Origin of the sequence: Acinetobacter sp. YH12096, assembly GCF_013419215.1 — a bacterium.
Taxonomy (GTDB): domain Bacteria; phylum Pseudomonadota; class Gammaproteobacteria; order Pseudomonadales; family Moraxellaceae; genus Acinetobacter; species Acinetobacter amyesii.
In genome coordinates this window covers 57672-114270 of record NZ_VPAM01000003.1, presented here as the reverse complement: position 1 = coordinate 114270, position 56599 = coordinate 57672, and the positions used below count along the sequence as shown (strand labels likewise).

General features: G+C 42.0%; 64 protein-coding genes (2 of these 64 only partly in view). 32 read left to right on the top strand and 32 right to left on the bottom strand.

What is annotated here, in order from left to right; all coding sequences use genetic code 11:
- Together FTU36_RS01950 and FTU36_RS01945 are read left to right on the top strand one after the other, a co-directional pair.
- Window positions 1-198, top strand: the 3' portion of a protein-coding gene (locus FTU36_RS01950; protein ID WP_180026022.1) for a hypothetical protein. It extends 195 nt beyond the left edge of the window; the window shows 198 of its 393 coding nt (coding positions 196-393); the start codon falls outside the window, past its left edge; the stop codon is at window positions 196-198.
- Window positions 199-567 carry a hypothetical protein gene (locus FTU36_RS01945; protein ID WP_180116700.1) on the top strand — a complete coding sequence of 123 codons (369 nt, stop codon included), beginning with the start codon at window positions 199-201 and terminating at the stop codon, window positions 565-567.
- A 21-nt stretch (window positions 568-588) separates the two neighbouring features.
- Here the strand turns inward: FTU36_RS01945 and FTU36_RS01940 are convergent, their stop codons facing one another.
- The gene (locus FTU36_RS01940; RefSeq protein WP_168377881.1) at window positions 589-1101 is read right to left on the bottom strand and encodes a peptidoglycan amidohydrolase family protein; all 513 of its coding nucleotides are present in this window, start codon (window positions 1099-1101) and stop codon (window positions 589-591) included.
- Window positions 1102-1660: 559 nt separating this feature from the next.
- On the opposite strand from FTU36_RS01940, the gene thyA reads away from it, so the two are divergent.
- From thyA to msrA, 5 genes are all read left to right on the top strand, one after another.
- The gene (gene thyA, locus FTU36_RS01935) at window positions 1661-2503 is read left to right on the top strand and encodes a thymidylate synthase (RefSeq protein ID WP_180116699.1); all 843 of its coding nucleotides are present in this window, start codon (window positions 1661-1663) and stop codon (window positions 2501-2503) included.
- Between the two features lie 100 nt (window positions 2504-2603).
- Entirely contained in the window at window positions 2604-3116 is a 513-nt protein-coding gene (locus FTU36_RS01930) for a dihydrofolate reductase (RefSeq protein ID WP_180010197.1), read from the top strand.
- 27 nt (window positions 3117-3143) lie between these two features.
- Entirely contained in the window at window positions 3144-4214 is a 1071-nt protein-coding gene (locus FTU36_RS01925; RefSeq protein ID WP_180116698.1) for a DUF4105 domain-containing protein, read from the top strand.
- An 84-nt stretch (window positions 4215-4298) separates the two neighbouring features.
- Window positions 4299-4757, top strand: a complete 459-nt coding sequence (locus FTU36_RS01920; RefSeq protein WP_180062929.1) for an META domain-containing protein — start codon at window positions 4299-4301, stop codon at window positions 4755-4757.
- Window positions 4758-4916: 159 nt separating this feature from the next.
- Complete coding sequence (msrA, locus tag FTU36_RS01915; protein ID WP_180010195.1) at window positions 4917-5441, top strand: peptide-methionine (S)-S-oxide reductase MsrA; 525 nt, start codon at window positions 4917-4919, stop codon at window positions 5439-5441.
- An 86-nt stretch (window positions 5442-5527) separates the two neighbouring features.
- Here msrA and FTU36_RS01910 read toward each other — a convergent pair whose 3' ends face one another.
- The 5 genes from FTU36_RS01910 to FTU36_RS01890 all read right to left on the bottom strand — a co-directional run bounded on the left by FTU36_RS01910 (window position 5528) and on the right by FTU36_RS01890 (window position 9208).
- Complete coding sequence (locus tag FTU36_RS01910) at window positions 5528-5932, bottom strand: biopolymer transporter ExbD (protein WP_078189686.1); 405 nt, start codon at window positions 5930-5932, stop codon at window positions 5528-5530.
- Window positions 5932-6555, bottom strand: coding sequence for a MotA/TolQ/ExbB proton channel family protein (locus FTU36_RS01905; RefSeq protein ID WP_168377886.1), 624 nt, complete (start codon window positions 6553-6555; stop codon window positions 5932-5934). Before FTU36_RS01905 ends, FTU36_RS01910 begins: the two co-directional genes overlap by 1 nt.
- A 30-nt stretch (window positions 6556-6585) precedes the next feature.
- The gene (locus FTU36_RS01900; RefSeq protein WP_180116697.1) at window positions 6586-7350 is read right to left on the bottom strand and encodes a TonB family protein; all 765 of its coding nucleotides are present in this window, start codon (window positions 7348-7350) and stop codon (window positions 6586-6588) included.
- 210 nt (window positions 7351-7560) lie between these two features.
- Entirely contained in the window at window positions 7561-8427 is an 867-nt protein-coding gene (purU, locus tag FTU36_RS01895; protein WP_078192727.1) for a formyltetrahydrofolate deformylase, read from the bottom strand.
- A gap of 79 nt (window positions 8428-8506) precedes the next feature.
- Window positions 8507-9208: a TetR/AcrR family transcriptional regulator gene (locus FTU36_RS01890; RefSeq protein ID WP_168377888.1), complete on the bottom strand. Its 702-nt coding sequence runs from the start codon at window positions 9206-9208 to the stop codon at window positions 8507-8509.
- A 116-nt stretch (window positions 9209-9324) separates the two neighbouring features.
- Between FTU36_RS01890 and FTU36_RS01885 the strand changes: the two genes are divergently transcribed.
- From FTU36_RS01885 to FTU36_RS01865, 5 genes are all read left to right on the top strand, one after another.
- A complete protein-coding gene (locus FTU36_RS01885) occupies window positions 9325-10773 on the top strand; it encodes a coniferyl aldehyde dehydrogenase (RefSeq protein WP_180004568.1) in 1449 nt (482 codons plus the stop codon).
- Window positions 10774-10935: 162 nt separating this feature from the next.
- Entirely contained in the window at window positions 10936-11172 is a 237-nt protein-coding gene (gene rpmB / locus FTU36_RS01880) for a 50S ribosomal protein L28 (protein WP_000048256.1), read from the top strand.
- Window positions 11173-11184: 12 nt separating this feature from the next.
- Window positions 11185-11340, top strand: coding sequence for a 50S ribosomal protein L33 (gene rpmG, locus FTU36_RS01875; RefSeq protein WP_001205031.1), 156 nt, complete (start codon window positions 11185-11187; stop codon window positions 11338-11340).
- A 142-nt stretch (window positions 11341-11482) separates the two neighbouring features.
- Window positions 11483-13201, top strand: a complete 1719-nt coding sequence (locus FTU36_RS01870; RefSeq protein ID WP_180048845.1) for a cation:proton antiporter — start codon at window positions 11483-11485, stop codon at window positions 13199-13201.
- Window positions 13202-13377: 176 nt separating this feature from the next.
- Window positions 13378-13620, top strand: coding sequence for a hypothetical protein (locus tag FTU36_RS01865; protein ID WP_180026029.1), 243 nt, complete (start codon window positions 13378-13380; stop codon window positions 13618-13620).
- A 78-nt stretch (window positions 13621-13698) separates the two neighbouring features.
- On the opposite strand, the gene FTU36_RS01860 is transcribed toward FTU36_RS01865, so the two are convergent.
- The 5 genes from FTU36_RS01860 to FTU36_RS01840 form a co-directional block, all read right to left on the bottom strand.
- Window positions 13699-13977, bottom strand: a complete 279-nt coding sequence (locus FTU36_RS01860) for a hypothetical protein (RefSeq protein ID WP_078192732.1) — start codon at window positions 13975-13977, stop codon at window positions 13699-13701.
- A 105-nt stretch (window positions 13978-14082) separates the two neighbouring features.
- Window positions 14083-14586, bottom strand: a complete 504-nt coding sequence (locus FTU36_RS01855; RefSeq protein WP_111884067.1) for a DUF6586 family protein — start codon at window positions 14584-14586, stop codon at window positions 14083-14085.
- Between the two features lie 75 nt (window positions 14587-14661).
- Window positions 14662-15024, bottom strand: coding sequence for an ASCH domain-containing protein (locus FTU36_RS01850; RefSeq protein WP_180116696.1), 363 nt, complete (start codon window positions 15022-15024; stop codon window positions 14662-14664).
- 41 nt (window positions 15025-15065) lie between these two features.
- Complete coding sequence (locus tag FTU36_RS01845; RefSeq protein WP_078189697.1) at window positions 15066-15317, bottom strand: RNA-binding protein; 252 nt, start codon at window positions 15315-15317, stop codon at window positions 15066-15068.
- Window positions 15318-15403: 86 nt separating this feature from the next.
- Window positions 15404-17392 carry an ATP-dependent helicase gene (locus FTU36_RS01840; protein WP_180062925.1) on the bottom strand — a complete coding sequence of 663 codons (1989 nt, stop codon included), beginning with the start codon at window positions 17390-17392 and terminating at the stop codon, window positions 15404-15406.
- A 251-nt stretch (window positions 17393-17643) separates the two neighbouring features.
- Between FTU36_RS01840 and FTU36_RS01835 the strand changes: the two genes are divergently transcribed.
- A complete protein-coding gene (locus FTU36_RS01835) occupies window positions 17644-18756 on the top strand; it encodes a S41 family peptidase (RefSeq protein ID WP_180116695.1) in 1113 nt (370 codons plus the stop codon).
- A gap of 12 nt (window positions 18757-18768) precedes the next feature.
- Here FTU36_RS01835 and FTU36_RS01830 read toward each other — a convergent pair whose 3' ends face one another.
- Window positions 18769-19938, bottom strand: coding sequence for a glycerate kinase (locus tag FTU36_RS01830; protein ID WP_180116694.1), 1170 nt, complete (start codon window positions 19936-19938; stop codon window positions 18769-18771).
- 83 nt (window positions 19939-20021) lie between these two features.
- Here FTU36_RS01830 and FTU36_RS01825 point away from each other — a divergent pair, with 83 nt between their 5' ends.
- Entirely contained in the window at window positions 20022-20471 is a 450-nt protein-coding gene (locus tag FTU36_RS01825) for a carboxymuconolactone decarboxylase family protein (RefSeq protein ID WP_180055624.1), read from the top strand.
- A 77-nt stretch (window positions 20472-20548) separates the two neighbouring features.
- On the opposite strand, the gene FTU36_RS01820 is transcribed toward FTU36_RS01825, so the two are convergent.
- From FTU36_RS01820 to FTU36_RS01790, 7 genes are all read right to left on the bottom strand, one after another.
- Window positions 20549-21121: an HdeD family acid-resistance protein gene (locus FTU36_RS01820; RefSeq protein ID WP_078189701.1), complete on the bottom strand. Its 573-nt coding sequence runs from the start codon at window positions 21119-21121 to the stop codon at window positions 20549-20551.
- A 126-nt stretch (window positions 21122-21247) separates the two neighbouring features.
- Entirely contained in the window at window positions 21248-22006 is a 759-nt protein-coding gene (locus tag FTU36_RS01815) for a hypothetical protein (RefSeq protein WP_180116693.1), read from the bottom strand.
- Window positions 22007-22030: 24 nt separating this feature from the next.
- Complete coding sequence (locus FTU36_RS01810) at window positions 22031-23032, bottom strand: NYN domain-containing protein (RefSeq protein WP_180116692.1); 1002 nt, start codon at window positions 23030-23032, stop codon at window positions 22031-22033.
- A 91-nt stretch (window positions 23033-23123) separates the two neighbouring features.
- On the bottom strand, window positions 23124-25766 hold the full coding sequence (topA, locus tag FTU36_RS01805) for a type I DNA topoisomerase (protein ID WP_180005285.1): 2643 nt from the start codon (window positions 25764-25766) through the stop codon (window positions 23124-23126).
- A gap of 38 nt (window positions 25767-25804) precedes the next feature.
- Window positions 25805-26254 (bottom strand): ammonium transporter, encoded by a 450-nt coding sequence (locus tag FTU36_RS01800; RefSeq protein WP_168377899.1) that lies wholly within the window; start codon window positions 26252-26254, stop codon window positions 25805-25807.
- Between the two features lie 70 nt (window positions 26255-26324).
- Window positions 26325-27326 carry a hypothetical protein gene (locus FTU36_RS01795; protein ID WP_180116691.1) on the bottom strand — a complete coding sequence of 334 codons (1002 nt, stop codon included), beginning with the start codon at window positions 27324-27326 and terminating at the stop codon, window positions 26325-26327.
- Between the two features lie 132 nt (window positions 27327-27458).
- On the bottom strand, window positions 27459-27704 hold the full coding sequence (locus tag FTU36_RS01790; RefSeq protein WP_078189840.1) for a SlyX family protein: 246 nt from the start codon (window positions 27702-27704) through the stop codon (window positions 27459-27461).
- A 34-nt stretch (window positions 27705-27738) separates the two neighbouring features.
- Here FTU36_RS01790 and FTU36_RS01785 point away from each other — a divergent pair, with 34 nt between their 5' ends.
- From FTU36_RS01785 to FTU36_RS01770, 4 genes are all read left to right on the top strand, one after another.
- A complete protein-coding gene (locus FTU36_RS01785; protein ID WP_180010180.1) occupies window positions 27739-29643 on the top strand; it encodes an ATP-binding cassette domain-containing protein in 1905 nt (634 codons plus the stop codon).
- A gap of 186 nt (window positions 29644-29829) precedes the next feature.
- The gene (locus FTU36_RS01780) at window positions 29830-30591 is read left to right on the top strand and encodes a 3-oxoacyl-ACP reductase (RefSeq protein WP_180116690.1); all 762 of its coding nucleotides are present in this window, start codon (window positions 29830-29832) and stop codon (window positions 30589-30591) included.
- 87 nt (window positions 30592-30678) lie between these two features.
- Window positions 30679-31614, top strand: a complete 936-nt coding sequence (lpxL, locus tag FTU36_RS01775) for an LpxL/LpxP family Kdo(2)-lipid IV(A) lauroyl/palmitoleoyl acyltransferase (RefSeq protein ID WP_180116689.1) — start codon at window positions 30679-30681, stop codon at window positions 31612-31614.
- 32 nt (window positions 31615-31646) lie between these two features.
- A complete protein-coding gene (locus tag FTU36_RS01770) occupies window positions 31647-32759 on the top strand; it encodes a glycosyltransferase family 4 protein (protein WP_180116688.1) in 1113 nt (370 codons plus the stop codon).
- 177 nt (window positions 32760-32936) lie between these two features.
- Here the strand turns inward: FTU36_RS01770 and FTU36_RS01765 are convergent, their stop codons facing one another.
- Window positions 32937-33242 (bottom strand): hypothetical protein, encoded by a 306-nt coding sequence (locus FTU36_RS01765; RefSeq protein WP_257222665.1) that lies wholly within the window; start codon window positions 33240-33242, stop codon window positions 32937-32939.
- Window positions 33243-33613: 371 nt separating this feature from the next.
- On the bottom strand, window positions 33614-34741 hold the full coding sequence (locus FTU36_RS01760) for an endonuclease/exonuclease/phosphatase family protein (protein WP_180110580.1): 1128 nt from the start codon (window positions 34739-34741) through the stop codon (window positions 33614-33616).
- A gap of 185 nt (window positions 34742-34926) precedes the next feature.
- Here FTU36_RS01760 and asd point away from each other — a divergent pair, with 185 nt between their 5' ends.
- The 5 genes from asd (at window position 34927) to truA (ending at window position 40807) form a co-directional block, all read left to right on the top strand.
- Window positions 34927-36045, top strand: a complete 1119-nt coding sequence (gene asd / locus FTU36_RS01755) for an aspartate-semialdehyde dehydrogenase (RefSeq protein WP_180101434.1) — start codon at window positions 34927-34929, stop codon at window positions 36043-36045.
- A 143-nt stretch (window positions 36046-36188) separates the two neighbouring features.
- Entirely contained in the window at window positions 36189-37622 is a 1434-nt protein-coding gene (locus tag FTU36_RS01750; protein ID WP_180116687.1) for a hypothetical protein, read from the top strand.
- 75 nt (window positions 37623-37697) lie between these two features.
- Window positions 37698-38981 carry a fimbrial protein FimV gene (locus tag FTU36_RS01745; RefSeq protein WP_180116686.1) on the top strand — a complete coding sequence of 428 codons (1284 nt, stop codon included), beginning with the start codon at window positions 37698-37700 and terminating at the stop codon, window positions 38979-38981.
- A gap of 49 nt (window positions 38982-39030) precedes the next feature.
- A complete protein-coding gene (locus FTU36_RS01740; RefSeq protein ID WP_180042099.1) occupies window positions 39031-39993 on the top strand; it encodes an asparaginase domain-containing protein in 963 nt (320 codons plus the stop codon).
- A gap of 16 nt (window positions 39994-40009) precedes the next feature.
- Window positions 40010-40807 carry a tRNA pseudouridine(38-40) synthase TruA gene (gene truA / locus FTU36_RS01735; RefSeq protein WP_180113565.1) on the top strand — a complete coding sequence of 266 codons (798 nt, stop codon included), beginning with the start codon at window positions 40010-40012 and terminating at the stop codon, window positions 40805-40807.
- Window positions 40808-40936: 129 nt separating this feature from the next.
- Here the strand turns inward: truA and FTU36_RS01730 are convergent, their stop codons facing one another.
- Window positions 40937-41944, bottom strand: coding sequence for an AraC family transcriptional regulator (locus tag FTU36_RS01730; protein ID WP_078189717.1), 1008 nt, complete (start codon window positions 41942-41944; stop codon window positions 40937-40939).
- A gap of 231 nt (window positions 41945-42175) precedes the next feature.
- Here FTU36_RS01730 and infA point away from each other — a divergent pair, with 231 nt between their 5' ends.
- From infA to FTU36_RS01715, 3 genes are all read left to right on the top strand, one after another.
- Window positions 42176-42397 (top strand): translation initiation factor IF-1, encoded by a 222-nt coding sequence (gene infA, locus FTU36_RS01725; RefSeq protein ID WP_001284370.1) that lies wholly within the window; start codon window positions 42176-42178, stop codon window positions 42395-42397.
- 304 nt (window positions 42398-42701) lie between these two features.
- Entirely contained in the window at window positions 42702-42926 is a 225-nt protein-coding gene (locus tag FTU36_RS16670) for a hypothetical protein (RefSeq protein ID WP_257223132.1), read from the top strand.
- Window positions 42927-43040: 114 nt separating this feature from the next.
- Window positions 43041-43487: a hypothetical protein gene (locus FTU36_RS01715; RefSeq protein WP_373686342.1), complete on the top strand. Its 447-nt coding sequence runs from the start codon at window positions 43041-43043 to the stop codon at window positions 43485-43487.
- A 74-nt stretch (window positions 43488-43561) separates the two neighbouring features.
- On the opposite strand, the gene leuB is transcribed toward FTU36_RS01715, so the two are convergent.
- From leuB to leuC, 4 genes are all read right to left on the bottom strand, one after another.
- Complete coding sequence (gene leuB, locus FTU36_RS01710; protein WP_078189719.1) at window positions 43562-44641, bottom strand: 3-isopropylmalate dehydrogenase; 1080 nt, start codon at window positions 44639-44641, stop codon at window positions 43562-43564.
- A 40-nt stretch (window positions 44642-44681) separates the two neighbouring features.
- Window positions 44682-45245 carry a hypothetical protein gene (locus FTU36_RS01705; RefSeq protein WP_168377913.1) on the bottom strand — a complete coding sequence of 188 codons (564 nt, stop codon included), beginning with the start codon at window positions 45243-45245 and terminating at the stop codon, window positions 44682-44684.
- A 109-nt stretch (window positions 45246-45354) separates the two neighbouring features.
- On the bottom strand, window positions 45355-46005 hold the full coding sequence (gene leuD / locus FTU36_RS01700; RefSeq protein ID WP_180042065.1) for a 3-isopropylmalate dehydratase small subunit: 651 nt from the start codon (window positions 46003-46005) through the stop codon (window positions 45355-45357).
- A gap of 99 nt (window positions 46006-46104) precedes the next feature.
- Entirely contained in the window at window positions 46105-47553 is a 1449-nt protein-coding gene (gene leuC, locus FTU36_RS01695) for a 3-isopropylmalate dehydratase large subunit (protein WP_180116685.1), read from the bottom strand.
- A 358-nt stretch (window positions 47554-47911) separates the two neighbouring features.
- Between leuC and FTU36_RS01690 the strand changes: the two genes are divergently transcribed.
- The gene (locus FTU36_RS01690; RefSeq protein ID WP_111884090.1) at window positions 47912-48148 is read left to right on the top strand and encodes a DUF2061 domain-containing protein; all 237 of its coding nucleotides are present in this window, start codon (window positions 47912-47914) and stop codon (window positions 48146-48148) included.
- A 129-nt stretch (window positions 48149-48277) separates the two neighbouring features.
- Here the strand turns inward: FTU36_RS01690 and FTU36_RS01685 are convergent, their stop codons facing one another.
- Window positions 48278-48487, bottom strand: coding sequence for a hypothetical protein (locus tag FTU36_RS01685; RefSeq protein WP_180024477.1), 210 nt, complete (start codon window positions 48485-48487; stop codon window positions 48278-48280).
- A gap of 469 nt (window positions 48488-48956) precedes the next feature.
- On the opposite strand from FTU36_RS01685, the gene FTU36_RS01680 reads away from it, so the two are divergent.
- Window positions 48957-49820, top strand: a complete 864-nt coding sequence (locus FTU36_RS01680) for a LysR family transcriptional regulator (protein ID WP_078189725.1) — start codon at window positions 48957-48959, stop codon at window positions 49818-49820.
- 197 nt (window positions 49821-50017) lie between these two features.
- On the opposite strand, the gene FTU36_RS01675 is transcribed toward FTU36_RS01680, so the two are convergent.
- The 3 genes from FTU36_RS01675 to FTU36_RS01665 all read right to left on the bottom strand — a co-directional run bounded on the left by FTU36_RS01675 (window position 50018) and on the right by FTU36_RS01665 (window position 51580).
- A complete protein-coding gene (locus FTU36_RS01675) occupies window positions 50018-50260 on the bottom strand; it encodes a DUF2789 family protein (protein WP_078189726.1) in 243 nt (80 codons plus the stop codon).
- A gap of 96 nt (window positions 50261-50356) precedes the next feature.
- Window positions 50357-50830 carry a DUF2628 domain-containing protein gene (locus FTU36_RS01670; protein ID WP_180042067.1) on the bottom strand — a complete coding sequence of 158 codons (474 nt, stop codon included), beginning with the start codon at window positions 50828-50830 and terminating at the stop codon, window positions 50357-50359.
- Between the two features lie 93 nt (window positions 50831-50923).
- Complete coding sequence (locus tag FTU36_RS01665; RefSeq protein ID WP_180116684.1) at window positions 50924-51580, bottom strand: HAD family phosphatase; 657 nt, start codon at window positions 51578-51580, stop codon at window positions 50924-50926.
- Window positions 51581-51761: 181 nt separating this feature from the next.
- Here FTU36_RS01665 and FTU36_RS01660 point away from each other — a divergent pair, with 181 nt between their 5' ends.
- The 4 genes from FTU36_RS01660 (at window position 51762) to FTU36_RS01645 (ending at window position 55354) form a co-directional block, all read left to right on the top strand.
- Window positions 51762-52241, top strand: a complete 480-nt coding sequence (locus tag FTU36_RS01660) for an RNA pyrophosphohydrolase (RefSeq protein ID WP_180065340.1) — start codon at window positions 51762-51764, stop codon at window positions 52239-52241.
- A gap of 77 nt (window positions 52242-52318) precedes the next feature.
- Window positions 52319-54616 (top strand): phosphoenolpyruvate--protein phosphotransferase, encoded by a 2298-nt coding sequence (gene ptsP / locus FTU36_RS01655; RefSeq protein WP_180005299.1) that lies wholly within the window; start codon window positions 52319-52321, stop codon window positions 54614-54616.
- An 80-nt stretch (window positions 54617-54696) separates the two neighbouring features.
- A complete protein-coding gene (locus tag FTU36_RS01650) occupies window positions 54697-55125 on the top strand; it encodes a hypothetical protein (RefSeq protein ID WP_180020946.1) in 429 nt (142 codons plus the stop codon).
- 67 nt (window positions 55126-55192) lie between these two features.
- Window positions 55193-55354, top strand: a complete 162-nt coding sequence (locus FTU36_RS01645) for a hypothetical protein (protein ID WP_180010167.1) — start codon at window positions 55193-55195, stop codon at window positions 55352-55354.
- A gap of 22 nt (window positions 55355-55376) precedes the next feature.
- Here FTU36_RS01645 and FTU36_RS01640 read toward each other — a convergent pair whose 3' ends face one another.
- Together FTU36_RS01640 and FTU36_RS01635 are read right to left on the bottom strand one after the other, a co-directional pair.
- On the bottom strand, window positions 55377-55577 hold the full coding sequence (locus tag FTU36_RS01640) for a hypothetical protein (RefSeq protein ID WP_067764150.1): 201 nt from the start codon (window positions 55575-55577) through the stop codon (window positions 55377-55379).
- 196 nt (window positions 55578-55773) lie between these two features.
- On the bottom strand, window positions 55774-56599 hold the end of the coding sequence (locus FTU36_RS01635; protein WP_180116683.1) for an acyl-CoA dehydrogenase family protein. 836 nt of this gene lie beyond the right edge of the window; 826 of the gene's 1662 nt are visible here — the last part of the coding sequence; its start codon lies off the right edge, out of view — the gene reads right to left on this strand; it ends in the stop codon at window positions 55774-55776.

The window sequence follows — 56599 nt, the reverse complement described above, 5'->3', positions numbered from 1 at the left end:
ACTGGTTTGCTCTATCGTTTATTGACGTGGATACCGATTGCACTGCTGTTGGCATTGGTTTTTATCAACATGAATAAGGGTGAAATTCTGATTCCGGGTGCTCAAGGCATTGGCTTTATGGCTTTGGCGATCTGCCTGCTCTCCCCGATTTCACTGCTGAATAAAAACGAGAAAACTTCATCCGAAGGTAAAGTTTAAATGCTGACGTTTTGGTACTCTGAGCGCTGTAACCGACAAATCAAGCTCATCATTTGTATCAGTACCTGTGTACTTATTTTTCTATGCGCTGAACAAAAACAACTTGATCCCCGCTTTGCGGGCTTCAGTTTAGCGATTGGTTTGATGATTGATCTGCTTTATAAGCTCAGACAAGACAAACTAAAAACACTGTCTCCGTCATTAAAATGCGGTTTGGCTAGTTTGCCAATTTTATGTTTAGTGTGCTTAATTTATTTTCTACCCAATGAGCAACGCTGGATTTTAGCGCTGCAATGTATGGGCTTTGCGGCAATTGGATTATTTATCGTCTCGATCTACAGTCAGCGTGCAAAAAGGTTTGAAGACTAACCTTTTTGCAGCCATGGGCTGTTAATCCGCTAAGCGGTAATAGCTGTATTTCACATTTGGAGTTCGATAGACCGCATAACCCGCTTGACGATAATCAGACACCCAATCCTTACCTGAATATGCTGCGATATGACCATAACGGCTACTTTGATTGCGGTCGATAATATAAATATCGCCTTTCTTTGGTCGATCAAACGCTAAATTAATTTTTTGATAACCAATTTTTTGTAATGTGCTGCCCCAATCTGCTGCGGCAACGGGGTGACCGTTAAAACGTGCCCCTGCGGACTCAAGTGCTAAACGAACACTGCGGGCACATTTCTGAGTACTTCTTTGGCGGGTAATGCCTTGTAAAAATCCAGTCAAACGATCGATATCGATACGCTGACCATTGCGGGATACCACATTTTTAGTCGCTGCTTTTTGAGTGGTATTGGACTTGCCCGTATTTTTACTCGCCTGAGAACGAATTATGATATTTGCCTGAACTGGAGCATGCACTTCACTCAAGTTTACATTGTGATCATAAGCCATTCTTTAACCCACACTCCCGCCTATATTTAGGCATTCAAAAATTTTAACGAGGGTGATAGTACCGCGTAAATCATGTTTTTTCATGTAAAAAATGTAAGATTTCTTAAACAAATCTTCACATTTAAATACGACCGTCTATTTTTAATTCAAATCGATTTATTTTTGATATCAAACCCTTATTCAGAAATAATAGCCCAAAATCATCTCTTCACAATGAGAAAAATCACGTTTATTTTTTAATCAAACTTATCTGTATTTTTTTCAACGCTTCGAATGAAACATCGTTCAATATAAAAACAATAGAGCTTAAGTTTCCTAAGCTCATGCTTGATTTAACAGACATATTGTCTCGTTAACGCTTGGTGTAATTGTTATTAATAGACGTATTCGCTCCAATAATTCAGTGCTTGTGGTATGCAAAATTTGGTCATCACCCAATAAACACCGTATGTTTCTGATTTTTTAAACCTGACCATATTCAAGCGCCCATCGCAGTTCCTTCCTCACGCAAAACAAGCTAATATGTGCCACAAGAAATTTAGCAAATTATGAGAGAGTCATGCGCCAGTATTTAGACCTTTTACAACACATTCTCGACAACGGCGGCGACAAGGGCGACCGTACGGGTACGGGAACACGTTCTGTATTTGGTCATCAAATGCGCTTCGATCTTTCTCAAGGTTTCCCTTTACTCACCACCAAAAAAGTTCATTTCCGCTCTATCGTGATTGAACTACTGTGGTTCCTTAAAGGCGATACCAATGTTCAATATTTGCAAGACAATAAAGTTTCCATTTGGGATGAATGGTCTACAGCAGAACAAACTGCACGTTTTGGTCGTTCTGCTGGCGAATTAGGTCCTGTTTACGGTCATCAATGGCGTAATTTCGGTGCGACCAAAAAAGCCGATGGCCTATATGAACAAGATGGTTTCGACCAAATTAAATGGTTGGTCAATGAAATCAAAACCAATCCTAACTCTCGTCGTCTAATCGTATCTGGTTGGAACCCAAATGAGGCAGGTAATGTTGCATTGCCACCATGCCATACCTTGTTTCAATTTTTTGTTCAAAACGGAAAATTATCTTGCCAATTATATCAACGCAGTGCTGACGTTTTTTTGGGTGTGCCGTTTAACATTGCCAGCTATGCCCTGTTAACACACATGATTGCGCAAGTTTGTGGTCTAGGTGTAGGCGACTTCGTTTGGACCGGTGGGGATACACATTTATATGCCAACCATTTCGAACAAGCGCAGTTGCAATTGACACGTGAACCAATGGGTCTGTGCCAATTAAAACTCAATCCTGAAATTACCGATCTTTTCGATTTTAAATTTGAAGATATTGAAATCGTAGGTTATGAATCACATCCTGCGATTAAAGCCCCTGTTGCGGTTTAATTTTTAGAAATCCCAAGTGAAAAGCAAAATCCCGCTTTACCTCAAGCGGGATTTTGCATTCTAATAGACGGCAAATATTTCGGCTATTTGAGTTCAAACTATGGCATTTCAAAATTTAGAAATCGTGCACGTTGTCGCTATGGATCAGCAGCGCTGCATTGGTAAAGGTAATGATTTGCCGTGGCATATATCTGCCGATTTACAGCACTTTAAAGCCATCACTCAAGGCGGTGTAGTGGTCATGGGACGCAAAACCTTAGAGTCTATGGGACGTACCCTTCCGAAGCGTGTCAATTGGGTAATTACACGAGATAACACTTGGTCATTTGAAGGCACCAAAGTCGCATATAGTATCGACGAGGCATTAACGCAAGCTGTTGCTGATGTTGCAAGTTCAGAAAAACCAACGAGTTTGTTTATTATTGGTGGTGGTGAAATTTTTAAGCAAACCATCGGCATTGCAGACCGTTTAGAACTCACGCATGTTGAACTGGATGTTCAAGGTGATGCGCATTATCCTGAAATTCCTGCGGACTTTCAAAAAGTGGCGTCAGAACAACATATCGACGACAAAACTGGGATTGCTTTTGAGTTCGCAACTTACCGAAAATAAAGAAAAATCTTAAGCTAAAAGAAAAATATGCAACAGAGTGACCAACAAGCAATGTTCAAAAAAATAGGGCGAAGTATTCTTCATTCTCTATTTAGTGTGTTTGTCCTCTGTTCTTCGATTTGGCTCTGTGCCGCCCTGTGGATACAGCAACCGGCAGGCTGGTTAGGCAGCCGCATTATCATTGGAATCTGGATCGCTTTTGCTCTAAGCATTTTAGGCATCTATATTACCCAACACTTTTTTAGCCGTCGTAAAGATGTCTTGATTTATATTGCGGGCTTTATCTGTGGTCTATTTTGGTATTTTGGCATGGAGGCACGCCAAGATCGTGAATGGAATCCTGAAGTAGCAGAAATTCTACATTATGAAAACCAAGGCAATCTTATCACCTTGCACAATGTGCGTAATTTCGACTGGCATGCCGATGGCAGCTATACCCCGCGTTGGGAAACCCGCCAATATGACCTGAGTCAAATCAATGGCGTCAACATCATTACCTCGTATTGGATGGGACCGCAAATTGCCCATACACTGGTCAGTTTTGATTTTGCTGACCGACCACCGCTGACGTTTTCGATTGAAATTCGCAAAGAGAAAAATGAAGAATTCTCTGCGATTGGTGGTTTTTTCCGTAAATATGAACTGAGCCTCATTGCATCAGATGAAAAAGATATTATCTATACCCGCAGCAATACACGCGGAGAACAGGTCTATTTCTTCCCCGTAAACATGCCAAAATCTGAAATGCAGGCGCTGTTTATTGAATATCTACATAAAGCCGATGAACTGCAGACTCAACCCAAATGGTACAACACACTCACTAGTAATTGTACAACACTGGTATTTGACATGATTCAAGCGGTTTCCAAACATCAACTTCCAACCGATTACCGCTTATTTGCATCCGGTTATTTGCCGAATTATTTGCATGACCTTCATGCCATAGACCAAAATTGGGATATGAAAACATGGTATCAAAAAGCCCATGTTAACCCCCGCGTCTCTCAAATTAAGCAACTGAGCAGTGAACAATATTCGAAGTTAATCCGACAAGGTTTGCCGCATTCACAGTCTAATCCAAGCGCCAATCAATTGTAATTCTTAAATATTGATACAAATATGGCTAGCTTATCTGTGCGATATTTGCTTAGATAATTGAAATGCTTCCACGGGGAAATTCCGATGCTAAAACAAATATTTGTTGCTGCAACTTTGGTTTCAACTTTAGTGGTGACAGGCTGTGAAAGCATGCCTGCACAAGACAACACCATAACTGAAAATTTAAACCTATTACAAAACCGTACTTGGATTGCCACTCAGATTGGCAACACCCCAATCAAAACAGCACCCAATGCGCATAATATTCCAAGCATTCAATTCGATGCGGCTTCAAAACGTGTCTCAGGTGCAGATGGCTGTAATCGTATCATGGGCGGCTATAATGCTGGCAAAGACACCATAACGTTTGGCCCGATTGCTGCGACACAGATGGCTTGTCTCAATAACAATGGGCTAGAGCGACAGTACCATTCAGCACTCGAAAAGGTAACGCATTATCAAGTTTTTGGAAAAACCTTGAAATTGCTAGACCGTCACGGCAATTTATTAATTCAATATGAAAGCGCTGTTCAACCGCGTTAAATCGTTAAAAAAGTCTGCTTCGGCAGACTTTTTTATTCACTGTTCAGTCATGCCAGAGACATTTAATGCACATAAACTTGTGATTAGTATACAGACGCACATTGCAGTTTTTAGCTATAACCCCATATTAAACATCAGGGAACAAGATAGGATTTCACTATGCAACAAGCGGTATTTGGTGGTGGATGCTTTTGGTGTGTAGAAGCAGTTTTTCTACAACTTCAGGGCGTGCAAACAGTTGTCAGTGGTTATGCAGGGGGAATTACTCAGCATCCAAGCTATGAGCAAATCTGTGAGGGAAATACCCAACATGCAGAAGTCATTCAGATCAATTTTGATGACAGCCAAATCAGTTTTAGCCAATTGCTGGATGTATTTTTCGCAACCCACGATCCCACTACGCTGAACCGTCAAGGCAATGATGTCGGTACACAGTATCGCTCAGTGATTTTCTATCAAGACGAATCACAAAAGCAAATCGCTGAACAACGTATTGAAGAATTAAAAGCTGAAGGCATCAATATCGTGACTGAACTCAGTCCAATGCCGACCTTCTACCCTGCCGAAGAATATCATCAGAACTTCTTTGCGCGTAACCCAAACCAAGGCTACTGTAATTTTTCAATACCACCTAAACTCATGAAATTACGTAGCAAATTTCAAGACCTACTCAAATCTGAGTGATCTATTTGTACGACATTTTTTCAAAATAGAGACATAAAAAAAAGCGACATTTCAGTCGCTTTTTTTTAGCTATCTTTACTCAGTGCTTAGTTATCACTGGCAAAAGCGATATCGCTGAGTCCGGCTCCACTCGCACGCGACATCACTTGTGCAACTGTGTCATAACGTGATTCTTTATCGGCTTTTAATACCAATGCAGGCTTACGTTCTTGCTGACCAGCTGTATTAAGACGACTTTCTAAATCTTCGAGCGTGACAATATCACCATTCCAAGCGATATCACCCGCTGAGTTAATGCTGATGGTTACGCTTTCAGGCGGCAGATCAATCACTTCTGCAGTCGTTTGTGGCAAGGTTAATGGAATTGATGGGTTGGCAACAGTCGCAGTCACCAAGAAGATGATCATCAATACCAACATAATATCGATGAGCGGAATGAGGTTCATCTCATTCATGCCAGCATCGTTGTCTTCACCCAATTGAAAAGCCATTAAGCTTGACCTCCAGCTAAACTTTGCTGTGCAGTTTTCACGTCTTCTTTCTTCGCAGCAGAATCTTGTTGCAACATCGTGTCAATCAATAAACCATGTGCTTGATCTTGCAATTCATTCGACAGTGTACGGTTAAAACGAACACAGATGTTATAAGCCAATACCGCAGGAATCGCCACAGCCAAACCAAGACCGGTCATGATCAAAGCTTCACCGACTGGAGTTGCCACTTGCGCTAAACCCGCTTGACCGCTTTTACCCACTGCTACAAGGGCATGGAAAATACCCCACACTGTACCGAACAAACCTACGAACGGTGCAATTGAAGCAATCGTACCCAATACAGATACGCCTTTTTCAGCATTAGCTTTTTCTACCGAAATTTGACGTAGTAATGCTTGTTCAGCCACAGCCTTACGTTGTTCAAAAGCCAAAGGAGCAAATTTCGCTTTCAGTTTGCTTAGTGCATCTGCAAGGTGGTTATACGCCACTTGTTTGAGCTGACGTGTGCCCATAATACGAAGAACGAAGATCGTCCAAGTCGCAATCGACATTGCAAGTAACACGAAATACAGTGTTTTGCTGACTGCATCTGCATGTTGCCAATAAACTGAAAAGTTCATATTCGAACTCCTAATGGGTTAGCCGGAATCTTAATTAAGTTTAAAGTTGAATGGTTGATCAACTCGCGTCGGAGTTGCCACACCATTATCAATATATTTGGATAAACGTGCACGCTTCACTGCATCAGTCACTTTACGGTTTACAGCAGCGCCACAAGTCGAGTTTTTAATGGTTGCTGATTCGACTTTACCTTCAGCACTTGCTGCAATCGCAACTTCAACTGTACACGACGCTTTTAATTCACCATCTTCAAATTGAACATTCGGTTTCTTAATCCAACTGACACCATTACCAATGCTGACTGTTTTAGGTGTCGGTGGCGCAGGTGGTGCTGGAGGCGCAGGTGGTGGTGCAACAGGTGCCGGAGGTGTTGGTTCAACACGAACGACTTTCGTTTCAGAAACCACAGTTGAAACAACAGGTGTTGGTGGTACGTTTTTGACCGCTTCAACAGTTGGTTTCGGCGCATCTTTCTTTTTCACCTGTTCCAGTTTTTCCACTTTCTTCGGTGGAGGTGGTAAAGGCTTATCTACAATTTTAACTTCTTTTGGCTTTGGTGGCTCTTTCTTCGGTTCTGGTTTTGGCTTCGGAGGTTCTGGTTTTTTCTCTTCAACAATCTTCACAAAGCGAACTTTAATCGGATCTTTTTCGATCGGTTTAAGTTCTGGTGCTTTCATATTGCTGACCGCCCACAATACCCCCATATGCCCTACCACAACAGCGAGAAGCGCAGTAATGATTTTCTTTTTCATCGGGTTAGGTGATTGCATCATTGGAGCGGGAGATTGACTCATTAAACTCAGTTACCTTGAAGAAGCGATTGCATTTATTTTGTCAAAAATACAATCATGCTCATCGGTTAGCACAATTAAAGTACGGCAATAATAAATGAGAAGTGTTTTCATTTGCAACTATTAATTCGTCAGTTTTAATGACTTTTTTTAATCATAATATAAAAAAGGCATACCTAAAGTATGCCCTTTTATTCAAAAATTCATCTCGTTTTATTGAAATACAACAGTTTTATTACCATCGACAATAATACGATCTTCAAGATGCCATTTGACTGCACGTGCGAGCACATTACGTTCTACGTCCTGACCTAACTCACGCAATTGTTCAACAGTAAAGTCGTGGCTTACACGCTCTACGTCTTGCTCAATAATCGGCCCTTGGTCAAGATCAGCAGTCACATAATGCGCTGTCGCACCAATCAACTTCACACCTTTTTCATGCGCTTGCTTATATGGGTTCGCACCAACAAAGGCTGGGAGGAATGAATGGTGAATGTTGATCACTTTCATTTCCCATTTTTGAACAAATTCTTCGTCTAAAATTTGCATATAACGAGCAAGAACCAATAAATCATTGCCTTGCATCAATTGATCAATTTGCTCATAAGCTTCACGTTTGTTTTCTTTGTTCACGGGAACCACTTCAAACGGAATACCGAAATTTTCTACAGATTCACGTAAAGCATCGTGATTAGACACGACTTTGGTGATTTCACATGGCAAACCACCACGTGCATGACGCCATAACAGCTCAAGCAATGCATGGTCAACTTTAGACACCAAGATACCGACTTTCTTCACATCACTGACTAAAGCTAAACGCCAGTGCATGTTGTAACGCTCAGCAACATTGCTCGCAAATGTTTGAGTTAGACTTTCTTTACGGCTTTGTAAATTGTCCAATTCGAACTCAACACGCATGAAGTATCGCCCCCCTTGAGCTTCAGTCGCGTATTGATCAAGTGCGGTAATATTTGCTCCCTGATGATACAAAAAGCTCGATACAGCTTGCACAATCCCCGGTTTATCTTCACAGGTAATGAGTAAGCGTGCTGTGTTAGCGGTCGACATATTCATGTTGGTTTATATCACTAATCAGTTAAATTGAAAAAAGAGCCGAGTATTCTAACGCTTTTTAAAGCCAGACTAAATAGTCTTATTCAGTAACCTGATGCTTTGCGTTTGAAAGACTTGCAAATAAGTCCGACGGCCCTAAAGTTTCGAGCAATCGCTCATAGGTTTCACGGCTTTCACCACGTAGATATGCACCTTCTAAGAACACCATTTGTCGTAGTGCTTGCCACACCCACTTTTCTTCCAAAGTGTTTGAGTCAGTAATATGGCCAGACATATAAAGGAAGTTGGTCCAGTTGGTCAGCACGATCCACAAGTTAATGGTTAAGGCCTCAATTTCAGAATCGGTCATCTGCATTAAGCCTGCATCGACAAAGGCACGATAAATTTTCTGCCCTTGTTGCATGACTTGACCGGCAAAACGTGGATACATTTTGCGGAAATCTTCATTATTTTCGACCAAGTGATAAACATCACGATGTAAAAAGCGATAAGCCCATAATTGGCTACTTAACACTTGGAAATAGCGAATTTTATCATTGGCATCAAGCTGACGATCATCAGGAAGCGCTAACATTTCTAGCGTTTCATGCTGATATTGCTCCATTAATTCCTTAATAATTTCACTTTTATTTCGGAAATGGTAATACAAGTTACCAGGACTCATTCCCAGTTCAGCAGCAATATGATTGGTTGTCACTGAACGCTCGCTACGCTCATTAAACAACTGCAAACTCAGCTGCAAAATACGTTCTTTCGTTTTTAAGGTTTTGGTGTGAGACATCCTAAAACAACCATTTATTTCAAAGCATTAGAACACTAACACATAAAGTAACTTGACTATTTAGAGTATTTACTCTAAAAATTAATTAATCGCTAATTTGGATATGGTCGTGCGACATGAATAGTCAGACAAAAACAACTTCAATGACACCACATTCTTTTGATCAGCAGCATCTCAACAATATGTTGGAACAGCAGAAACAAGCGTATTTACGTTACCCATTGCCTACAGCGAAGGAACGTATTGATCGTTTGGCTCGGCTTAAGCGTATCTTAGTTAAGTATCAAGATCAATTTGCTGATGCAATTAATCAAGACTATGGTAACCGTTCTATTGGTGAAACCAAGATTGGTGAGTTACTTACATGTCTTGAACACATTAAATATTATAGCAAGCATTTGACAGACTGGATGAAACCATCCAAACGCCATGTCGGAATTATTCACCAACCTGCAAAAGCATGGGTGCAATATCAACCGCTTGGTGTCGTCGGCATTATTACGCCATGGAACTACCCACTGCTTCTTTCTATAGGCCCACTGATTTGTGCTTTGGCTGCGGGCAACCATGCCATGATCAAAATTTCGAGTGCCTCTGCGGCATTCGGTGATGTGCTAGAAAAAGCTCTCGCAGAAGCATTTCCTCAAGAATTGGTCGCAGTCGTCAACGGTGGTGGCCCAATTTCAGATGCGTTTAGTCACCTTGCCTTCGACAAAATGATTTTTACTGGCTCGACCAATGTCGGTAAAACCGTCATGGCGGCAGCGTCTGAAAACTTAGTTCCGGTGATTTTAGAATTAGGCGGAAAGTCACCTGTATTGGTTCATCCGTCTATTGACCTTGCAGATGTCGCACAGCGTCTTGCGGTTGGTAAACTTTGGAATGCAGGTCAAACTTGTGTTGCACCTGACTATGTGTTCTTACCTCGTGGTAAAACAGCTGAATTTTTAGATCACTATAAAGTGTGCGTTGAAGCCATGTACCCAAGTATTGCCCAAAATCAGGACTACACCTCGATTATTAATGACAAGCAGTACAACCGCCTACAAGGTTATTTAGAAGATGCGCGTGATCAAGGCGCACAAATCATCAGTTTTAACCCACAAAATGAAGATGTGGACGCTGTACGTAAAATTGCACCGACTGTTTTAACGGGTGTCACTCCAGACATGCAAATTATGCAGCATGAAATCTTCGGTCCGATCCTTCCGATCATGGAATATGATCAAATTGACGAGGTTATTGCTTTTATTAATAGCCGTCCTCGTCCACTTGCTTTATACTATTTCGACTTTGATCAGGCACGTGCCGACTATGTCGCAACACGTACCCATTCAGGACATTTCGGACAAAACACGGTATTAACCCATGTTGCTCAAGATGACCTGCCGTTTGGCGGTGTGGGGGCTTCGGGTATGGGGAAATATCATGGTCCAGAAGGTTTCTTCAGTTTGTCGCATGAACGCTCGGTGATGTCGAATCCAAAACTCTATAGTTTGAAATTCATTCTTCCACCGTTCAATAAGCCGATCCACAAACTGATTTCGAAGACACTTCTTCGATAAACGATCAAGGCATGAACGATCACACTAGGTGATCGTTCGTTTTATGCAAAATCGCTTGTCTTTTAAGCGCATTTTTGATATAAAACGCCCCTTGAATGAATTCAATGTTTTTTTTGACTGGCCATACAGATTTGCTGTTGGCTAAATCAATGGAGTTACACCATGTCTAAGGTTTGCCAAGTTACCGGCAAGCGTCCAGTCGTTGGTAACAACGTCTCACACGCCAACAACAAAACTAAACGCCGGTTCGAGCCGAACCTGCATCACCACCGTTTTTGGTTAGAAAGCGAAAAACGTTTCGTACGTCTTCGTCTAACTACTAAAGGTATGCGTATTATCGACAAATTGGGCATCGAAAAGGTTGTTGCTGACCTACGTGCTCAAGGTCAAAAGATCTAAGGAGCTACGAACATGCGTGATAAAATTCGCCTAGTTTCTTCTGCTGGTACAGGTTATTTCTACACTACCACTAAGAACAAACGTACTATGCCGGAAAAAATGGAAATCAAAAAATTTGATCCAAAAATCCGTCAACACGTAATCTTCAAAGAAGCTAAAATCAAATAATTTTAGTTTTTTGAAAAAAACGACCTACTTAGGTCGTTTTTTTTTGCATTTTTTTTATTCGAATTGCTAAACTTTCAAAATGCTTTTTGGCACTTTTTGTGCTTGTCTTTTTTACCCTTAACTTAGGCTTAAGGAGTTTTTAGTGCCTCATGATGTAGAACTCATAATATTACTTGCTGTTGGCTTTGGTTTTGCCTTAATTTTTGGCTATATTGCTGCACGCCTGCGACTTCCTCCCCTTATCGGCTATCTGATTGCCGGTATTATTATTAGCCCAAACACACCTGGGGTAGTTGGCGATATCCATCTCGCTAACCAATTGGCCGAACTCGGTGTCATGTTCCTGATGTTTGGCGTGGGTATGCACTTTTCACTCAATGATTTGATGCAAGTCCGTCGTATTGCCCTCCCGGGTGCCATTTTACAAATTGCAGTGGCGACCTTACTCGGTATGGGAATTTCCATGCTTTGGGGCTGGAGCATGGGCTCAGCCTTAGTGTTTGGCTTAAGTTTGTCGTGTGCAAGTACTGTCGTTCTACTCAAAGCCTTAGGTGATCGCGGCTTACTCAACTCCGTCAATGGTAAAATTGCCGTGGGTTGGCTCTTGGTTGAAGACTTGGTGATGGTTCTGGTCCTGGTCCTTCTACCTGCGACTGCCGTACTGCTTGGCGGTCAACCGCTCACATCAGGCAGTGCCGATGAAAATATTTGGCTGACCTTAGGTCTAACTTTACTCAAAGTTGCTGGCTTTATTGCCTTCATGCTGATCATTGGTAAACGCTTAGTGCCAATGATTATGCAAGTGGTTGCGCGCTTAGGCTCACGTGAATTATTCACGCTCACCGTGGTTGCAGCAGCCGTATCTATTGCCTTTGGTGCCTACAAGGTATTTGGTGTATCCATGGCACTGGGCGCATTTTTTGCCGGTATGGTGGTCAAAGAGTCTGACTTTAGTCACCGTGCAGAAGAAGAAACTCTTCCGCTTCGTGAAATTTTTTCGATTCTGTTTTTCGTCTCCGTCGGCATGCTGTTTGATCCACGGATCTTGATTGAACAACCACTTCATGTCTTAGCAGTAGTCGGCATTATCATGATTGGTAAGACCATCGCTGCAATGGCGTTGGTGTTGTTCTTCCGCTACCCCATCAATACCGCATTAACCGTTGGGGCAAGCTTGGCGCAAATTGGTGAGTTCTCATTTATTTTGGCGACCTTGGGTGTATCTCTAAACCTCCTTTCTATGGAAGGACAAAACCTGATACTGGCAGGTGCATTAATCTCGATTACACTCAACTCATTTGTATTTTCTGCAATCGAGCCTATGCAGCGACTCATCCGTGAGCGCTCGAATTTGGCCCGTTTACTGGAACGTAGTAGTGACCCATTAGCCATGTTGCCTGATGAGGTCTCACAGGATTATCTACGTGATCAGGTGGTACTGATTGGTCATGGTGAAGTCGGTCGTCGCATTACCCGTGAATTAATGAATGAAAACATTAAAGTGGTTATTGCTGAAGAAAATCGTGAAATCGTGGAAAACTTACGGGAAAAAGGCATCGCTGCGGTATCCGGTGTGGCAACAGAACCCGGCGTTTTAATTCAAGCCCATATTCAACACGCACGCCTTTTGGTCATTTCACCTATGGATATTTTAGATATTCATAAAATTGTCGACATTGCCAAAATGCTGAATCCGTCTATCCAAGTATTGGTTTGTGCGGAAAGCAAAGAAGAAGCTGAAGTCATTCGTCGCGACAATGTCGGTGAGGTTTATTATGCCAAAGAGGAAATGGCGAAAAATATGAGCAATCATATTTTAAATCAAATCCAAATTGCCCATCATCAAACACCGACACACTAAGTGCCTAAATAAAACGCTTAGGGGCGATACAAAAAAGGCGATGCATTTAAGCATCGCCTTTTTTAAACTGATAAAATTCAGCATTTTCAAAATTACAAATAATTGAATTTAAAATATATATTGATAAAATTAACACCAAACAAAGCATCATTTTAAAAACTTCAAACAAGATAAACATGTTCAGTCTCTATTTAGGCTTTGCCATTATTTTAATTGGCGGTCTGGGCTTTCTCATCGCTGCATTTAAAACCAGTATTTTATGGGGACTGGGCTGTCTATTCTTTTATCCCATTTCCATCGTCTTTCTGATTTTGTATTGGCAAGATGCCAAAAATCCATTTTTCTTACAGCTCATCGGGGTCTTCATTGTATTTTTAGGATCGATGCTGATCTCACCTGCTGAATTGGGCAAAGTCTAAGTGCCATTTTGAGTATAAAAAAACGCACCAAAAGGTGCGTTTTCATCAACATGATCCACAAAATCAGCAGCTATATGATTAGCTCATATATTTTGGCTTTTCATCAACCACTTCGGCATGCCATTCATCCACTTGTTTTTCTAACAAACCAAACAATGCAGCCTGAATCATTTGCTGAGCGATCACACTCATTTGATCGCCCAAAATATTGCGTAATTCTTCATTGAATTGGATAGTCACCAAAGGCTCTTTTTCTGAGCCTGCATTACGCAATGCCAACTCACCACCTTCCAATTGAACCAGCTCTAAAATTGCTTCCTGGTTCCCAAAGAGTTCTTTCAACTGTTCTATAGACATATATCCCTCCATGCGCAACATGGTGATAAAGGCATCTGCACTTTGTATTACTTAGATAATCTTATATCGGGTTAAATAAATTTATTTCAAGTAGCAATAGTCCGATTAGAATTCCACCATCTCGTTACGAAATCCATCAATCAATTGGGTTAGATCACGATGCCATTCACGCAAAATAGCGGTATCTGGCAACCATGCTTGCGGTGTTTGAGTGACTTTAATAATTAAATTTGAAGACGTTTCATCTTCTGGCTCTGGTGCAGACGGTTCAGGTGCATACTGACACATACGATGTGCGCGTTTCAGCTCTGCAATAAAGCCCTGCTTTGCCAATTGCTGCATAACAGTCACTTCAGGTGATACCTGACCTTTTTCAGCCATCAGCGTTTCAATCGACTTTAACGTGGGCGCAGGCTCATTTAAACGATAGTAACGCACCAACTCTTGTAAAAACGCAAGTACTGCACCATGCAAATGAAAAACCGCTGCTTCGCGATAAGCCTGAGCTTGTTGAACATGATCGGTCTGCTCGGCTTGCTGACATGCAAGACGGCTAAAATATAACTTTTGATTGGTACGATCAGCATGAAAGCGAGCAACACGAGACATGAACAATTCCCTAAATTTTGGCGTTTTTCTACATGAATAAGCTTAAACGGATTTTTAGGAAATTCACAATAAATATTATGGATGATCGATTTCAATTAAATAAATGTCACGCTTTGCAGGAACAGACATATCCCAATGGATCATCCTGATATTTTCCAAACGCCAAGCCCAGTACCCTGCTGCCCAATATGTCGCCTGCGCTAGCTCTACCTCATTTTCAGTCCATGCATGAACGTCATATACATCGACCATCGCCACCGCACGTCCAATATCTTCATCTCCACTTTCATGTAAGTAGCGTTGATTTTCCACAATCACTAAATCTTTTAAAGGCAAATGCTCAGGCTGCCATGAGCGGACTTCAAGCGTTTTACGTCCGCACGCAATGTTCGAACCAGATGGCGCAACAATCGACAAGGCCGAGTAGCATTTTTTCATAGATCACCGATAAAAAAGGAGCGTTACGCTCCTTTTTGAATTTATGCTTTAGGCTTATCTTCAGCCGCTTTTACGCGAATACCCGCACCTTTGACTTTCAAAGTATTCAGGCCTTTAATCGCTTTTACAGCTTCACGACCATTTGGCATTTCGACAAAACCAAACCCTTTCGATTTACCTGTGCTTGCATCCATAACAACAACAGCAGACTCTACTGCGCCAAATGGTTTAAACAGTTCAACCAATTCTGCTTCAGTAACTGAACGCTCTAAGTTACGTACTAAAATTTTCATTCAATCTTCCAAATAGACAGCATCATCAAAAAGCATTTGTCTATTTTGCTTTTTAACTTGCGTGTAAATCACGTCAAAAATCTATTTTAATCGAGATCGATACCAAAATCTAAATTAATCGATTTTCTTTCGATTAACGCACTTTTTACGGTTTGCTGACGGGTTTTATAGTGTGTTTCCAAACTACATAAATTTCGAGTTAAATCATTCATAAAGTAACTTTCTACTTTACGCCCTTGCTCATCGACAGTTTCACGCGCCCAGTGGTTCAAGTTTTGCTTGGTCAAAATCAATTCATTTTGCGCACGTGTCAGCGCCACATATAACACGCGACGTTCTTCTTCCACTTCATCGAAATTACCTTGGGCACGTGCATGTGGATATTGCCCTGGCGTGACATTCGCCACATAACAGACTTTTTGCTCCGTTCCTTTTGCCGAATGAATGGTAATTAAGGTCACGACATCACTGTCAGATTGGCGTTCAATTTCAGAAATGGAAACTGGGTCAAGCACATATTCTTCTAAGAATTCACTCAACTGGGTATGTTTGGATGCCAGTTGTTTCACCAGATCAAAATCCCCGACACGGCGATTCCAATCTTTTTTATAGTTTTCTTCCAGCTGCTCAGAAATCGCTTGAACAGCCAAGCTTACACATTCTTTGACCTGATCTTTCAACACCGACATTTGCTTCATCATCAGAATCGCTTGGTCAGGCACTTTGCCAAATTTTTCCAACTTGGTTGCAATGGCTTGCATTTCTGGCTCAAGTAAAATCTGCTGCGATAACTTACTCGCACCGACATCACCCACACCATTCCACAAGGTTAAAAAGCGCATCCACGCGATATCATCTAAAGGATTGGCCACTACACGCAGCACACTGAGCAAGTCTTTTACATGGGCTGTTTCAAGTAATTTCATTCCGCCAATAAAGCGATACGGTACGTTTGCGGCAATACAGGCTGCTTCAATATGACGGGCGGCAAAGCTTGAACGCACAAGCACCATATGATCCGACCATTTGCTGCCTTCGAGGTAATGACGCTCTTTAATGTCGATGGCAATCCATTTGGCTTCATCAAACTCATTCGGGAAAATATGCATTTTCGGCTTAATACCTTCACCACGATAGGCATCTAAGCGTTTGTCATATTTAATTTCGCTTTCATCCAACAACCAATTTGACAAGTCTAAAATTTCTTGGGTTGAACGATAATTTTTTTCGAGTTTGAAAATCTGTGCGTCGGGTACACGCTCTTTAAAATGGTGAATATTTTCAAAATCTGCACCTCGGAAGCCGTAAATGGACTGCGCATCATCGCCGACACAGAACAAACTGACACGTTCTTTTAGTGGCTCAAGTAACGCCCATTGCAGCGGATTGGTATCCTGCATTTCATCAACCAACATGTGGCGACAAATCGAAGCGACATAATCGACCAATCCATCTGATTCCGCCAAGGCTTTCGCCACAATCGCCAAGATATCGTCATAATCTAAAAAACTACGCGCACGTTTACGGGCTTCGTATTCTTTCATGATATCCGCGATTTGATCTTTCAACGCAAAGTACTCAGGCATTTGCTTTTCCATAGCAATGCTGAGTTTTTGGCGCGTATTCCGCGCAAAGGAATACAGATCACAGAGTTCTTTCGGCTTGGGCAAGTGATTGGGGTTTTTCTTATCATCACGACCACGAATCAGGCGGAACATCATGAGTTGATCATCACGATCAATAATCGAAAACTGTTCTAGGCCAAAGGCATTTGGAATACGGCGCAATAGGTACATACAAAAAGTATGAAAGGTTGATGCACGTAACCCTTTGGCTTGCTCACCTAGAGCCAACTCCACACGAGCGACAATTTCACTGGCCGCACGGCGAGTAAAAGTCAAAATTTGAATTTGATTGGCAGGCACGCCTTGATCAATTAAATAAGCTGCACGCGCTACGATGGTTTTGGTTTTACCACAACCTGCTCCTGCCAAAACCAAGCTATGCTGTGCTTCTGTTGTTGCGGCTTGTTTTTGTTGAGGATTTAATTCATCAATCAGGTTGGCTAAACTCATGGTGTCTCATCGTGCTATGTGAATTGGTAGTTTAACAGAGCTACCCTAAATTCACAGCGTAGACGACTACAAAGTGACTCAACTTGACGCGGAAACACACCGTTTTAACCATGACTATTCATTTAAAATTTTCATTGTTTATACAGTAAAAAATCAGTAGATTTACAATTCAATATCATTAGAAAAACAAAGACCTATTTAAATCCATAGGCTTATAACTTTAGAAAATAACCGTCTCTAGGAATCATGACATGTTCAATAAATTTTCACAGCTTTCATTGTTGGTACTGAGTGGTAGTTTTTTTCTAAGCCCAAGTATTCAAGCTGCAGATGGACTTAGTCCCATGACACCTAGTGAGTGCCAAAAAGATTTTAACTTTAGCTCTGAATTTATACTCAAAAATGATGCTGGTATTCGAGCAAAAAACTGGGACAACTATCCAGAAAATATTCAAAAGGTCATAAATGAGCAAAACACTAAAATTACACAAGTAAATTCGGTCGATGCCTGTAAAGAAATTACCAATCACTTTCTCAAATCTATTCGTAAAGGCCATCTGAGCTTAGGCCGAAAAACCATATCAGAAGCCATCACAGAGAGTTCAACAATACAATCAAGCAATCTCGTGACCACGCAAAAATTATCCGAGCAGACAACCTTAATTACCATCCCAACTTTTGATCTGTCTGTTCAAAATCAACTTGAAAAGATCATTCAAGACAATCAAAACCAAGTGTTAGACGCACGTTTTTTAATTCTTGATCTACGCAAAAACTCAGGCGGTTTTGATACATCAGCACAACCCCTTTATCCACTTTTGGGAGCAGCTGAGTATTGGTTTGAAATGCCCCAAATTTATGCATCTACAGATAATATTCAATCATGGAAAGAAACAGCCAAAACCTTACCTGATGGAGAAATCAAGGTAGAATTTAATCGTATGATTGCTAAACTTGAAAGCAACAAAAATAGCTGGGTTGGGATGACAAAGCAGAAAGAGGAAAAATATGTGATCGCCCATTCAGACGTAAAAGCTACGCCCCAAAAAGTTGTTATTCTGTCAGATGAAGAATGCGGTAGTTCGTGTGAAATGTTTATTTTAACCGCACGTCAAAATCCGAATGTTTTAGTCATGGGGCGTAACACTTATGGGGCTTTAGATGCTTCAAATATTCGAACCATCAAAACGCCATCTCAACAATTCACACTGTATTATGCAACCACATTTATCCACCGCCGTACCGGGCAGCAAATTGACGACATTGGTATTGCACCTAATATTCGTCTCCCTAAACCGCAAAATCTAACCGAGTACCAAGCAGAAGTTACATTTGCACAGCACTATTTAGAAAATCGCTTATAGAAATAACACTTTTCAGAACCGATCCATCTTAAGAGGAGTAGGTTCTGATCTTTTACATATAGAATTGATGAGATCTTTACAACTTTTTTCTAAGTATGTTTCTGCATTTTTTAATGTATCTTTCAACTTACAATCTGGTGGATTAATCCCAACAATCTGTGTGAAACCTAAATCATAGAGTTCTGCTATCCCCTCACCCACTAGACCAGTAAAGGCGATCACAGGTTTATTATACTTTTTTGCAACTTGCGCCACACCAAATGGCGTTTTACCGAACTTAGTTTGATGATCAATTTTCCCTTCACCTGTCAGCACATAATCTGCCTGTGCTATTTTTTCATTCAACTGACATTGTTCAATGACCAATTCCACACCTGATTGCATCGATGCACCTGCAAAAGCCATCAACCCAAAACCTAATCCACCTGCAGCGCCTGCACCTGCGACAGCACGTAAAGCACAATCCAATGTCGCTTCAACCACATCGGCATAATGACTGAGGTTCTGATCTAACTGACGCACCATCTCCTGCGTTGCACCTTTTTGCGGGCTAAAGATATGGGATGCACCATTTTCACCACATAGTGGATTAATGACGTCGCTGGCAATGATAATTTCTGTATGCGCTAAACGTGAGTCGAGCTGCGTCAAATCAAGACTGTTAATTTGATCCAGATAACCACCACAAACTGCTATTTCGAAGCCATTTTCATCTAAAAATTGCGCCCCCAAGGCCTGCGCCATACCTGCACCGCCATCATTGGTCACACTCCCGCCCAAGCCAATGATAATTTTACTTACTCCAAAGTCTAGAGCAGCCTTGATCATTTCGCCCGTACCATAAGTTGACGTCAGTAAAGGATTTCGCTGAGCAATATCGACAAGATGAATACCATTGGCTTTTGCCATTTCAATCACCGCAGTTTTTCCTCCGTCAATCAAACCGAAATACGTCGTCACACGTTGATTGGGCAAAGGACCTGTAAGCGCTATCGGCACTTTTTGACCGTGGCAAGCACTGAGTAACGCATCCACAGTTCCCTCACCGCCATCTGCCATTGGCACAGCGATGACATTTGCATCAGGTATGAGTTTTAAAATTGCACGCCGCATCGCGTCACAGGCTTGTTGAGCACTCATACTTTCTTTAAATGAATCGGGCGCAAGAACAAAAGTGGTCATCTAAATTCTCAAAATAAAACTTGTCCGCAACCATAACGGTTTTAAAATAGCAGGTATATCTAAAAACATCAGAAAGGCTCGAAATGTCACGAATCAATCTAGGTCAGTCTGCACCTGAGCTATATAAAAAAGTCGCAGAACTTGATGCACTGGCAATGAAAAAAATAAATGAAGCTGGCCTAAGTGAAGGATTAGCTCATTTACTCAAATTACGTGCATCCCAAATCAACGAATGTGCGTTCTGTATTCGCATGCATGCGCAAGATGCACTTAAAACAGGTGAAAGCATTGAACGTATTAGCCTACTCAATGCATGGCGTGAAACTGCGTACTACGATGAAAAAGAACGTGCGGCTTTAAGCTTGATCGAAGCGATTACATTGATCGCCGAAGGCCAAGTTCCCGATGCAGTTTATGAAGATGCTCTACCCTTTTTAACGGATGATCAAATCAGTGCGATTGAATGGCTCGCAATTGTCATTAATACATGGAATCGTATCGCAATTAGTAGCCGCTATAGCGTGAAACCTTAACGGGTTGTACACATTTCAAGTGAATAAAAAAAGAGTGCCTCAGCACTCTTTTTTTATTTATCGGATCCGCAAGCAGCTTACTGCTCTGCCGAGCTTTTCGGCACTTCACGTCGAATATAAGAAGCCAAAGTAAGGTAGTTGACCCCTTGGAATAAAATATCAACCGCCAAGAATAATCCTAATACCCAAAATGGCGCATCAGGCGACATCAAAATGATCACACCAGTAATCAAGGTCAATAGCCCTGAAAATAGTGTCCATCCCCAACCTTGAAATGCTCGAAATAGCACAGCATTAAAGATACGAATGACCCCTGCAATGATCAAAATAATCGCCAATAAATTGGTCAGGACAATGGCCGTTTTGACAGGCGTTGTAAATGCATAATAGCCTGCGACCAAATACAGCACACCAAATAGTGCCCAGAACCAGCGGTAACCGCCTTCAAAAATTTTAAATGCTGCAATGAAATGGATTACGCCACCTAACATCATCAGCACACCAAAAATATAAATCACCGTAAGTGTCGCAAATGGCAAAGCTGCCAAAAGGACCAATCCGAAGACCACCAATAAAGCACCTAAACCGAGATACCACTTACGGTTTTCATGGAGCTGACTGCGAATTAAATCGTTGCCTACTGTTCTCATGTTTTTTCTCAAGTTATTCGTTATTCAATGGATTATGCAACTTCATGATGAAGAAAAATGAAAGAAAAGTCCAAATCTTATCCACACTGCCAATTGAAACTGTGGATAAGATACGTTTTATCCACATTATTTTTTCCATCCCACTTCAATCGCTGTGACGTCACTCACCACAGTATCAGCTAAATCTTCAGGCATTTTACTTTGCGTCTGTGAGGTAGGAATATGCCCTGCCATCAGTTCAGCTTTGCTTTGTGGAAACAAAGGCTGCCGCTCAGGTTCTGCATAACCGACAGGAAAAATCGGCTGACCTGTAGCCAAATCATACTTATCAGTTGCACCAAAAGCGTGTAATAACTCATGTGCTAAAACGATTTTATTCTGCGCTGTCTGTTTATTCGATGCAAATAAATTCACCGATCCAATTCGACCATTTTCCAAGGCTGTGGAATGTTTAAGTTCTTTGGTTTGAGTCGGATCGTAATAATTTAGAAAGAGCGTGACACTCGAAACCCCGTCTACATTTTCATGCTGTTGCCAAGCATAGTAGCGGAATTTCAAACTCCATAAGATAACATCCAACATACCGGCGTCATTGGGTACTTTGGGAGGTAAAACTTTCAGCTCACGACCTAACTTAAAATACACATAAGTCGGTTGCCCTCGGTATTTCTGTGCTGTCGCTTGTAAATATTGTTGAACATCGTTTAAATCATTGACAGAGAGCTGCTGTATATAAGCTTGTGTGCTCTCTCGACCATCTGCATTAATTGGATGTAACAATATAAAGATCGGTTTACTCCAGTCTTGGTTTTTGTCTTTATAGGCATTGACTGCAACAACCAATAAAATCAGCAATAAGCACAGTACCCGAATTTTTTTCCACATTGATGGTATACCCAATCTACTTAATCAAGCTATTAGTCTTTTAATTTTTATGAATTTTTTGGATTTTTCTATTTTAAAATCCAACCATTCGCTATTTATTGATTCTATTGCTTCTTCATAATTTCGAATATTTAAATCTGAATTTTCTAAATTTTGAATGATTATGCTTAATTCAACCCATTCACTTTCATTAGCATTTTGATTAATCGCTTTCTGCACTAATCGTATGAAAGTACTAAAGCTTCTTTTTCTGAGAAACATTTGGCTCCCAACTAATTTCGTTTCAAACACGCCTAAAGCCTTAACCAGACCTGAAAGTTTTTCATGTCCATAATTTCTAGTATCAAAATCCGACTTTACCGCATTGATATACCCTCCAACTAGACCTAAATATGCCCAACCACTGTCATCAGCATTATCTTTCACAGCTTTATAAATCAAATTCAAAGTGGGTTTATCAATGATTTCAGTGATTGTATTCTCTTTAATCTGCACAGATGGCTTTGGTTCACTTACTTTTGTATTTTCAATGACTTCTTTAATTGGTGAATTAATAAGATCTTCTTCAGTATTTTTTAGCTCATTATCTTGCAGTAAGTTTTCAACATAAATAAATTTATCACATGCTTTTTTAAATGCCTCTGGCGTCGACTTTTTTCCAAAACCGTAAACACTTAGCCCATTTTCACGAATTCTAGATGCTAAAGGGGTAAAATCACTGTCGCTTGAAACAATACAAAAGCCATCCAATGAACCTGCATACAGCAAATCCATCGCATCAATGATCAAAATCATATCCGTTGCATCTTTGCCCTTTGTGTAAGCAAACTGCTGAACAGGTGTGATGGCATGTGGAAGTAAGACTTCACGCCAATTTTTTAAGGTTTCGCTGCTCCAATCTCCATAAACGCGTTTAACACTTGCGATTCCATATTTTGCAACTTCTTCCAACACATATGGAATAGCATTGATCGATGAGTTATCCGCATCTATGAGTACAGCAAACTTTTTCGTTTGAATTTCCACTATTCCCCCCAATCATTTTTATCATTTAAATTTTGATTAATTCTGACATAAAAAATGCCGACCGAAGTCAGCATTTTATTGATTTTAAAGCTTAAGCCTCAACCCACTTACCGTCTTGGTACACCAAAGACCATTTGGTTTGTTTGCCTTCAGCATTTTCAGAACCAATATATTGCGCTTGGTTTTTACGGCTGAATTTCACCAATGTAGGATTTCCTTCAGGATCGACATCCGGTGCTTGCAAGATGAACTGATATTTTGCATCCAACTGATCTGCGACAGAACGTAGTTCAGCCACTTTCGGTGCACGAGTTTCACGAACTTTCGGGAACTTACTTGCAGCTAAGAATAAACCTGCTGCGCCATCACGAAGGACAAAGAAGTCATCATGTTTGGTTGAGCGTAAGTGTTCCATTTTAATTGGATCTACACGTGGAGGTGCAGGCTGACCGCTCTTCAACACTTTACGTGTATTGTCACAGCTATTACATGCAAAGTAAGGACCGAAACGGCCTGTCTTCAATTGCATTTCACCATCACATTTGTCGCAAGGAATGGTTGGACCATCATACCCTTTGATTTTGAACTCACCTTCTTCAAGCTCAAAACCAGCGCAGTCTGGGTTATTACCACAGATATGTAACTTACGGCCGCCATCAATCACATAGCTATCCATGGCTGTTTCACAGATTGGACAACGTTTTTTCGACATTAAATCTGCTGTTTCTGCCGAGTCATCGTCAGACAGTGCAGCCAATGATTCTACAGGTGTTAGGTTCAAAGTCCCCTTACAACGCTCTTTTGGAGGTAAGTTATAACCGGAACAACCCAAGAACACGCCTGTAGTCCCTGTACGAATCTGCATCGGACGATCACATTCTTTACAGTGCACAGCATCCACTTCTACAGGTAAATTACGGCGCATGCCATTTTCACCCTGAGCTGTGGTTAAACGTGTTTTAAAATCACCGTAGAAGCTATTGAGTAACTCTTTCCAGTTACGATCACCATCGGCGACTTTATCTAGCTGACCTTCAAGATCTGCCGTAAATGCATAGTTCATCAAGTTATTGAAGTTTTCATCGAGACGGTCTGTCACGATTTCACCCATTTTCTCGGCGAACAAACGACGGTTATCGAGCTTCACATAACCACGGTCTTGAATGGTTGAGATAATCGCAGCATACGTCGATGGACGACCAATACCTTTTTTCTCAAGCTCTTTGACCAATGATGCTTCAGTGAAGCGCGCAGGTGGTTTAGTAAAGTGTTGCGATGGGTCTAATTTTTCAAGTTTCAGTAATTCACCGACTTTTACAGCAGGAAGCAGTACATCATCATCCGATTTATTTTGACCACGCACTTTAGTGAAACCATCAAAGACCAATGTGCGACCTTTGGCTTTGAGTTCGACGCCATTGGCATTGACTAAAATCGTTGATGATAAATATTCTGCAGGGGTCATTTGACATGCAACGAACTGACGCCAGATCAAGTCATAAAGACGCTGTGCATCACGCTCTACACCCACCAAACTATCGCCTTTTAGCGCGACATTTGATGGACGAATCGCTTCATGGGCTTCTTGCGCACCAGCTTTATTGCCGTAGCGATTTGGTTTAGCCGGTAAATATTTTTGACCAAACTCAGTTTCAATATGACCACGAACCATATTTACAGCGTCATCACTCAAGAATGTTGAGTCTGTACGCATGTAGGTAATAAAGCCGGCTTCATATAACCGCTGTGCCAACATCATGGTTTTCTTCACAGAAAAACCTAAACGTGTACTTGCTGCTTGTTGCAATGTAGACGTGATGTAAGGCGCGCTTGGATTAACCTTGGTTGGTTTGTCTTCACGTGCTGAAACTGTGTAGTCGGCATCTTTAATCAGGTTCAGTAAAGCATCCGTTTCAGCTTTATTGTGCAGTTTTAAAGTCTTGCCATTTTGCTTCACTGCTTCTAAGCGGATATCGTCTTTCTTCGACTTGGTATCTGCAAAAACTTGCCAAAATTCTTCTGGAACGAAGGCACGAATTTCACGTTCACGCTCAACCACAAGTTTAACAGCCACAGATTGCACACGACCTGCCGATAAACCACGGGCGATTTTTTCCCATAAGAGTGGCGAGATCATAAAGCCCACAATACGGTCGAGGAAACGACGGGCTTGCTGAGCATTGACTTTATCTGTATCCAGGCGAGAAGGATGTTTAAACGCTTCTTGGATGGCATTTTTGGTAATTTCGTTGAACACCACACGTTGATAACGTGAGTCGTCACCGCCAATGACTTCTTTTAAATGCCAAGCAATTGCTTCTCCTTCCCTATCCATATCCGTTGCGAGATAGACCTCGTCAACTTGCGATGCAAGCTTTTTCAGTTCCGCAACAACATGTTCTTTACCCGGTAGGACTTCGTACTGTGCCTTCCAGTCATTTTCAGGGTCTACACCCATACGATTAACCAAAGCTTTTTGTGCTTTTTTGGCTTTTTCAGCTTCAGTTAATTTCGCACGAGTTACTGGCTTTTTCTCTGCTGTTTTACTCGAGCCGCCTGTAGGCAAATCACGGACATGACCCACCGATGATTTTACGATGTAATCAGAGCCCAAATATTTATTGATTGTTTTCGCTTTTGCAGGCGATTCCACAATCACTAACGCACGCTTTTTCCCAGCATCGGCAGATTTTGCTGTGGTACTTTTAGATGTGGACCGAGGAGCGTTCGCCATAGTTAACCATCATTCCTGTTTAATAGGTTTTTTAAAATTTAAAGTTCAGCCAATGAATGTAAAAATGCTTTCATATCATCAAGCTGTGTGGCTCTTAAGTCAGATTCTTCGTTCCAATAGAGTCCTACACAGTTTGCCTGCATATCAATAGCATAAATGCCCTTTAATGTAATGGCTAAATCCTTGAACTTGTCATCACCATGTACCAGTTCAAGTTTGTCATCGACCACTAAAGCACGCATTAAAGGCAAACGCGCATCTGGAATCAGCACACTGTAATACGCCACCATACTGGCACGTTTTTCAGAAGCCATTGGAATTTTGGTCCAAGCAGGTGCAGCCACTAAACGTGGGTGCAGCCCCATCTTACGCGCCTTCTCGCGCATAATGCCCAAGGCTTTTTCTCTAGGATTTACTCGAAGTCCAAAAATCGACCCAAGTACAAAGACCACAATAAAAACAGTAACCCAGATTCCAATATTTTCCATAGCACAACCTTTATATTCCTTTATTAGAGTTGCATAAGCGCAATATAAAACGCAAGTTCACTCGATAAAATTAATTCAGGAACATCTCGTGGCTATACAGCACTTCGTGACCATTCCAATAGATATATCCTTTTTCGATCAACTCTTTAAGTAATAATCGAACGTCAGATTGTGGGAACATTTGCTCCAATAAATCACGTAAGGCGTAGATATCTTTTGGTTTATCTGACTTTAATTCATGCAATTTTCGGATCACTTCCATTTGCACAGGATCAATTTTATTGAAATTTTTAAATAAGCCTTGTTGTGCAGCCTGAATCATCGATGCCGTATCATCAGTATTTGAGGTTTGATCTTCGAGTGAAGCACTAAATGCATTCAGGTCTGTTTTTATCGGCAATGCTGTTTCAGCAGTCGCATTTAAATCTAGCTGCACCCATTGTTTGAGTACTTTTTTTCGAATCGAAATTTGCTCATCAAAGCGTTTGACGATTTTTAGATTGATCAACATACCGACCAAATGCTGAGCTTTTTCGCTAGAGACTTGCAAAATATTCATCAATGAGTTTTTCAGTTTATCCAAACTGTTGGGTTTGCCACTGAGTTTTTCCAGACCATCACAATAGTGTTTAATCAGTAATAAATCAGGTTTATTCCGAATGGTTTCTAGGTCAGGAATTTTACACTTCACTTTATGTGAAACTTCTTGTTCTGACTGAATTTGAATGAGATGTGCACTGAGTCCAGAGCCATCCAATTGTTCCATCAGTAATTCAATATCAGGCATTGCTGAAATGACTTCAATATGCGCATCTGGATCCATCAAGGCCATCAGTTGCCCCACAATCACCGCATATTCAAATTCTTTTTGCGGTGTTTCTGGAATATCCAAAACCACCAATTGACCACTCGCGATCCACCCTGCAATTTCAGTCAAATCTTCAAGTGCATATTCAAATTTTCCGCTGCAGCTAAACACATACAAAGTACTGTAATGTTCAATGATATTGCGCAATAGATTTGCTGTGGGCGGGTTATTTTCCAAATCTAGCAGGACAACTTTTTGACTCATGAGATGAAATAATGGGTTTCGATCAGCAGATGCGGTGCATTAGACCTGTCACGCTGCAAAAGGTCAAATAAATTTACACCAATCCACAGCTTTGGCGCTGATTCGTCATCTGCCTGTCATTCAATAGTGACATTAATAATGCGGTGGGCGGTTGGTCATCGGGTCAAATGCCGCGATGCCTTCAGATAAATCTGCCGATTCAATACGACGATACAACATCTGCATTTGTTTCTTTAAATCAGCGATTTCGGCGTTTTGACGCGCAACTTGATCATTCAGTTGGTCAACTAAATCATCTAAAAATGCAATTCGGACTTGCAAATCTTCAATGGGTGCGGAAAATGACGCCTGTTCATCAAGATTTTGTTGTGTAGTCAATTTACACTCCTCATATAAGATTTCAGGAAACATTATGGCCTATATTACTTTAAGGGACGTCCAGCTTGCATTTGGCGGACCTTCCCTACTCGACGGCGCGAACTTCAGTTTAGAACGTGGCGAGCGAGTGTGTCTAATCGGTCGTAATGGTGAAGGTAAGTCTACTTTACTTAAACTGATTGAGGGAACTTTATTGCCAGACGGGGGTGAAGTTTCATTGCAAAATGGCATTACGATTTCAATGCTTGCTCAAGATGTGCCCATGGATTCGGGCAAAGTTGCTGATATTGTTGCCGATGGTGCAGGTGAAGCCGCTACTGTACTGCGTGCTTATCATGAAGCCAGCGAAGCCTGCGTACTCGGTGATATGGACGCCTGTGAGCGCATGGGTAACCTACAACATCAGATGGATCAAATGGATGGCTGGTCACTTGAAACTAAAGTGAATGCCATCCTCAGTAAAATGGGCCTAGACCCAGAAGCTGACCTTGCAGATTTGTCTGGTGGTCGTAAGCGTCGTGTTTTATTGGCACGTGCTCTCTTGACGCAGCCCGACGTATTACTACTCGACGAACCGACCAACCATTTGGACGTTGAAAGTATTGAATGGCTCGAAAAATTCCTGCTTGATCAAAACAACTTAACCCTGTTGTTTATTTCGCATGACCGTTCATTTGTCGACAGCATCGCAACCCGTATTGTGGAACTTGACCGCGGCATTTTGCGTAGCTATGAAGGTAACTATTCACGTTACCTCGAACTCAAAGCTCAGCAAATGGAAGCGGAAGAAAAGCAAAATGCGCTATTCGATAAAAAACTCGCTGAAGAAGAAGTATGGATTCGTCAGGGCATTAAAGCGCGTCGTACCCGTAACGAAGGTCGTGTTCGTGCCTTAAAAGCATTGCGTGAAGAGTCTAAAGCGCGCCGTTCACAACAAGGCAAAGTGAGCATGGCAACGCAAGATGCGCAGCGCTCAGGTAAAGTGGTCTTTGAAATTGAAAACTTAGCTGTGCAATTTGGCAACAGCGCGCCAATCATCAAAGATTTCTCGGCACTGGTATTACGTGGTGACCGTATCGGCTTAGTCGGTGACAACGGTGTGGGTAAAACCACTCTTATCAAAGCTATTTTGGGTGAGCAAGAACATACTGGTACAGTAAAAACAGGTACACAGCTTGAAGTTGCTTACTTTGATCAGCTTCGAAATGCACTTGATCTTGAAAAATCAGTGAAAGATAACGTTTCTGAAGGCTCAGACCATGTCGATGTAAACGGTAGCCGTCGTCACATCTACAGTTATTTACAAGACTTTTTATTCTCTCCAGAACGCGCACGTACACCAGTTAAAGCACTGTCTGGGGGTGAGCGTAACCGTATTCTGTTGGCGAAACTGCTACTGAAACCATCGAACCTTATCGTTATGGACGAACCGACCAACGACTTGGATATGGTAACTCTTGAACTGTTGGAAGAAATGCTCAGCGCTTACAAAGGCACACTGTTACTGATTTCGCATGACCGTGCCTTTATGGACAACGTGGTGACGTCGACTTGGGTATTTGATGGTAAAGGTAAAATCGATGAATACATCGGCGGTTACCAAGACTATTTGGAACAGCGTCCTGACCAAACTGTCGTGGATCAAAAAAGCGATGTGAAAAAAGCCATGGCTAAAGCCGAAGCAGCGGCTGCCGCTGCGGTGCCTAAAAAAGTCAAGCTCAGCTATAAAGACCAACGTGCCCTAGAACAACTGCCGACTGAAATTGAAGCATTGGAACAAGAGCAAGCTGAATTGTCTGAAAAATTAGCTGACGGTTCTTGGTTTATGACTGACGCTAATGCTGCGACCAAAGCATCACAGCGTCTAGCTGAAATTGATGACGAAATGCTGGAAAAAATGGAACGTCTAGATGAGCTAGAAACACTTGCTAAAGGCTAAGTCCACAAAGATTCCATACAGAAAAAGCCGTATTTCGATACGGCTTTTTTTATGTCATATGACTCGACTGGATGGCTAACCTAAATGACGCTGTTTTAAATTGGAGCATACAGCGTTTGTAAAGACGATTCCGCTAATGTGAAAAGCTTGCTATGGTGACGTTCAACATAAGATTGAGTCACGAGCATGCAAATTTCAGATCAAATTGTCTTGGTTACAGGGGGCGCACGTGGCCTCGGTTTGGCAATTAGCCAAACTTTAATAGCTGAAGGCGCACGCGTGGTCGTGAACTATCTATCCAGTCAAACTGCGGCAGAACAGTTGGCGACCGCATTTCCTCAGCAAGTGTTTGCCTATCAAGCAGATGTCACAGATAAAGCTCAAGTAGAACAGCTTTTTGCCGCAGCAGAAGCACATTTTGGTACCATGATCACCTCTGTCGTAAATAATGCCCTCATCCATTTTCAATTTAATGGCGATGCCCGTCCTAAAATGGAAGAACTGACTGCACAGCACTTACAGCAACAGTTTGATGGCGCAGTCGTCGCTGCACTCAACACCACGCAAGCGGCGCTTCCCAATATGAAAGCACAGGGTTTTGGTCGCATTGTCAATATTGGTACCAACCTAGTACAAAACCCCGTCGTGCCTTACCACGACTACACTGCAGCAAAAGCGGCACTTTTGGCCTTCACTCGCACAGCGGCGCATGAGCTAGGTGAGTTTGGGATTAACGTCAATATGCTTTCAGGCGGCTTATTACAAAGCACCGATGCCAGTAAAGCCACACCCGATGCCGTGTTTGATTTAATTGCGGCATCAACACCTTTACGCACAGTGACCACGCCTGAAGAATTTGCTGCGGCCATCATGATGTTCTTGTCCCCTTACTCACGTGCAGTCACCGGGCAGAATTTGATTGTCGATGGCGGTTTAGTCAAAGGTTAAGTCTAGCGCAGCATGAGTTTGAACTTTCTCTTTCAATTCAGCTTCATGCTAAACTGAACCCTATTTTTTAATCTTTGATTTAGCCCTATGAGTCAAAAGCCAACATATCAACCCGGAAAATTCCAATGGTCTTTCTTACTTCCTCAGTATTGGGGAATTTGGATAGGGATTGTATTTCTTATGATTTTGGCGATTCTTCCATGGGCAATTCAGTATCGCCTTGGGCAATTCCTCGGTTCTGTTGCATTTAATAATCTCAAATCACGTCGTAAAACCACGATTCGCAACTTGGAAGTTTGCTTTCCTGAATGGACGGCAGAACAGGTTGAAGCCAATGCAAGACAGGTTTTTATCGACCAAATGATTGGTATTTTTGAAACCTTAAATGCATGGTACAGCCCGCAGTGGTTCAAAAATCGGGTGCAAATTGAAGGCTTAGAACATATTCAAAATGCACAAGCTGAAGGCAAAGGTATTTTACTCCTCGGCACACATTCTACCCTGCTCGATGCTGGTGGCTATTTATGCGCACAGTTCTTTGAGCCGGATGTGGTTTATCGTCCGCAAAATAATCCGCTGTTGGATATGTTGATTGTGCGTTGCCGTGCCACCATCTATGCCAACCAAATCGACCATGATGATATGCGTGGCTTAATTCGCAATCTGAAAAATGGCCATGCCATTTGGTACAGTCCCGATCAAGACTTTGGTTTAAAACAAGGGGTCATGGCTCCGTTTTTTGGTACTCCCGCAGCCACTGTTACTGCGCATCGTCGCTTATTAAAAATTGCTAAAGCCGAGGCGATCCCGTTGTATTTTTATCGCGACGGCGACATCAGCAACCCTCAATATCATGTGCTGATTGAACCTGCTTTGGATAATTTTCCGAGTGACGATGAAGTTTCGGATGCTATTCGAACCAATAAAATTATTGAAAATCAGCTACGAATCGCACCGACACAATACATGTGGTTCCATCGCCGCTTTAAAACCCGCCCACAAGGCTATGACAAAATCTATTGAGTTCAACTCAGCACATAAAAAAGAGAAATGCTATGAAAGTAATGCAGCTTTTACCTGAATTGAACAGTGGTGGTGTCGAGCGAGGAACCTTAGAAATAGCTCGTGCTTTAGTGACCGCCGGTCATGAGTCCTTAGTGGTTTCAAATGGTGGTCGCATGGTAACTCAATTGGAAGCTGAAGGTTCAACTCACCTCACGCTCGCAATCCATAAAAAAGCCTTATCAAGCTTATGGCAAATTCGTCCTCTACGTAAACTGATTGAGCAACATCAACCAGACATCGTGCATGTGCGCTCACGTGTCCCTGCGTGGCTCACGCATTTTGCCCTCAAAGGGATTCCTGCAAACAAGCGACCTCACCTGATTTCAACTGTACATGGTTTTTATTCGATTAATCGCTATAGTCAAATCATGACGCAGGCTGAAAAAGTTATTGCGGTCTCGGATAGTGTTGTCAAATACATCACGGACAACTACAAAAACTGTCCTACTAAGGACATTGTGCGTATTTATCGTGGCATTGACCCTGCGGCTTTTCCACATGGCTATCAACCCTCAGCACAGTGGCTCAATCAAACCCTAAAAGATTTCCCTGAACTAGAAAATAAGCGTCTGATTTGCTTACCAGGCCGTATCACCCGTTTGAAAGGTCATGAAACCCTGATCCATTTAATGGAACAGCTACAAACACAGTATCCCGACGTACATGCGGTAGTGGTCGGTGGTGCAGATCCGAAAAAAGCGGCTTATTTACAAGAAATGCAAGACAGTATTGCGGCTAAAGGGCTGAGTGATCGGATTACTTTTGTCGGTCATCGTTCAGATATCCGTGAATGGTTAGCTTTTAGCGATTTGGTTTTATCTTTGTCGAGCCAAGCGGAAACCTTTGGACGGACTGTACTCGAAGCACTGTCTGTAGGTACACCTGTGATCGGTTGGAACCGTGGTGGCGTAGCTGAAATTTTATCGAATGTCTATCCGCAAGGTTTAGTCACTGTCGATGATGAAACCCAATTACTCGAAACCTTAAAGTTGCATTTAGACCAACCACAACACGTGCAGCCTATCAGCATGTTTAGTTTAAAAGAGATGTGTGACCAGACTTTGGAGTTGTATACGCAGGTGGTCTCTCAGCATTCAGCTTGATTGACTACACTCCATAGATCTTTGCTGTGCAGGATAACGCTCTGGAAATATTTTTAATTCAGCACCTAGATCAGCATCTAGAAAGGATATTGTGAAATGCACAATATCCTTTTTTATTATGAATGACTCAATGGTGATTCAACCCTACTATTTAGCCCTTCAATTTCGCGCTTCCACTTAGCCCTTCCACACACGGTATCGAGCCATTAACCAGAGGATTAGCGGCAGTAACAAGACATTCAAAATATGTTGCAAACTTTGCCCTATACGCCAATAACCTCTATCTAAAATATCATGCCGTGCATTAAACAATTCCAACCCCACTGCGACGACCACAACGGTCCAAATCGCATAATGTGATTTCAATTGGCGGTGATGGCAAAAGGCCACAAAAAAGAACAGGATTAAGCCAAGGTAAATGGAAAGTGCATCCGTAGATAAGTGTGTAATCTGCAATATTTTCTGGTGCCATTCGGACAGCATAGAACGCCTCATACCTATATTTTTATTGGAAATTCATCGCTTTTTTCTTGGCACACTGTATAAAGAAATTGATCAAAAGAAAAGCAAAAAATTCTATATCACAAAAGCAAAACCCGAGTTCTGCATCCTGCAAAACTCGGGTCTATGAGGTTGTGCTTTCACAAGTATTCTTTTTATTTTTTATTGGCTTTCCTTTCCTGCATCCGTTCCGTGATGCTTCCATCGGCTTCGTCTTCCTTAGTGGGATGTTCCGTTCCCAGTTCCATGTGCCGATGAACAAAGAATAAGTCAATACACTTGACCTGACCATTCGTCAGAAGCCGAAAGCTGTGTAAGCTATTTCTTACACTTTTCTCTTAAATCAAACAAAATCAAGGTGCCTTCGTACCATCCTTATAATCACGGGCGATTTCATCAGTCACAATCTTCTCCTCTTCCTCAGCTTTTTCTATACCCTCCTGAATTGCCTCTTGCGCTTCTTGTTCATCTTCATCTGTTTGCTCTAATTCTTCTTGGATTTGCTCAAATACCCTGCCTGTTTGCAGCACCACATAGACTGGAAAATGGTCTGAACCGATATTGGGCAAGCGTTCCATATGTACCAATGCAAAATCTGTACTATGAAAAATATGGTCGAGCGACCAACGCAGCAGTGGATAATTGGCATGAAAGGTATTTACGAAATGCCGTCCAACACGTGGGTCTAAAAGCCCACTGATTCGTTGAAAGAGTCGTGTAGTACGTGACCAAGCCACATCATTCAGGTCCCCCATAACGATGCAACTTTCATCTAAATCTTTAATCTGATCGCCCACAATCAGCAATTCTGCATCGCGTAAAGTTGAATCTTTGGCTTCTGTTGGACTTGGCGGTTTGGGATGTAAACAATACAGTTGAACCTGATTTCCTGATGCTAAGGTGACTCGGGTATGGATCGAAGGAATTTCATCACTGAGAATAAATTTGACTTCAGTTTCACTAAGTTCTAACTTGCTATACAAATGCATGCCATACAAATTATCCAAAGGTACGGGTACGCGATAAGGATAATCAGCTTCAATCACTGCCAATTCATTTTGCCAAGTTTGATCGGTTTCTAGCGTGAGTACTAAGTCAGGTTGATGCTTTTGTATTTGTGCCAATAATAAGTGATATTGAGTATTCGCCGTAAGTACATTTGAGACAATGATTGAAATTTGTTTCTGTTTATCTAGCTGGTCTGATCGAACTTTTTTGACTTGTTTTTTCCAAATAAAGGTATAAGGCAAAACCATTTTTAATTGATATGCCAAAGCAGCAATCAACCCAATTAAAATGATTTCACGCGCCAAGTCCCATTCAGCATTCCATAAAATTAAGCCTATGAAGGCAAAGATGCCCAAAGCCAAGATTTGCAGACGCGGAAAATCTGCACCACGAAACCACCATTCATCTCGTGGTATGAGTGACCAAAATGTCAACCAAATGACGAAGCCCGCCAGTATTTCAATCCAAATCATTACGCCTCCCTTATATTCTTTATTTTTTATTGATTCATAAATTTATATCAGTTTTGCATGTAACATAAACAAGATATATTGCACAATATTATTGGTGTTTTCATTATGTAGCGCTTGCAGTTATGCGCCCTTTTGGTACACTCGAACCCCCTTTTTATTTTTTTAACGCACCGAGGCAAAGTGACATGAAAGTAGGTCTGGTCGGTTGGCGCGGGATGGTTGGTTCCGTCCTTATGCAACGTATGGTTGAAGAAAACGATTTCGCTCATTTCGAACCGTTTTACTTTTCTACCAGTAATGCAGGTGGTGAAGCCCCTGCGTTTGGTGGTAAGACTGCCCCAGCACTTATGGATGCAACGGACATTGATAGTCTGAAGCAAATGGATGTCATTATCACCTGCCAAGGTGGCGATTATACGACTGAAGTTTTCCCTAAGCTTAAAGCAGAAAACTGGAATGGTTACTGGATCGATGCTGCATCGACTTTACGTATGGACGATGAAGCAATCATCGTACTTGACCCAGTAAACATGAACGTGATCAAAGACGGCTTAGTGAAAGGCACAAAAACATTCGTGGGCGGTAACTGTACCGTTTCATTGATGTTAATGGGTTTAGGCGGTCTATTCCAAAATAATTTAGTGGAATGGGCAACCTCAATGACGTATCAAGCGGCTTCTGGTGCAGGCGCGCAAAACATGCGTGAATTGATTTCAGGTATGGGCTACTTGTATAACAATACTAAAGATTTGCTAGATGACCCACGTTCTCCAATTTTAGATATCGACTCTAAAATTGCAGCCCTACAACGCGGTGAAGGTTTCCCATCTGCGAACTTCGGTGTGCCTTTAGCAGGTTCGCTCATTCCTTATATCGACAAACAGCTTGAAAGCGGTCAGTCGAAAGAAGAGTGGAAAGGTCAAGTTGAAACCAACAAGATCTTAGGCAACCAGCAAATCGTTCCAATCGATGGACACTGTGTCCGTATTGGTGCGATGCGTTGTCACTCACAAGCATTGACTTTAAAACTTCGTAAAGATGTTCCACTGGATGAAATCGAAGATATCATCGCTAGTGCCAACGATTGGTCTAAAGTGGTGCCAAATACGCGTGAAGCTTCAATGACTGATCTGACTCCTGTTGCTGTAACTGGCACCTTGTCTGTTCCAGTTGGTCGTCTACGTAAGCTCAACATGGGTAAAGAATACCTAGGCGCATTCACTGTGGGTGACCAATTGCTTTGGGGTGCTGCTGAACCTTTACGTCGTATGCTAAGAATTCTCATTGATTATAAAAATGCTTAAGCATTTTTAAGTCTCTGAACAAGAAGCCGATCACAATTGATCGGCTTTTTTATGTAACTGTCGTGTAAATATTTTACAATTCTTCGACAACTCGCTAATCTATAATTTTCGCCATGCGACATATATTCGAGCTAAAGATTAAGATGACCGTATATAACAAATTAAAGATCGCCATTTTAGCCGTTATTGCATCTCAAAACATTCAAGCGATCAGCATTGATCCTGTACAAGTCCAGTCAGCACCCGGGGAATTGCTGTACGCTGAGATTCATTTTCGCCACTCAAATACATCTGTGCCGCTCAATGCAAGTTTAGCCACGGCAGAGGATTTGTTAAGTATGGGTACAGGGCATCAACCACCGGGACATTTAAACTTCTTTACACGTCGTGATGGTGCAGGCAATGGGGTAATTACCATTACCTCTTCGCGTCCAGTAACCGATGCAGAACTTAATTTTATTGTTAATATTAAAGAAGGGAATGCTTCACGCCTGCAACAAATTCGCACACCATTAAAACGCAATCCAACCACATCGAATGCGACTCAAACACGTGCCAATGAGCGTGCTTTAACACCTGTCGTGATTGTAAATGAAAAAGAAATTGCCTTAAATTTACCTGTTAGCACCCTCTACACCGCAAAAGCACCTGTAGCTGTAGAACAACCCTTACTACTCAGCACCAAAACACCGCCGAAGTTAGCACAATTAGCAACGTCAACGCCTGTTGCGATTGAACCTGTCACGCATGTGCAAAATTATAGCGTTGCACCTGCGGAGCAAAATAGCGCAAGTACTTCATCAGGTTCTGAAACATCAATTTCGCAAGTTACAAAAACCAATTCGACCGGCTCTGTCAGTTCAGAAATGCAAGCCACACAAACTGCAACAGCATCAACTGCAAGATCTCAAGACCCATTGGCACAAAAATTTGCTGCGGAGCAGGCAGCACAAAAACGTGAAAATCCAACAACGACAACTCAAACAGCATCTACACCAAAACCAACAAGTACTGCAGCTGCATCAACAGCAACACCTGCGGCAAAATATGTGGTTCGCTCAAATGAAAGCCTTTGGGGGATTGCCTCACGTATTGCGACAGAACAAAACCGCCCTGTTTCTGAAGTCATGCAACAGATTAAAAACAGCAACGAACATGCATTCATTCAAGGCGATGTAAACCGTCTGCGCCGTGGTGCGGCCTTAAATCTGCATGGTATGCAGCAAGCAAAACAGCCTGTAAAAGTCTCTGCTGCAGAACTTGCCAAAGTACCTTCGAAGCAGTCAGGCAAAACCAAATACCGCTTGAATCAAGCTGAAATGAGTCTGGTTGCAGAGAAAGCGCAAGATTCGGCACAATCTTCTGCCAACAGTGCAGCAGAAAAGAATAAAACTTCGAAAGAGTTGTCATTAAAAGTTATGACATCTCGTGAAAAAACCGTTAAATTACAGAGAAACGTAACTCAATTAGAATTGGCGCTAAATCAAAAGGATCACAGAATTCAATTATTAAATGCTCGTCTTGCTCAACTGCAACAACAGTTGAAAGCTCAACAAGCAGATAAAAGAAGCCAATAAACTAAAACGTTACCAATCAAGATTTTATAGGGATGAGTGCAACTGTATATCGCTCTATCTCCAAGGGGTTAAAACATGCTGATTTATGTGATTCCATTAGTGATCTTAGTGATCGTATTGGTTTTTTTAAACAAACGCCAAAAAGATCAAGAATCAGATAAAGCCAAACCAACATCCACTAAAACCAAGAAAACGGGTGTTTCGGCCAAAGCGACTCCGAAGAAAAATCAAATGGTTGAAAGCAGTGTCATTGAAAAAAAATCAATGACACCATTAACGACCGATGCTCGTGGCAAAATTGAAAAATTAATTGCGGAACGTAATTTCTTTTCTGCTGAAGCGCAAATCAATCAATCATTAAAACGTGATAACTCACAACATGAGTTGTATCTATATCTATTAGATATTCACATTTTACAAAAAGACGAATTTGCCATCAGCCAATTGCTGAGCCATATTCGTTCACTTGAACTCGATGAAATTTTAGAACAAGCTGAAGCAAAAAAAGTAGAGTTTGACAATTCACATGTTGATGAAGAGATTGCGATTCATCATTCTTCTACATCATCAACTCCTACAATTACAAACAATACGTCAGATTTTGATGCGCTCATGAATTCAGCGCCAACTAAACCAATCTCTGCAGAACAAAAGCCTCTAGATTTTAATTTCACCACTGAAACGCCTGCAAAAGCAGACATTTCAGCCCCTGTTGAAAGTGCGCCTGCTGAAAAAATACAGCCGCTTGAATTTGATACGCTTTCAATTTCACCAGAGCCTGTACTTGAAGCAGCACCGAAAACCGAAGAGATTGCTCAGCCATCTCCTGCTGTTGAAGAAATCAAACCAATTGATTTTGCCCCAAGTACAGAAGCTGCTGTCGAAACCAAAACAGAAACTGTAGAAGAAAAAATCGAGCCTTTAGATTTTTCATTTACAACAGAAACACCGGTTGTAGAAGAAAACAAAGTTGAAGCTCCAGCCTTAAACTTTGACTTAGGTGCTTTTGAAACAGCAAAAACAGAAGAAGCAGTTGTCGCTCCTGCAACAGAGTTTAACCTAGAGTCTACGCCTGAAGATAAACCTGCCGCACCTGCTTCAAGTGGTGTGAGTTTTGATATTAGTGGTTTAGGCACACCTTCAACCCCATCTGCTACAGACCAAAACGATCCATTGGTTCAATCTTTCCCTGAACTGGTTGAAGTCAATGAAATTGAATTGAATCTTGAATTGGCAGCGCAATACATCAAACTAGGTGCTTATGACGCTGCACGTGAAATTTTGACTGAAAAAGAAGCTGAGTTTTCTTCAGCTCAACGTCAACAAGCAGATCAGTTACTGAATCAAATCGCATCTTAAGCAAAAGCGATTTAAACTAAAGCAGTCTTTCAAGGCTGCTTTTTTTATGATGAAAAAAATTGCTCTTATTTATATGGGTGGTACCTTTGGTTGTATCGGTGAACCTTTAAGCCCCATGCCAGCGAATGCGTTTTTACCTAAATTACAGCATGTCCTGCCACTGCACCTTAACATTGAATGTTTTGTCGCACCTGTCATTCGTGACAGTAGTGCCTGTACCGCACCCGACTGGCTGGCACTGATCCAACAAATTCAAAGCTTACAATTACAACAATTTCAGCATTTCGTAATTATTCATGGCACAGACACGCTTAGCTATGCCAGCGCAGTGCTTGCACACTTTATGGGACAGTCTGCTCATATCGTGCTAACAGGCAGCCAATATCCGCTGTTTAATGTGGCTGGTGACAACACCCGTGAATTTACCGATGCCATCGACAATTTAAATTTTGCATTGGAATCGGTACACCAATCGAGTGTTGGGGTTTATTTGGCCTTTCACCATCAATTGATGCATGCTCAATCCGCACTGAAAGTGCATACAACCGATCTGAAAGCCTTTGATGGGCTGCCAGCCACACAGCCACTTTCAATGCTGACATCGCCTTATATTGTTCAGGCCAATGATTTAGACAAAGCGGCTCATTTCAATTGCCTGAATTGGATGTGGCAACCGATTGCAACCAAGCTACACAGTCAAAATTTAACGACTCTGCTTACACACACGCCAGACGTTTTGATTCTGCAAGGTTTTGGCACAGGCAACATTGCCGTTGATGCTGAATTACTCAATGTATTGAAAGCCATACAACAAAAAAATTGCAAAATTATCTTAAGTACACAGGTTGTTCATGGCGGTATAGATCAGCGCTATGCTGTGAGTGACTGGGTCAAAGACAGCGGAATTTTACTGAGTAATTGTTTGGGGCATGCAGATCTTTATGCCAAATGTTTGAAAATGTATTTACAATACGGCAGTGACGCAGACTGGACTGCGCATTGGAACGATTAAGTCATTTGAGGTAACTATGCAACGTTTTGCGATTGGGATTGAGTTTTGTGGCATGCAATACAAGGGCTGGCAAACTCAGCAACCGGGCGTACCAAGCGTGCAAGAAACCATTGAAACCGTCCTCAGTAAAGTGGCCAATGAGCCAATCATGTTGCACGGTGCTGGCCGAACAGATGCTGGTGTCCATGCAACCAATATGGTGGCACATTTCGATACTCAGGCGATTCGTCCCATTCGTGGATGGTTAATGGGCAGTAATAGCCAATTACCTCGTGATATCTCCATCCAATGGATTAAGGAAATGGATCAGGACTTCCATGCCCGCTTTAAGGCGCAAGCGCGTCGTTATCGCTATGTGGTCTATAACAATCCACAGCGTCCAGCTTTACTGTACAAGCAAGTGACCCATGTCTATGCAAAATTAGATGTGCTGAAAATGCAACGTGCAGCTGCCAAATTTGAAGGCACCCATAACTTTGAAAGCTTCCGTGCCGCAGCATGTCAGTCTAATCAACCTGTCCGTCATGTCAGTCATTGTCGCTTGATCCAACATGGATGTTACTTGGTCCTAGATATTCAGGCTGATGGTTTTTTACATCACATGGTGCGTAACATCATGGGCTGTTTGTTGGAAATTGGGCAAGGTATGTATGAAGTTGACCATATTGACGATATTTTTGCGGCTGAAGATCGTAAAGCAGCAGGTGTCACCGCACCACCCGATGGACTATATTTTATCCATGCAGACTATCCAGCACAGTTTGAACTTCCTCAAGTTCCGCTGGGACCTCATTGGTTAAATATGCCTGAATAAAAAATTCCTCCCAACCTCCCTTTCACAGAGGGATGAGTGTCATTTTCGCCATTGCTAGGTTCTAAAAATGAAAGTACCCCTTTCAAAGGGGGGATTCTGTTTAGGGAAGGATTTTATCGAAGATCAACCTTAACGCTGCTTCCGCTTACGGTATTCCACGGGCGTTTCATTGGTCCAGCGTTTAAATGCGCGATAGAACGTACTTGGCTCAGAAAAACCCGTTAAGTAAACAATGCGCTCCACACTTTCATTGGTATTGGCCAATAATTTTTTAGCCAAACGACAGCGATAGTCTGACAAAATTTGCTGAAAACTGGTATTGGCTTCTGACAACTGAGTCCGTAAACGACGTGGGGTAATGTTGAGCTGTGCAGCGACCGTTTCGAGTGTGGTTTCACCACTTTCAAGCGTTGAACCAATAGCACGGCGAACTTCACCAACCAAATCATAACGCGCCAACTCCTGAAGTTTTTCAATCGCTAACTGCTCATGCAATTGTAATAACTCAGGTTCTGCCTGCCACAATTGATACTCTAAAATAGCCGGATCAAAATATAATCGGGTTTCTTTCTGCCCTAAACTCACAGGGCATTCATAGACACGGAAATACTCATCATCTGGCGCGCCCTGACTAAAGTTAAAGTCGATATAAATTGGCTGAAAACGCCCTTCAGTAATAAACTTAAAGAAACGCAAAACACCCGACATCGCGCATTCAGAAAAATGACGATTCACGATATTTTCTGCCCAAGGCTGATGACCATTGGTCAAATAGCAGCGGTCATCTTCAATCACCAATTGCGCATGAAAGGCATCGCTAATGAGGCGTTGATACGCCAAAGCCCGCTTTAAACCTTCACCGAAATTCTCAGATGAAATGAATAAGTGTTCAATCACCTGCCCTCGATATAAAGGCAAATGCTCACCCAGATGCAAACCAATGTCAGGATCCTTACTGACCTCTTCTGCAGCCACCCAGAATGCAAATTGTGCATTCAATGGGGTACGGTCATTGGTTTCAACCTGATTTAATGCCACACCCGCTTTTGTTAAAATTTCTTCTGTTGGCAATCCGGCACGACGAATCGCTTGATACCCTAAACGCAACACAACAGATGCATCAGTTAGCTGACCCACTCCAGAACCTTCCTTGTATGTACTTCATTTATACCTAAAAAGATTGATTTTAGATTAACTGCGATTGACCAAACTGACAACAGTTACTGCACATTTTTTGTTGAAAATATTTAACTGAATTGTTCGCTTATTTTACTGACAGTCGATCAGTTCAAAGCCTTTTACGGCTTGTATTCTGAAAAAAAATTGACTATAATTTGCGCCTTGCTAATTTATTCATTCAGGTAGGCTATGGCCAATAAAGAGGAACTCATCGAGTTCGAAGGCGTTGTCACCGAGACGCTTCCTAATACTATGTTCCGTGTACGTTTAGAAAACGGTCATGAAGTGATTGCTCACATCTCTGGCAAAATGCGTAAACACTATATCCGTATTTTGACTGGCGACAGTGTTAAAGTAGAAATGACACCTTATGATTTGACTAAGGGTCGTATCACTTACCGTGCGCGCTAAGTTTTAGCGAAGCGAAAAAGCCACTTTATAAGTGGCTTTTTTTTGTATCTATTTCAATGCAATGATAAAAATTGACTGCAAATTTGCTTTCCTTTACAGTCTAAAAACATAAAAATTCGATTAAAAAATTTAAAATATAAGGATATAAAATCATATGAAACATCTAGGATTAGTCGGTGCTGTCTTTTGAGTTGCTTGTGCCACGACAGGCCAAAAGCAACTCAATCAATCCCTACAACACGATATTGGACAGCCAGCTGATCAAGTTCGTAAAGAGCTCAACTTAAGTCAATTGGGCTACAAAGTGATGGGAGCACCTGTACAAAGCAATGAAAAACTTAGCTATACGATTGTACGCTCGATGCCAATTCCGATAGGTACACCGAATATCGGCACCAGTATAGCCATGGGCGCCCCTATCCCAACGCCTTCTAAAGATGGTGTCACTGTCGATATGCAATGTAAAATCGAGTTCAAATTACGCAATCAAATAGTTGAATCTATTGACTATATTGGCAGAGCTTGTTGATCCTACGATAGAACACAAAAGGCTAATCCTGCTCGGAAGACCGTGTATCAAATGACTACAGTGTTATACAGACCAATCTGACTAAACTGAATTTATTTCGTGAGAAACTGACCCATGAAATTTATTTTAGAACATCAGGTTTACAAAGATCAGCGTTTTATTCACCCGATACTGAGCATGGGATGCGTTCTAAGCATTGTATGGTTGGCTGGCTGTACCACGACATCAACGATATCCTCCATTGAGCGTGAACGCTATTTAGCCTCATTTATTGGTCAATCGAGCCAAACGATTCAAGCAGAACTCGACCTCAGCAAACTCGGCTATCAAAGAACCTCTCCCGTGGAGGTCAGTTCAGACTACCTTCGTTATCGTGTCGCAAGCCCGATCACTATTCCTTTACCGATGGCGGAAAATCCTACGATAGGCATGGGCAGCGGCGCTGCTGTGCCGATTCCCAGTGGAAATACACGCTATGAGGTTGAGTTAAACTGCCTTATTCAATTTCGCTTAAAGCATAATATTGCAACTGATGTCCGATTAACTGGTCGCACCTGTTAGCGCATCAATTCTAGGATTGATAATTTCTAGGCACAAAAAAACGCAGCATAAACGCTGCGTTTTTTGATTCGCCATTAGTTCAATGCAGAAACTACAGCTTGACCCATTTCAACAGTACCGACTTGAGTACTGCCTTCTGACATGATGTCACCTGTACGTAAACCTTGATCTAAGACATTACCTACTGCATCTTCAATCGCTTTTGCCGCCGCTTCTTCACGGAAGGTATAACGCAGCATCATAGCAACAGACAGAATCGTTGCTAATGGGTTCGCAATGTTTTGACCTGCGATGTCTGGTGCTGAACCGTGGCAAGGTTCATACATACCTTTACCATTTTCATCTAAAGAAGCCGATGGCAGCATGCCGATAGAACCGGTTAACATCGCCGCTTCATCAGACAAGATATCGCCGAACAAGTTACCTGTCACGATTACATCAAACTGTTTTGGCGCACGGACCAATTGCATGGCAGCATTGTCAACGTACATATGAGACAAGTTAATTTCTGGATACTGCTCTTCTTTTAACGCAGTTACGGTTTGTTTCCAAAGCTCAGTCACTTCTAGTACGTTGGCTTTATCCACTGAACATACCTTACCACCACGTAAGTTCGCCATTTCAAAAGCAACTTTGGCAATACGCTTGATTTCAGATTCAGCATATACGTCAGTATTGAAACCTTGTTTTTCGCCGTTTTCGAGTTCACGAATACCACGTGGTTGACCGAAATAGATCCCGCCAGTTAACTCACGTACGATCAAAATATCCAAACCTGCTACGATTTCAGGTTTTAAGCTCGACGCATCTGCAAGCTGCGGATAAAGAATTGCTGGACGTAAATTGGCAAATAAATTTAATTCTGAACGAATTTTTAATAGGCCACGTTCTGGACGAATTGAACGCTCAATGGTATCCCACTTAGGACCACCCACTGCACCCAATAAAATCGCATCAGCAGTCTTCGCTTGTGCTGCTGTTACATCTGGATAAGGTGAACCGTGCGCATCGATCGCTGCACCACCTAAAAGACCTTGTTCCCAAGTCAAACCTAAGTTGAATTTCTCGTTTACACGTGTCAGCACTTGTTCAGCCGCTTTCACGATTTCAGGACCAATACCATCACCTGGTAAAATCAAAATATGTTTTGACATGAGTCTTCCATTTATACGCTGGCTTGATTACCAGTCAGATTTAAAGTTTCTTTTCTACAAACTCACCAAGTCCTGTGAGGACATTGTACGGTCGGCAGAAACGTCGAATCGTTTTTGCACCTTGCTTTAAGTCTACACAGAGCGGATCAGGCGCAGATTTATCCAGTAAACTGCCTGTGTTTTTTGAACGCTCACGGTACATTTTAAAGGTGTACTCGTGTTTGGACCTAAAGTTGTGAATGACATGCAAGCGCTCTGCTTTTTCCTGAGAAATTGGATAATAGCGAATCACGACTTCATGCTGACCTGAAGGTACAGACAAATACAAAGGATTAGGCTCAGACAATGAACGACCATTCAACCGTACAATGCCTGCTTTAATCGCAGCACGTTGTACATGTTGATTATTTGGATCAACCACTTGTATTTGATCAAAACGCTCAAATTCACAATGCGCTGTACCTGCACAGTAAATCAGAGCATTATTTTTTGTACTTTCAGTTTCTTTCACATTTTTAATGCGTGCCGTGTCAAAGCTTTGACAGGCAGAGAGCGTTGCGAACAGCGCTCCCGTTACAACCAGCTGACCGAAGAACTTTTTCATTTTTCGAACCCAACCTGATAAATTCTGGCTAACGTATAAATTTTGTTTCGCCTGATATTAGCAAGACTTAAGCCGACTGACTACTAAGAAGTTCTACAGTGACACTGACTTAAGCTTTAATTTCTGCAAATACCCAAGGGCGAGATGCTTTGGTTTTTTCTTCATAAGCACGGATCTCATCGGCTGCTTGTAAGGTTAAACCGATATCATCCAAGCCATTCAATAGGCAGTGTTTACGGAATGGATCGACTTCAAATGTAAATGCTTCACCACTCGGTGTACGTACTTCTTGCGCAGCCAAATCAATGGTTAATTGATAGCCTTCAGATGCAGCACATTCTTTAAATAACTGATCTACGATCTCTTCAGACAAGATCACTGGCAACATGCCATTTTTAAAGCTGTTATTAAAGAAAATATCCGCATAGCTTGGTGCAATGACAGTACGGAAACCATATTCTTCTAATGCCCAAGGCGCATGCTCACGGCTCGAACCACAACCAAAGTTTGCACGAGAGATCAAAATCGACGCACCTTGATAACGCGGTTTGTTCAATTCGAAATCGGGGTTAATCGGACGTTTTGAAATGTCCTGACCTAAATAGCCTTCATCCAAATAGCGCAACTCATCAAATAAGTTGGCTCCGAAGCCTGTACGCTTAATAGATTTCAAAAACTGTTTTGGAATAATTAAATCTGTATCCACATTGGCACGGTCTAATGGTGCAACGATACCTTGTTCAACGGTATATTTTTTCATGTTTATTTCTCACTGAATCCGTGACCTCTCCCTAACCCTCTCCTAAAAGGAGAGGGAACTCCTTCTCCCTCAGGGAGAAGGTTGGGATGAGGGCTTAAACTAGAATGTACGCACATCCACAAAGTGACCTGCAATTGCCGCAGCTGCTGCCATTGCTGGACTCACCAAATGCGTGCGACCACCATTACCTTGACGACCTTCGAAGTTACGGTTAGACGTTGATGCACAGTGCTCACCCGGTTGTAACTTGTCAGCATTCATTGCCAAACACATTGAGCAACCCGGCTCACGCCATTCAAAGCCTGCTTCAATTAAGATTTTATCTAAGCCTTCTGCTTCTGCTTGTGCTTTGACTAAACCTGAACCCGGCACCACCATGGCTTGCTTAATTGATGCCGCCACTTTTTTGCCTTTGACCACTTCAGCCGCTGCACGAATATCTTCGATGCGTGAGTTGGTACATGAACCAATAAATACACGGTCTAATTGAATATCAGCCAATGCCTGACCCGCTTCTAAGCCCATGTAGTTGTATGCACGTGTCCAGTCATTACGCTGTACGTCATCTTTAGCTTGTTCTAAAGTTGGCACTGCTTGAGATACAGGAATCACCATCTCAGGAGAAGTCCCCCAAGACACTTGTGGCTCAATATCTTCACCTTGCAATACCACAACAGTATCAAAATGCGCACCTTCATCAGACACTAAAGTATTCCAATACTCTACTGCAGCGTCCCACTGTTCGCCCTTCGGTGCATACGGACGGTCTTTCACATAGGCAATGGTTTTGTCATCGACAGCCACCATACCCACGCGCGCGCCACCTTCGATCGCCATGTTACATACCGTCATACGACCTTCGATCGACATATCACGGAACACTTGACCACCAAATTCAATCGCGTGACCTGTACCACCCGCCGTACCGATTTTTCCGATAATCGCTAAAACCACGTCTTTAGGAGTTACGCCTTGACCCAATTGACCATCAACACGCACCAACATATTCTTCATTTTCTTTTGAACTAAGCATTGAGTCGCCAATACGTGTTCAACTTCCGATGTGCCGATACCATGAGCCAAGCAACCAAATGCACCATGCGTTGCAGTATGTGAGTCACCACATACCACGGTCATACCGGGCAAGGTTAAACCTTGTTCAGGCCCCACCACGTGCGCAATACCTTGACGTACATCGTTGATGTCAAACTGGGCAACATCAAAAGTTTTACAGTTGTCATCTAAAGTTTGCACTTGGATACGTGAGGTATCATCTTCAATACCTGCAATACCTTCAGCACGCTCCTTAGTAGACGTAGGTACGTTATGGTCTGGCGTTGCAACATTAGCGCTTAAACGCCACGGTTTACGACCTGCAAGTTGTAGCCCTTCAAAGGCTTGTGGAGAAGTCACTTCATGCAATAAATGACGGTCGATATACAATAATGAAGAGCCATCATCTCGCTGTTTTACTAGATGGTCATCCCACAATTTGTCATACAAGGTTTTTTTTATTTGGGTTTCCGCTTTTTGGGTTTCGCCTGCCATGTCGATTTGCTCCACTGGACTGGGTAAATTCTTTCGTTAAATCGATTATAACCACGTATTCACATAAATCTAATTTATCATTTTTATTAGTTTAAAAACTTATAGGAATGATATTTAACTGCTGATTTCCGCTACATTTTAAAGACCATTAATGCGTTTAAAACACGCTCACTTCAATACTTTCAGCAGATGAAACTTTAGAATTTTCTCCGACTTTTTTGTTCACTGTCTGCCATTATTTAAACAGTAATTTAAAAATTCAATGATCATAAATTGAATATTCTCTTTTACATTGCAAATAAGAATCATTATTATTAACTCATTGCCAAGATTTATCAATTTAACAAGGAGCATTTTCATGGCACACATTAACAAGTTCGTCGAAAATAATCAGCGCATGTTCAAAAAAACCTTGAGCTATTACATCATGCATATCACGGTTGCGATGTTGGTTGGTTATTACGTGACAGGCAGTATTGCAATGGCCATTACCTTAAGTTTACTTGAACCAACTGTTCAAGCGGTTGCCTTTTTCTTCCACGAAAAAGTCTGGGAAAAGAAAGATAAAGCTGTAGAGGAAAATATCCCCGCTTAATCCAACCCTGCTCCTTGTAAAAAAACCACCATCACGGTGGTTTTTTTTATGACCTTAAAACGTTCTTTTACTCCATCCACTTTAACTTTCTATTCATTTCATCCTATAGATTCAATTGTAGACAGAACATCAAAGCTTGGTTTTTTGCTGTAAGGCCAGCTGATCATGCGCCTCAACCAATTGTTCTATCGCAAGAATTAGTTTGTTTTTTGCCGCATTACACTCGGCAGCTGCACGGTTTTCGTCGTCTTCATCATCTGCGATTTCATATATCGCACAGCGCTTTTCGACTGTCCCTTCAAAAATATCCAATAAATTTTTAATGTGTTTAATATCCATCGCCTTCTCCCTGTGAGGTACAACATTGCTAATCGATGCAGCCATGACTGTACCTGTTGCTATAATTATTCACTGAAAAGTATGTTCCCCAAGCCATCAAAACTTGAGTTCATTTTTTTGTTTTAGTTCAATACTGAATTAAAAAGAAACGTCATCGCTCCTCTTTAATTCAAACGGTTGAATTACTTTCCAGCCCTGTATTTTTTATATTATGCATAACTCTGGTTTCGGTTTAAAAAATAACTTTGTAACAGCGCATTTGAGCTGAAAATGTCACAGCCCAATCTTAAATCATGCAGTGACCAAGTACTCAAATAACACTATTGAACCCTGAAAATCCCCTCAGATTTAAAGCGTCATCTGGCTTGAACGCCTAGTTTTAAATCAAAAGATACAACTTTTCCTTTGATTTATTCTTAAAATATTATAACAATGAGACTACGCATAAAAATTCTTTATAGGAATGAAGATGAATCTCGCAGCCTTTGAAGCCTTTGTAAAAGTCATGGAAACTGGTTCGATCTCTTTGGCAGCAGATCAGCTCTTCATTACGCAACCTGCTGTGACCAAGCGTATTCACAGTTTAGAAGAATACTTCGGTGTCAAACTTTTTGAATCCGCGGGTCGTGGTGTTCAAGCGACGCATGCGGCAAACTCTCTCTTGCCAAAAGTAAAAAGCTGGCTGAATGAATTGGGTGATATTCACCATACGCTCAGCCATGAGCAAGGTCAGGTTCAAGGTAAACTGAAAATTGGTACCAGCCATCATATCGGCTTACACCATTTACCGGCGCATTTGCGTCAATATGTACAACAGTTTCCAGAAGTGACCTTAGATGTACACTTTGTTGATTCTGAACAAGCCCATGAGCAAGTTTTAGCTGGCGACTTAGAGTTGGCTTTTTTGACTTTACCGCCACAAGGTGACAGCCGTTTAAAATACATCACGACATGGAATGATCCACTGGTATTCGTGGTTGCGCCTTTCCATCCTTTGGCGCAAGTCGAACATTTGACCTTAGAGGATTTGATCCAATACCCAAGTCTTTTACCTGCAGCGCAAACCTATACCAGTCAAATTACCTTGGCTGAGTTTGAAAAGTATGGACTCAAGCCAAAAGTTACCATGAGCAATAACTCACTTGAGTCGATTCGTATGTTGGTTTCCATTGGTCTCGGTTGGTCAGTCCTTCCTAAAACATTATTGAACCAAGATTTAAAACAATTGAATTTACCTTCAAACATGAATCGTCAATTGGGCATGGTATGGCATCCAGGCCGTACTCAATCACTTGCTGCACAAAAACTGGTTGAATTGATGAAACACATCTAATTCATTTTTTGCCTACAAAATTCAATTATTAATCAAGCCACCGCTATGGTGGCTTTTTTTAGTGATCTGTTTGAGCATTTAGAAAAAGCGAATGATTTTCTATATGTTGAATGGTCGCTTAAATTTATTTTGCATTAAAAATGGGATCGCCTATTTCAGCCGATCCCATTAAAAAAACCAAGGAAGACCCGTCAGTTTTACTTCGTCAACGAATCTTCATGTAATGATTCATTCAATTGATCGACAATAATCGCCCATTCACCATCTGACTTAATTTTTTCGGCCAAGAACTGACGCTGAGCATCTGTCCAATAGTCTGCTTCGGTAATTTTAGTTTGGGCACTGAGTTGATGCGTCACGATAAATAAAGCAATCGCGTCTTCACTCGAATCTAAACCCAGTTGTTCAAATAGATGAGTCATGCGTGGACGTACACTCATTGTCATTCTCCGTGTTAAAACTTATTGTTTATGGATACAAAATTATTCTGTTTTAAGGATATAACACGGAACGAACACGCACTCAATTACAGAATTCTACAGCGGTGAAAATTGAATAAAAGGCAAACTGAGCATAATCATCACGACAGATTGAATAAATACCAACAATAAAGGCAGCCCCCAGTTCACTCCGCCTTCTTCAGCAAACACCTGCTCACTATATTTAGGCTGCTGCATATAGGCTTTGGTCTTTTGCACAGCAAAATCGCTATAAAGCCGCTTTCCGATCCCTGCGAGTACGGCGTTAGGAATCAATGATAGCCCCATCAAGACCTGTTCAGGCACACCGATGATGAGCGCCAACATGCTAATCAAAAAACCAACCGCAAAGAATAAGAAGAAATAGCGATACATCTTCCGATAGAGTAACCAATAGGGCCCAAAAATTAACCCCGCCCAACTCAGGCCACTGTTCTGCCCACCTTGTTGTTCTATGAACTTTAAATAAGATTGAGCACGTGGCCCTATAAAGATTTGAATTAAATGTTTAAAAGAAGCTTCTGTCTGCATATAGAGCGATAGTTCAAATTAGTGAGCTGAAGTTTAATCAAAAGGACGTCAAATAAAAAAGCATCTAATGATGCTTTTTTAGCATATCTATTTTTAGGCTTGAATTGACCAGTCTTGAATGTCCCAACCTTGTTCTTTTGCTAGGACCTCTAAACGATCATCTGGATTAACTGCAATTGCATGATCCGCATATTCCAATAAGAATCGATCATTGATTGAATCTGAATAGGCCCAGGACTCTGTAACATCACGACCTTCTAACCATTGATTCAAACGGACTAATTTGCCCTTTTGATAGCACGGAGTATTAATTACTTTACCTATATATTTACCATTTACAATTTCGGCATTGGTCGCAATGATTTCAGTAATGCCGAATTCACGAAAAATCGGTGCGGTAATAAAATCAGACGTTGCGGTGATCCCGACCAATTGATGCCCGGCATCTTGATGGCGCTGAATGGCAGCATAGCCCTCTGGACGCATTTGCGCACGAATAACTTTTTTCATAAACAACTGATGTAACTCAGTTAAGTAGGCATTGTCATGTTGGGTTAAAAACTCAAATACAAATTCGTTATAGGCAATCGGGTCGAGCTGGCCTTTTTTATAATCATCATAAAATTTGTCATTCATGGCACGATGACGAATTGGATCAACCAAGCCTTCATTGACCAAAAACTCCCCCCAAGAATGGTCTGAGTCGGTATTTAATAAGGTGTGATCAAGGTCAAACAGTGCCAATTTCATGAAAATACTCGTAAAAGCTGAAATTTAAGAAAAAAATTGTAAATCTATCTCCGCTAGTCGATAGAAATTCGTTAAGATCATAACAATTTTAACATTTTTACACTTTGCTTTTTCGAGATGGACACAGAAATAAACGTCCCCGTGAGCAAAGTCATAAATTACACAATATTTAGGTAGCCAAATGATCGATTCAGAAGGTTTCCGACCCAACGTCGGGATCATTTTGGCAAACGACATTGGACAAGTTTTATGGGCAAAGCGCATTGGTCACAATGCCTGGCAATTTCCACAAGGAGGTATCCAACATGGAGAAACCCCCGAACAGGCACTTTACCGTGAGCTGAGAGAAGAAGTTGGCTTACTGCCCGAACACGTCCAGGTGATAGCACAAACCCAAGGGTGGTTGCGCTATCGTTTGCCACATCGGTATATACGTACCGATTCAGCCCCCGTTTGTATTGGTCAAAAGCAAAAGTGGTTTTTATTGAAACTGACAGCTTCAGCACAGCATATTCAGCTGGATTTGTCAGATCCACCTGAGTTTGATCAATGGCAATGGGTCAGCTATTGGTACCCATTGGGACAAGTGGTGAATTTTAAACGCGATGTATATCGTAAAGCCATGGTGGAGCTGTGCAATCAGCTTCCGCAAAAACCGTAAAAATTTGCAGAATGGATGCAGATTTTTAGGATGAGTGTTGTTATAAATAAAGCAGAATAATTTTTGGAGCAGACACGATGTCGAACATGCAACTGGATACCTTAAGACGCATAGTCCAAGAGATTAATGCGTCGGCCAGTTTGCATGAATCTTTAGACATTATGGTCAATCAAGTGGCCGAAGCCATGCATGTGGATGTCTGCTCAATCTACTTGCTTGATGAACGAAATCATCGTTATTTACTGATGGCTTCTAAGGGTTTAAACCCTGAAGCCGTTGGACATGTCTCTTTGCATACCAGTGAGGGTTTGGTCGGCTTAGTTGGACAGCGTGAAGAAATCGTCAACTTAGACAATGCACCCAAACATGAACGCTTTATGTATCTGCCAGAAACGGGGGAAGAAATTTACAATTCCTTCCTCGGTGTTCCGGTGATGTATCGCCGTAAAGTTATGGGCGTCTTGGTGGTTCAAAACAAAGAGCCTCAAGACTTTAGCGAAGCTGCCGAATCCTTCCTCGTGACCCTATGCGCTCAACTTTCAGGGGTGATTGCCCATGCACATGCCGTCGGGAATATCGAAGTCTTTCGTAAACCAAACAACCTCCCTGCCTATAAAACCTTCCAAGGCATTTCAGGTTCAGGCGGTATTGCGCTAGGTCGTGCAGTCATCTTATATCCACCTGCTGATTTGGCTTCAGTCCCCGATCGTGAAGCCGATGACATCAGTGAAGAACTCGAATTACTCGACAATGCCATAGACGCAGTTCGTCAAGAAATTCTGTCCCTCGATGAAAAGATGCAAGATGCCCTTATGGCCGAAGAACGCGCATTATTTAGCGTGTTTTTACGGATGCTCGATGCCAATGCCCTTCCCGCGGAAATCAAAAGTGAAATTCGTGACGGTAACTGGGCACAAGGTTCGGTACGCATTGTTATTGATAAACACATTGCGCTCTTTGCACAGATGGAAGATGACTATCTCCGCGAACGTGTTTCAGACTTAAAAGATCTAGGGCGTCGTATCTTGGCCTTTTTGCAAGAAGCAGATGCCAGTCACCGTGAAATCACCGATGAAAGCATTTTAATTGGTGAGGAAATTTCTACGGCTGCCTTGGTTGAACTCCCTGTCGATAAAATAGCGGCGATTGTAACCACTGAAGGTGCCATGAACTCACACATGGTGATTGTGGCACGTGCCCTCGGTATTCCAACCGTAGTCGGTGTGACTGAACTACCAATTAATACCCTCGATGATGTCGAAATGATTGTCGATGCACATCAAGGTCGTGTATTCATCAATCCACCTCGTCGTTTACGCACACGTTATAAAGAGATTCAAAAAGAAGAAGAGCAAATTGCTAAAGATCTGAAGCAATACGAAACCAAAGATGCCATCACCCCTGACGGTGTTGCGGTTCGATTGTTTGTAAATACTGGCTTGATGATCGATGTGGTTCGCGGTGTACAACGTGGCGCCAAAGGTGTCGGTCTATACCGTTCTGAAATTCCATTTATGCTGCGTGATCGCTTCCCCGGTGAAGAAGAACAGCGCGCTATTTATCGTCAACAGCTCAGTCATTTTGCCAATAAACCAGTGGTGATGCGTACCCTCGATATTGGTGCAGATAAAGACCTTCCTTATTTCTCGATTGAAGAAGAAAACTCAGCACTGGGTTGGCGTGGAATTCGCTTTACTCTCGATCATCCTGAGATTTTTTCAGCCCAAATTCGTGCCATGCTCAAAGCCAGTATTGGCCTGAACAACTTGCATATATTGCTGCCGATGGTGACCAGTGTCAGCGAAGTCGAAGAAGCGTTGTATTTGCTCGATCGTGACTGGCAAGCGGTGCAAGAAGAAGAACAGGTGAAAATTACCAAACCCAAAATCGGCATCATGGTCGAAGTGCCGAGTGTGCTGTTACAGATCGATGAGTTTGCTGAATTGGTTGACTTCTTCTCGGTCGGATCTAACGATTTAACCCAATACTTACTTGCGGTTGACCGAAATAACCCACGAGTTGCCAATGTCTATTCACACTCACACCCAGCCGTACTTCGTGCGCTGACTCGCTTGGTGCAAGAATGTCATAAATACGACAAGCCGATTAGTATTTGTGGAGAAATGGCCGGTGATCCACTCACAGCTATTTTACTGATGGCGATGGGCTTTAATACCCTATCGATGAGTTCGAGTAATATCCTCAAAGTCCGTAAAGCCATCTGCCATGTGCCGATGCCAGATGCAAAAGAGCTCTTGGATCGTGCTTTGAGCATGAATAATCCACTGATGGTGAAAAGCATGATGGAGTACTACTTCAAGACTCATGGTCTTGGTGATATGGTGAAATCGGCAACCCGAATCGTGAGTGCTTAAGAACACTCATGTAAAATAATAAAATGAGGTGATGATGGATTTTTTATTTTTTTTTGGCTTTTGTCGCCATTGCCTTTTATATGACAAAGATCCATCCGCAACTCAAACAAAAAATGTTAGAGCTGCAACACGATACACCGATTGAAAAAGTATCCTCAACTCGACCTAGACCGTCCCAAGCACAACAAGTCAATATACGCCCAACCAAGCCAACAAAATCCAAAGCTCCGGTCAGCCGCTCTCGTATTCCCCCCTTACTCGGTATAGAAATTACTGCGTCACAGCAGCGCCGCTTAGGTAAAAATGATCCATCGGTGCTGGCTGCACAGCGCGCCAAACAGCTAAATCAGACGCAGCACAGCGACGCAACATGGTTTGAGCAATTGACCAGTCAGGTGGAACACGTACTTCAGCAACCTAATAACGCCGTAAAACATCAAAGCACAGCGTCTAGACCACAACAAAAATCCACATTCAACAAAATGTTTGAAGACTTATTTTCAAAATAAGCGGTGTTTTAATGTTCAATATTTCAACTCAAAACCAATGCTTTAAATCCTGCATGGAACCACCTAAATGAACGTTGGTATCTTATTATTCAACGAAGTTGAAGTCTTAGATGCTGCGGGGATTTCTTCGGGGATCCATGCATCGCTTTATATTGTGGCCAAATTGCATGGCTTAGAGATTGCGAAGCAAACAGCAAAACGTATGGAATATGATGTGGAATTTGTTTAAGCAGATGTTGAAGCCGAATCATTTAGTAGACTAAAAACTGAGAAAATACACTGAAATAAAAAGGGAGATAATCATTCGAATATCCCCCTTTTTTGTGCTTTGCATAGCCGCGTTTTGCATTTTTCTTTCGATCTACAAAAGTTTGGCTTTTGTTAAAATCGTTCATGTGTTTTGCCACAAAGTTGCGAACTTCAACTTCAGGCAGGACTTTTTTCTTTGCCATTTGCATTCACCTTTTTGCCTATACAGCACCCTCGTACTGTAGTGCATATATTGATCTATTTTTAGATTTTTTCAAGCACTTTCCTATGGCTTTTTGATACAGCGTAGTTAGCCCCAAGGCCAAAAAAAAAATTGCTTTGCCACATTATTTCCCTCTCCCTAACCCTCTCCCATTGAGAGAGGGAAATACGTTGTATTTAGCTAGCAAAAGCCCGTTCTAATACTCGCTCTACATCGACCTTTTTAGCATCCAGCATGCCCACCACTTGCCCATGTTTCGCACTATAGCGGCTTTGAATAAAACCATTTGCTACATAATCAGGCGCATAGCGTTTCAATAACACCGCTTGTGCAAGTACCGTTAAACGACTGACCAAACTGCGCCCCATAAATTGTAAATCTTCAGGTGATTGATGGAACAACCTGAACAAGTCCTGCAATTCTGTTTGCAAGCTTTCATCTGTACTTGCTGTACTCGCCAAATCTTTAAACAGCACTTCAATAGATTCAGGGTCACGCCCAATCGCACGCAGCACATCTAGGCACATGACATTGCCTGAACCTTCCCAAATGGTATTCACAGGTGCTTCTTTAAAGATGCGCGCCATGATGCCGTTATCGACATAGCCATTGCCGCCAAAGACTTCCATCATCTCCCCTGTTAGCTCTACGGCACGCTTACAAATCCAAAACTTGGCTGCTGGGGTCATGATGCGTTTCCATGCAACAGACAAAGCATCATCCGATTCATAGCACTGCGCCAAATGGAAACTGAGCTGAGTCGCTGCTTCGCTCTCTAAAGCCAAATCTGCCAAAACTGCACGCATTAAGGGTTGTTCAATCAAATGTTTACCAAAAGCCTGACGCTGACGGGTATAGGCAATGCATTGCACCAAAGCTTGACGCAGCATGGCGCTCGAACCGACCGAACAGGTCAGACGGGTATAATTCGCCATTTCAATAATGGTTGGAATGCCACGCCCTGCCTCACCAATCATAATGCCCCACGCATTTTTGAATTCG

Bases quoted from the DNA above. Each gene is read 5' to 3' on its own strand.
- FTU36_RS01945 (WP_180116700.1), top strand. From the start codon at position 199: ATGCTGACGTTTTGGTACTCTGAGCGCTGTAACCGACAAATCAAGCTC.
- FTU36_RS01940 (WP_168377881.1), bottom strand. From the start codon at position 1,101: ATGGCTTATGATCACAATGTAAACTTGAGTGAAGTGCATGCTCCAGTT.
- thyA (WP_180116699.1), top strand. From the start codon at position 1,661: ATGCGCCAGTATTTAGACCTTTTACAACACATTCTCGACAACGGCGGC.
- FTU36_RS01930 (WP_180010197.1), top strand. From the start codon at position 2,604: ATGGCATTTCAAAATTTAGAAATCGTGCACGTTGTCGCTATGGATCAG.
- FTU36_RS01925 (WP_180116698.1), top strand. From the start codon at position 3,144: ATGCAACAGAGTGACCAACAAGCAATGTTCAAAAAAATAGGGCGAAGT.
- FTU36_RS01920 (WP_180062929.1), top strand. From the start codon at position 4,299: ATGCTAAAACAAATATTTGTTGCTGCAACTTTGGTTTCAACTTTAGTG.
- msrA (WP_180010195.1), top strand. From the start codon at position 4,917: ATGCAACAAGCGGTATTTGGTGGTGGATGCTTTTGGTGTGTAGAAGCA.
- FTU36_RS01910 (WP_078189686.1), bottom strand. From the start codon at position 5,932: ATGGCTTTTCAATTGGGTGAAGACAACGATGCTGGCATGAATGAGATG.
- FTU36_RS01905 (WP_168377886.1), bottom strand. From the start codon at position 6,555: ATGAACTTTTCAGTTTATTGGCAACATGCAGATGCAGTCAGCAAAACA.
- FTU36_RS01900 (WP_180116697.1), bottom strand. From the start codon at position 7,350: ATGAGTCAATCTCCCGCTCCAATGATGCAATCACCTAACCCGATGAAA.
- purU (WP_078192727.1), bottom strand. From the start codon at position 8,427: ATGAATATGTCGACCGCTAACACAGCACGCTTACTCATTACCTGTGAA.
- FTU36_RS01890 (WP_168377888.1), bottom strand. From the start codon at position 9,208: ATGTCTCACACCAAAACCTTAAAAACGAAAGAACGTATTTTGCAGCTG.
- FTU36_RS01885 (WP_180004568.1), top strand. From the start codon at position 9,325: ATGAATAGTCAGACAAAAACAACTTCAATGACACCACATTCTTTTGAT.
- rpmB (WP_000048256.1), top strand. From the start codon at position 10,936: ATGTCTAAGGTTTGCCAAGTTACCGGCAAGCGTCCAGTCGTTGGTAAC.
- rpmG (WP_001205031.1), top strand. From the start codon at position 11,185: ATGCGTGATAAAATTCGCCTAGTTTCTTCTGCTGGTACAGGTTATTTC.
- FTU36_RS01865 (WP_180026029.1), top strand. From the start codon at position 13,378: ATGTTCAGTCTCTATTTAGGCTTTGCCATTATTTTAATTGGCGGTCTG.
- FTU36_RS01860 (WP_078192732.1), bottom strand. From the start codon at position 13,977: ATGTCTATAGAACAGTTGAAAGAACTCTTTGGGAACCAGGAAGCAATT.
- FTU36_RS01855 (WP_111884067.1), bottom strand. From the start codon at position 14,586: ATGTCTCGTGTTGCTCGCTTTCATGCTGATCGTACCAATCAAAAGTTA.
- FTU36_RS01850 (WP_180116696.1), bottom strand. From the start codon at position 15,024: ATGAAAAAATGCTACTCGGCCTTGTCGATTGTTGCGCCATCTGGTTCG.
- FTU36_RS01845 (WP_078189697.1), bottom strand. From the start codon at position 15,317: ATGAAAATTTTAGTACGTAACTTAGAGCGTTCAGTTACTGAAGCAGAA.
- FTU36_RS01840 (WP_180062925.1), bottom strand. From the start codon at position 17,392: ATGAGTTTAGCCAACCTGATTGATGAATTAAATCCTCAACAAAAACAA.
- FTU36_RS01835 (WP_180116695.1), top strand. From the start codon at position 17,644: ATGTTCAATAAATTTTCACAGCTTTCATTGTTGGTACTGAGTGGTAGT.
- FTU36_RS01830 (WP_180116694.1), bottom strand. From the start codon at position 19,938: ATGACCACTTTTGTTCTTGCGCCCGATTCATTTAAAGAAAGTATGAGT.
- FTU36_RS01825 (WP_180055624.1), top strand. From the start codon at position 20,022: ATGTCACGAATCAATCTAGGTCAGTCTGCACCTGAGCTATATAAAAAA.
- FTU36_RS01820 (WP_078189701.1), bottom strand. From the start codon at position 21,121: ATGAGAACAGTAGGCAACGATTTAATTCGCAGTCAGCTCCATGAAAAC.
- FTU36_RS01815 (WP_180116693.1), bottom strand. From the start codon at position 22,006: ATGTGGAAAAAAATTCGGGTACTGTGCTTATTGCTGATTTTATTGGTT.
- topA (WP_180005285.1), bottom strand. From the start codon at position 25,766: ATGGCGAACGCTCCTCGGTCCACATCTAAAAGTACCACAGCAAAATCT.
- FTU36_RS01800 (WP_168377899.1), bottom strand. From the start codon at position 26,254: ATGGAAAATATTGGAATCTGGGTTACTGTTTTTATTGTGGTCTTTGTA.
- FTU36_RS01795 (WP_180116691.1), bottom strand. From the start codon at position 27,326: ATGAGTCAAAAAGTTGTCCTGCTAGATTTGGAAAATAACCCGCCCACA.
- FTU36_RS01785 (WP_180010180.1), top strand. From the start codon at position 27,739: ATGGCCTATATTACTTTAAGGGACGTCCAGCTTGCATTTGGCGGACCT.
- FTU36_RS01780 (WP_180116690.1), top strand. From the start codon at position 29,830: ATGCAAATTTCAGATCAAATTGTCTTGGTTACAGGGGGCGCACGTGGC.
- lpxL (WP_180116689.1), top strand. From the start codon at position 30,679: ATGAGTCAAAAGCCAACATATCAACCCGGAAAATTCCAATGGTCTTTC.
- FTU36_RS01770 (WP_180116688.1), top strand. From the start codon at position 31,647: ATGAAAGTAATGCAGCTTTTACCTGAATTGAACAGTGGTGGTGTCGAG.
- FTU36_RS01765 (WP_257222665.1), bottom strand. From the start codon at position 33,242: ATGCTGTCCGAATGGCACCAGAAAATATTGCAGATTACACACTTATCT.
- FTU36_RS01760 (WP_180110580.1), bottom strand. From the start codon at position 34,741: ATGATTTGGATTGAAATACTGGCGGGCTTCGTCATTTGGTTGACATTT.
- asd (WP_180101434.1), top strand. From the start codon at position 34,927: ATGAAAGTAGGTCTGGTCGGTTGGCGCGGGATGGTTGGTTCCGTCCTT.
- FTU36_RS01750 (WP_180116687.1), top strand. From the start codon at position 36,189: ATGACCGTATATAACAAATTAAAGATCGCCATTTTAGCCGTTATTGCA.
- FTU36_RS01745 (WP_180116686.1), top strand. From the start codon at position 37,698: ATGCTGATTTATGTGATTCCATTAGTGATCTTAGTGATCGTATTGGTT.
- FTU36_RS01740 (WP_180042099.1), top strand. From the start codon at position 39,031: ATGAAAAAAATTGCTCTTATTTATATGGGTGGTACCTTTGGTTGTATC.
- truA (WP_180113565.1), top strand. From the start codon at position 40,010: ATGCAACGTTTTGCGATTGGGATTGAGTTTTGTGGCATGCAATACAAG.
- infA (WP_001284370.1), top strand. From the start codon at position 42,176: ATGGCCAATAAAGAGGAACTCATCGAGTTCGAAGGCGTTGTCACCGAG.
- FTU36_RS01715 (WP_373686342.1), top strand. From the start codon at position 43,041: ATGAAATTTATTTTAGAACATCAGGTTTACAAAGATCAGCGTTTTATT.
- leuB (WP_078189719.1), bottom strand. From the start codon at position 44,641: ATGTCAAAACATATTTTGATTTTACCAGGTGATGGTATTGGTCCTGAA.
- FTU36_RS01705 (WP_168377913.1), bottom strand. From the start codon at position 45,245: ATGAAAAAGTTCTTCGGTCAGCTGGTTGTAACGGGAGCGCTGTTCGCA.
- leuD (WP_180042065.1), bottom strand. From the start codon at position 46,005: ATGAAAAAATATACCGTTGAACAAGGTATCGTTGCACCATTAGACCGT.
- leuC (WP_180116685.1), bottom strand. From the start codon at position 47,553: ATGGCAGGCGAAACCCAAAAAGCGGAAACCCAAATAAAAAAAACCTTG.
- FTU36_RS01690 (WP_111884090.1), top strand. From the start codon at position 47,912: ATGGCACACATTAACAAGTTCGTCGAAAATAATCAGCGCATGTTCAAA.
- FTU36_RS01685 (WP_180024477.1), bottom strand. From the start codon at position 48,487: ATGGATATTAAACACATTAAAAATTTATTGGATATTTTTGAAGGGACA.
- FTU36_RS01680 (WP_078189725.1), top strand. From the start codon at position 48,957: ATGAATCTCGCAGCCTTTGAAGCCTTTGTAAAAGTCATGGAAACTGGT.
- FTU36_RS01675 (WP_078189726.1), bottom strand. From the start codon at position 50,260: ATGAGTGTACGTCCACGCATGACTCATCTATTTGAACAACTGGGTTTA.
- FTU36_RS01670 (WP_180042067.1), bottom strand. From the start codon at position 50,830: ATGCAGACAGAAGCTTCTTTTAAACATTTAATTCAAATCTTTATAGGG.
- FTU36_RS01665 (WP_180116684.1), bottom strand. From the start codon at position 51,580: ATGAAATTGGCACTGTTTGACCTTGATCACACCTTATTAAATACCGAC.
- FTU36_RS01660 (WP_180065340.1), top strand. From the start codon at position 51,762: ATGATCGATTCAGAAGGTTTCCGACCCAACGTCGGGATCATTTTGGCA.
- ptsP (WP_180005299.1), top strand. From the start codon at position 52,319: ATGTCGAACATGCAACTGGATACCTTAAGACGCATAGTCCAAGAGATT.
- FTU36_RS01650 (WP_180020946.1), top strand. From the start codon at position 54,697: ATGACAAAGATCCATCCGCAACTCAAACAAAAAATGTTAGAGCTGCAA.
- FTU36_RS01645 (WP_180010167.1), top strand. From the start codon at position 55,193: ATGAACGTTGGTATCTTATTATTCAACGAAGTTGAAGTCTTAGATGCT.
- FTU36_RS01640 (WP_067764150.1), bottom strand. From the start codon at position 55,577: ATGGCAAAGAAAAAAGTCCTGCCTGAAGTTGAAGTTCGCAACTTTGTG.